Raw genomic sequence first — 48,751 nt, 5'->3', positions numbered from 1 at the left:
GCGAGCTGCTCCGCCTTGCGCTGCGTAAACGTTTCGCCTTGCGGGCACATCAGAATGACTCTCGGCTTCGCATCGCTCGCTTCCGTCACATGCTCGACCGCGCCGAATATCGGCTCGGGCTTCAGCACCATGCCGCCGCCGCCGCCGAACGGATAATCGTCGACCGTATTGTGCTTGTTGTTCGCGAAGTCGCGGAAATTGACCGTGTTCAAGGCGACGATTCCTTTGTCCCGGGCTTTGCCCAAAATACTGGAGCCGAACACGCCTTCGAACATGGCGGGAAACAAAGTGAGCACGTCGATGCGCATCAGTCGATCAAACCTTCCATCAGATGAACGCGAACGAGCTTCGCCTCCACGTCCACGTCCAGCACGACGTCGTCGATAACCGGCAGCAGGACGGGCTTGCCTTTCGGGCGTTCGACGACCCAGACGTGGTTCGCGCCCGGCGCCAATATTTCGCCGATCGTGCCGAGCTCCTCGCCCTCGTCCGTCACGACGCGGCAGCCGATAATTTGGTCGTAATAATATTCGCCCTCGGCGAGCGGCTTCCGCTCTTCGTCCGTCACTTTCAGCTGCCATCCTTTATAGGGTAGCACTTCGTTTATATTATCGTACCCTTTCAGTTTGACAATATATACGTTTTTATGCAATCGGGCCCCCTCGACGACGACCGGCAGCTCCTCCGCTTCGTTGCCCGGGTTCGTCAGCAGCAGCCGGCTTCCTTTGCCGAACCGTTCCTCCGGAAAGTCCGTTTGCGATACGACCTTCAACTCGCCGCGTATGCCGTGCGTATTGACGACTTTCCCGACGTTATACCGTTTTCCGCTCATGCGTTCCTCCCTTTTCCGCTCGTTCCCGCCCGGTCCGCAATCGGCCGGCGGCGTATGATGCTTCGGCGGGAACGCTGTGGCGAAACCCGCTCCATGTATCGGCAAAAGGGCTAGGTCCGCGACCTAACCCCATTACTCTCAAACTTTGCGCCGCCGCAAGCCGCTCCGCCCAAACGGAACGGCCGCGCGCAAAGCGCAACCGGTGCGCGACGCTTCCGTCGTCAGGAGACGATTTCCACGGAAACGCGCTTGTTATGTTTCACGGCCGCCGACGTCACGACGGTGCGCAAAGCTTTGGCGATTCGCCCCTGCTTCCCGATCACCTTGCCCATATCGGACGGGTGGACGGAAAGACGGTAGACGAGCTCGTCTTTCTCCTCCGCTTCGCTCACCGCGACATCTTCCGGATGATCAACCAACGCCTTCGCGATAACGGTGATCAAATCTTTCATAGCAACCTCCAAATCAACAGATTACTTCTGTTGTCTGATTTGGTGAAACTTGGTCATGATACCGGCTTTGCTGAACAGGCTGCGAACCGTGTCGGACGCTTGCGCGCCGTTTTGAAGCCATTTCAACGCTTTGTCTTCGTCGATCGAGACGGAAGCCGGCGTCGTCAGCGGGTTGTACGTGCCGATTTCTTCGATGAAGCGGCCGTCGCGCGGAGAACGGGAATCCGATACGACCACGCGGTAAAAAGGAGCTTTATGAGCGCCCATACGTTTCAGACGAATGCGAACTGCCATTTTGTTTTCACCTCCCTTAAAAGGTACACGAACTTTCGGCGACATTATATAGAGCGGGCTTACTTCCCCGTCCGATCAGCCGAACGGGAACTTGAAGCCGCCGCCTTTGCCGAGCTTCTTCAAGTTTTTCATGCCTTTCGGACCGCCGGGCCCCATCATCGACGAAAACTGCTTCATCATTTTGCGCATATCGTCAAACTGCTTGATGAGCCGGTTCACGTCCTGAATCGTCGTGCCGCTGCCGGCCGCGATCCGTTTGCGGCGGCTCGCGTTCAGCAGCTCGGGCTTCCGCTTCTCTTCCTTCGTCATCGACTTGACGATGGCGACGACCCGTCCCATCTGCTTGTCGTCGACTTTCAAATCTTTCATGCCCTTCATCTTGCCCGCTCCGGGCAGCATGTCGAGCAGCTGGTCGATCGGTCCGAGCTTCTTCACCTGCTCCATCTGTTCGAGAAAATCTTCGAACGTGAACTCGGCGTTGCGCATTTTGCGCTCCATCTCGGCCGCTTTCTCGGCGTCGATGTTCGCCTGCGCCTTCTCGATCAGCGACAGCATGTCGCCCATGCCGAGAATCCGCGAAGCCATCCGCTCCGGATGAAACGGCTCGAGCGAATCCAGCTTCTCGCCCATCGAGGCGAATTTGATCGGGCAGCCGGTAACCGACTTGACCGATAACGCCGCGCCGCCGCGCGTGTCGCCGTCGAGCCGGGACAGCACGATGCCGGTCAGCTCGAGCTGCGCATGGAAGCTTTCGGCCACGTTCACCGCTTCCTGACCGGTCATGGCGTCGATGACGAGCAGCGTCTCGTCCGGCTTGACCGCTTCGACGATCTGCTTCAGCTCCTCCATCAGCTCGTCGTCGGTTTGCAGCCGGCCGGCCGTATCGACGATCAAATAATCGTTGCCGTTATCCTTGGCGTGCTGCAGGCCGCCCTTCGCGATATCGACCGGGCTCGTCTTGTCGCCGAGCGAAAAGACGGGCACCTTGATCTGCTCCGCGAGCACCTGCAACTGCTTGATCGCCGCCGGACGGTAAATGTCGGCCGCGACGAGCAGCGGGCGATGGTTTTGCTTTTGCAGCAGTTTCGCCAGCTTGCCCGACGCGGTCGTTTTCCCGGCGCCCTGCAGACCGACCATCAGGATGACGGTCGGCGGCTTGTTCGCCTTCGCCAGCTTGCTCTGAGTACCGCCCATGAGCGCGGCCAGCTCTTTGTTGACGATATCGATGACGACCATGCCCGGCGTGAAGCTTTTCAGCACTTCCTGGCCGATCGACTTCTCCTTCACTTTCGCGATGAATTCCTTGACGACTTTGAAGTTAACGTCGGCTTCGAGCAAGGCAAGTCGTACTTCGCGCAGCGCCTCGTTGACGTCGTCCTCGGTCAGCTTGCCTTTGCCGCGCAGCTTCGTCAGCACGTTTTGCAGCCGGCCGGTCAATCCTTCGAATGCCATATGGTTCCCCCCGCTTCTCGGTGGAGTCGTGAAAGTCAAAAATTCGTAGGTGCTCAATCTATATTGTACAAGCTTCGCACGAGCCGTTTCAATTCCTCGTGTGCCGCAAACGCCGGACCGCCGAAAATCGCTTCGATCCGCTCCGATAGCTCCCGGCGCCGCTCGTGCTTTTCCAACAGCTTCAGCTTCGTTTCGTATTCCTCGAGCGTCTGCTCGGCCCGCTTGATATGCTCGTATACGGCCTGCCGGCTGATTTCGAATTCCGCCGCTATTTCGCCGAGCGAGTAATCGTCGTGGAAATAAAGGCCGAGAAACGTTTGCTGCTTCTCCGTGAGCAACGGACCGTAAATGTCGAACAGCATGTTGATGCGGTTCGTTTTGTCCAAAGACTGTTCGCCCGTCATCCGTGCCACTCCTCCTGTAAAGGGAAAACACTTTACATCGACAACACGAATAATCATACCGTCCGGGCGGACGATTGTCAAGCGTTTCGCCTTGTCAGTCCAAACGCCCCTGCCGATGCGGCTCCCGCCCGGACCGTCCGACATCGCGGCTTGACGGTCAAGCGATCGGTGCGCCGTTCGGCACCGCCGTATCCGGGCGAAGCAGCACGACGTCCCCTTCCTCCGGGACGGCGCCGAGCACGAGCACCTCCGAGACGAAGCCGGCGATCCGTTTGGGCGGGAAGTTGACGACAGCCGCCACCTGCCGTCCGACAAGCGACTGCGGGTCGTATCTTTTCGTAATTTGGGCGCTCGTTCGCTTCGTGCCGAGCGGTCCGAAATCGATCGTCAGCTTGATCGCCGGCTTGCGCGCTCCGGGAAACGGCTCGGCGGATAGAACCGTCCCGACCCGTATATCGAGCTCCGCGAATTGATCGTAGGTTGCCATGATGCTGATCCTCCTTGCGCCGTCTTTGCCGACAGCTTGTTTGTAAGCCATCATCCGACAACGGGCGTCGGCTTGTCAACGTACACTTCGTTTACAATCGTTTTATGTCCGGGGCAACGACGAAAAGCCCGCCGCGCAATTGCCGTCGGCAGGCTCTCCCCGTCCGCAATCGCCTAAGCCGGTTACGGACGCGTTTTCGCCTCGAAACGCTCGACTTCTTCGCGGGCCGGTAGCGACGACTGCGCTCCGAACCGGGTGACCGTCAAAGCGCCCACCTTCGAGCCGAAGCGGACCGCCTCGTCCAAATCGGCTCCTTCGCCCCAACGCACGGCCACGCCGGCATTGAACGAGTCTCCCGCCGCCGTCGTGTCGACAACGTCGACCCGGTAAGCCGGATACGAGGCGCGCTCGCCGAAGATCGCCGTCCGAACTCCGTTTTCCCCGGCCGTCACGAGCAGCGACGCGTCCGGAGCGAGCCGCCGCAGCGCGTCGATCCGCTCCTCCAGGCTGCCGGCGCCTTCTACCGTTCCGGTCGCCAGTATCGCCGCTTCCGTCTCGTTCGGCGTCATGACGTCCGCCAGCCGGATCAGCTCCGGCGGCAGCTTGCGGGCGGGCGCCGGATTCAAAATGGCGCGAACGCCGTGCTCGCGGGCGATGCGCAGTGCCGCCTCCACGGCCGGAAGCGGGATTTCCAGCTGCACGAGCAGCACGTCGGCGCCGCGTATGGCCGCTTCGGCCTCCCGGACGTGTTCCGGCGTGACGAGCGCGTTCGCGCCGGGTACGACGACGATGCTGTTTTCGCCGCCTTCCTGCACCTGGATGAGCGCCACTCCGGTCGTCGCACCCGGTTCGATCTTCACGAACGAAGCGTCGATCCGCTCGCTCCGCAGCTGGCCGATCAGCTTCTCGCCGAACAGATCGTCCCCGACGCAGCCGATCATGCTTACGTCCGCGTTCAGCCGGGCCGCCGCCACCGCTTGGTTGGCCCCTTTGCCGCCTGGAATCATGGCGAACGTTTCGCCCATGATCGTTTCTCCCGGCACCGGAAATTTGTCCGCCGTAACGACGAGGTCCATATTGATGCTGCCTACTACGGCAATTTTCGCTCTTCGTTCCATTCCCCTTCGTCTCCCCCTAAACGTCGGACCGTTGCCGTATGACGTTCCGCAGCTTCAACGTATCGATGATTTGCTCGAAGCTGATGCCGTGCAGCCGCGCGATATCTTTCGCGTAGCTGACCTCGTTCGGCGGTCCCGGCTTGATTTTGTACGTGCGCTTGGCGGCGGACGAGGCCGCGATTTCTTCCGCCGTTTCCCGCTCGACGCCCGCCACCATGCTGATCAGCAAGCTGTCGCCGGGCACCTCCGCATTGACGGCGTCCGCGCCGGCGGCCAGCTCGAGCAAATGCGTCGCGTATACCGCCCGGCATCCGAGCACGCGCATCCCTTTCACGACGTCCTTGGCCAAATGCAAGCTGTCCCTCGAGCTCGTGCTGGAAAGCGACTCGTTCAGCAAAATGAGACTGTGCCGCGTCGCCCCGGCGAAAATTTCGGCGAGACGCCGCGACTCCTCCGCCAATCGGCCGCTCAAAATGTTCGGCTTCTCCTCCTCGCTGAAATGGGCGAAAAGCCCGTCTACCGGACTGATGCGGGCGTCCGTTCCGGGAACGAACACGCCGGCCTGGAACAACACTTGGCAGATGCCGACGGCGCGGGTGTACGTCGTTTTGCCGCCCTGGTTCGGACCGGTCAAAATAAAGATGCGGCCGCGATCCCCGAAATCGGCGTCGCTCGGGACGATCGTGTTGCTCAAATCGATGCCCGGATGACGTCTCGTAAGCCCTATGGCAAGCATGATATCGTACATGTTGCCGATTCGGCATATCCGATCCTCCGCCGGAGCGATTTCCGGCTTGCATACGGGCATCCCGACCGAAGCGAGCAGCGCCGCGAACTTGACCGCGCCGACGTAAAACCCGATTTCCGGCTCGAGGCCGGTAATCGCCGGCACGTTGACGTCGATGTAACGCTTGATCGCGTGGCCGATCGGCTGCAGCGCGTCGGTAAAAATAGCGTCCAAGCTTTGCAGCAGCGCCGTATCGAGCGCCGGATGGCTCAGTTTCCCGATCGGCTGGAACGGGGAAACGCCGTCGTACGGCTCGTCGACCGTTTTCATCCCGAGCAAGCTTGTCAGGACGGACCGCTTCTTGTTTTTGAAAGGCTTCGACTCCATCGACAAAATGATCGCTTCCGCCGGCTTCAGCTCGTGATCGAGGTTGACGCCCAGCGTGATGCTGGACATATTTTGCAGCTTTTGCCGATAGTCCGGCACCGATGCCGCAAGCGAGCGGAACGTTTCGTCTTCGGTCAAACGATCGACGCTCTCGAACAGCCGGCGCAGCCCGTTCGAGCGGACCATCCCTCCGAATCGTTCTGATACCGCTTTCAAGCCCGATACGCAGCGCACGTACCCTTCGAGCGCTTCCAGCTGCCAGGCGATTTTGCGCAGCGGCTCGGCGCCGGATAGCGTCTTCGACTCGTGCAGCACGTCGAGCTTGTGCAGCAACGGCAGCAGCTTCTCGCATTCGTCAGCCAGCTCGGGAAGCCGCGAGAAGTCTTCCATAATATCGAGCCGGTAACGAATGACGGACGGATCGTCGCACAAGTTCAGCAGCCATTTTTTGATCGTCTCGAAATATTTTTGATTGATGCACAGCTCCTGCACGATCCGCTCGATTCCGAGATCGCCGGCGCATTGCTCCGTGAGCCGCACGGCATGCTTATACCGTTCCATGGACGACGTCGTCGGCCAAATCAGGCTTACCGTATCGCGCATTTCCATCCGGCACCGACCTCCGCTTCCTTATTGTCCGGCTTGAACCAGCCTTCCCTCTTATCACACCATAATGTTGCCGCGAGAGCAACCGTTTTTGCCGGAAACGCTCCCGCTTTCCCAAGCAAAAAAACGGTCGGAGGCTCATCCCCGAGCCCCCGATCGTCCGGACTTGATGTCGTCGATCATTCCGTATGTCTTCGCCTCCTGCGCGTCATAGATCGCCAGCCCCGCCGTTATCGAGCCTCCGGGACTATGAATATACAGCAGAATGTCGCGTTCGCGGTCGTCGCTTTCCAGGTACAGCAGTTGGGAAATGACGGAATTGGCCGTTTCGTCCGTTATGTCGCCGGTCACGAAAACGATCCGGTCCTGCAGCAGACGCGAATAAATGTCGTATGCGCGTTCCCCGCGGCTCGTTTGCTCCACGACGTATGGAATCAACCGCATGGCCGGCTCCCGCCTTTCCGCGTTCCGTAATCGATCCGATACTTCTTCTCCAGATCGGAAAGCCGCTACGGATCGATCGTGATGACGGTAGGCGGCATCAGACGTTCCGGCCGGTCGTTCCGTTCCGGTTCCCGATCGGGCTGAAGCGACTTGACGTACCGCAATACTTCGGGATCGACTTCCGCGTCGCCCATCTCTTCCTCGGGAAGCAGGGTAATCGAAACGGTTTGCCGGACGGCCGCGGGAGATCGCTCGCCGCCATCGGCGATCCGTTCGACGACGATCGTTTTGGCCCCGGTGCCGGCAGGCTCGGATGTGTACAGCTCGACGACGACGTCCAGAACGTCCGAGTCCGATACGTTTTCGATCAAAATGTCGCCGGCAGCCGTTTCTTCGAATCCGTTCGCGTTCCGGTGCCGATGCAGCCCTTCCGGCAGCAGCACCCGAAGCCGTACGAGCTTCGCCGCCGCGCCCGGCATGAGCCGAATCCATAAATGATTCAAGCCTTCCTCGTGTTCCATGACGGCTTTGGCCAGTTTGCACACGATCATCCGTTACGCTCCTCCTCGATCATTCGCGCGACCGTTTCGATCATTTTCGAGCGAAGCTCGGCCGATACGCGCGGACTTACCGAAATGATCACGTCGTCGTTAATGGCGTACGTTTCGTTGTCGAGCATCTGCTTCGATCGGTACAAACGCAAGCTTTCGCCGATTCGCGCCACTTCCTCGTACGGGAGCGACCGCAGCTTTTGCTGAATGAAGGCAAGCGTCTCCCCGCCTCGCGAAAGCGTAAGCGCCGCCCGGATATAATCGACATGCTTCTGCGTATACACCCTTTTATTGCCGACCGGCTCGAGCGGCGGAACGATGCCGATCTGCGTATAATAGCGGACCGTTCGCAAATTGATGCCCGGATCGTCTTCCCGAATCATTTCGGTTACTTGTTTGGCCGTATAAACGTTCAAAATCGCTCACCTCTTTACATCACACTGTCCCATTTACAGTACATTGTCACCTTTACGGTATACTGTAACAACGGAACAAAATCAACCGCCGACCGTCCCGCCGAAAACGCTCTTCCCGCGCCTTCATTTTTTTTGTACGATTTGGTTAGAAAACAAGGCGAATCGGATCTATATAGTAGGCGCGAAAGGAGGGATGGCATGGAACGGGAAAACTGCGGGCGAATGCCCGTCCGAGCCGATACGGATGCCGCGCTGGTGGCGATGGCCCGCGTCGGCGATTCCGACGCCTTCGACGAGCTGGCCAAACGGCACCGCGACAGCATGTACGGTTGGGCGTTCGCCGTAGTGCGCGATCCGCATCTCGCCGAAGACGTGGTGCAGGAAGCGATCATGAAATCGTTTTTACAGCTCGGCGCTTTGGTCGATATGAGCCGTTTTTTGCCGTGGCTGCGAACGATCGTTCGCCATGAAGCGTATCGCAGCGTTCGCAAGCACGGCCGGCTCGGCAAGGAGCGGCCGTTGTCCGGCTTCGATCGGAGCGTATGGCCGCTTGACGCCGACTCGGCGTGGCCGGCGATGACGCCGTCCGCCGTTTCCGCCTCCGGGCATAACGATCCGTGCGAACTGCTGCTTCGCCGCGAGACGCTGGAGACGATCGAAGCGATGTGCCGGCGGCTGAAGCCGGCCGAACGGCGCATTTTCGAGGCGCATATTTGCCGGGAGCTGTCTGCCCGGGAAATTTCCGAGCGGCTGCAGGTCAGCACGGCGAGCGTCTACATGTCGCTCTCCCGTTCCCGCAAAAAGCTTCGCGCCGGGCTCGCTCCGGCGGGCGGAAAGGAGATCGCGATGACGCCGAAACGAAAAACCGTTTTGCCGAAGCCGGGGATGCTGTATTCCCGAACCGGACTTTACAACGAATCGATCCGAAACTGCATGTACTACGCATTGCCGTACATCGGCAAAGGGCACCTTCCGTACGACGAGGCGATGGCGTTGACCGGTCATGCGTTTCAAATCAACATCGAGCGGCGTACGATCAACCTGAGCGGCGTGTACATGTACGCCGGGACGACGATGTTCCCGAACAGTATGCTGAATTTGGGCCACCACAGCTCCGTCATCGACAAATTCGGCTACGAGCGCATGCCGGACGGGCCGGTAAAAGACGAGCTGTACCGCATGCTGCTGGACATGATCCGCCAATCGATCGACCGCGGCGTTCCGGCCGTTTTCGGCAGCGTCGAAAACAAGCAATTCGCCCTGTATTACGGATACGACGACGAACGCGAATTGTTTTATGCGGTCGATACGCTCGCGGAGATGGAAGTGCCGTACGAAACGTACCGGAATCGGCATTTGTACGGCTTCGTGATCGAAGAAGCGGTTCGGCAGGACGACGACGAGCCGTTTCGCCGCATGCTCGCGATGGCGGTCAAGCACGGCCGGGGGGCGGAGGCGACCTTTACCGGTATCGTAAACGGTCTCCCCGCGTACGATGCCTGGATCGAGGCTTTCGAAAGGCGGACCGTCGACGCCGCGGGCAATGCGGCCAGCCTGCGAAACGTCGGGGATATGCGCGGTTACGCCACTTCGTTTCTAAGCAGGAAAGCGGGCGAATCGGAATTCGACGCGTCCGCGAACCGAAAGACGGCATTGCGGGAGGCTGCGGCATGTTACCGGACCGTCGCCGCTTGCTTTCGGCGGCTGCAGGCTTTGTTCCCTTATCCCGGCGGCGGCAGTCCGCACGATCCGGACGCCGCGAGCTCGGCGATTTCGCTCCTGAGCCGGGCGCGCGAATCGGAAGCCGCCGGTTTGCACGCATTGGAGCGACTGCTGCAGGAAATGAACGGCGCCAGGGAGTCTCCGCTGCTGCTCGAGCCCGTGCCGTTCTGGGTGCTGTAAGGAGAAAAAAGGGGGGGGAACGTACATGACGATTTCGTCCGATTACCGGCTGGATTGCGTATGGATCCGCTCGCGCCGGCTCAAGCCCGCGATCCGGTTTTACAGCGCTTTGTTGGGGCAGCCTGTCGTCCAAGAATTGTACAACGGCGAAATTTACGTTTTTCGGATGTCCGGCGGCCGCAAATTGCTGCTGGACGACATTCGCGCCGCCGACATCCGGGAGCCGAACGCGCGTCCCGTCGCCGTTCTGACCGTTCCGGAGCTGTCGGCCGCGCACGAGCGTGCGCAGCGGCTCGGCTTCGCCGCATTGTCCCCGATCGAGAACGGGACCGGCTGCTTGTACTTTATTTGCCGCGATGCGGACCGAAACGCGTTCGCCGTAGCCGACCGTCCGTTTCCTTATCCCGGAACGGACGGGATGGCGCGCGGCAGCCCGATCGGAAGCGAAGTCGGCGGAATCACGATTCCGGTGTCGGATCCGGACGTTTCGCGAGCCCTGTACGAGGAATGGCTCGGCATTGCGGCTCGGGCCGAACGCCGAACGCCGGCAGACGGCGGCTTCGGCTTTCGGTTTCGGGACGGTACGCCGGTCGCGCTCGCGGCCCGGAACGGAGATGGTGAGCCGCACGTTCCCGCACTGCGGCTGCAGGCGTTCGATCTTCCGGCGGCTTACCGCCACCTGAAAGCGATGCAGGCGGAAGTATCGACCGGTCTCGAGGATGCCGAACGCGGACGGCCGATCCTTTTCCGCGACTGCGACGGTCGCCTGCTCGCGGTGGATCCGACCGGGCCGTTTACGGGCGAAATGTAACATAAAAGACGTTCGGAGTTGCTATTTCAAGCCAATCGACCAAAATGCCGTCGACCGGCCGAAAATAAAAGCTCCGAACGTCTTTTCATTGCAAATCTGCGCAGCGCCGGTGCACATGGCGGACCCGAACGTCCGCCATTTCCCGCGCCCGCCTCCCGGCTGCCTTTTCCCTTTCGCCGGCTTTACGCCTCCGCCGCCTCCGCCTTCTGGATAAGACCGGCGAACAACGCGTGAACGAACTGCTCGGAATCAAAATCTTCGAGGTCGTCGATCGATTCGCCGAGCCCGACGAGCTTGACCGGGATGTTCAGCTCGTTGCGGATGGCGATGACGATCCCGCCCTTGGCCGTGCTGTCCAGCTTGGACAGAACGAGCCCGGTGACGCCGGTTTTTTCGCCGAACAGCTTCGCCTGCGTCAGCGCGTTCTGCCCCGTCGTCGCGTCGATGACCAAGAGCGTCTCGTGCGGCGCGTCGGGAATTTCGCGGCGAATGACGCGGTAAATTTTGTTCAGCTCTTCCATCAAATTCGTCTTGTTTTGCAGCCGTCCCGCCGTATCGCACAGCAGCACGTCGACGCCGCGCACTTTCGCCGCCTGGATCGCGTCGAACATGACCGCGGCCGGATCGGAGCCCTCCGAATGCTTGACGACGTCGACGCCGGCGCGCTGTCCCCACACCTCGAGCTGGTCGATCGCCGCGGCGCGGAACGTGTCGCCGGCCGCCAGCAGCACTTTTTTCCCCTGCGACTTGAAACGGTGGGCGAGCTTGCCGATCGACGTCGTCTTGCCGACGCCGTTGACGCCGACGAACAAAAAGACGGTCAAGCCGTTCTCGTTCATGCGCAGCTCGTTGTCTTCCTCGCCCTGCATCATGCCGACCAGCTTTTCGGACAAAATCGGCTGCAGATCGGCCGGGTTTTCGATTTTCCGCTTGCGCACCTCGGCGCGCAGCTGCTCGATCAGCTCCATGACGGTATTCACGCCGACGTCCGCGCCGATCAAAATTTCTTCCAGCTCCTCGTAAAAGTCTTCGTCGATTTTTTTGCGGCGGAGGATCAAGTCCTCGACCTTCTCGACGAAGGCGGAGCGCGTTTTGCTAAGCCCTTCCTTGAATTTGTTCGTTACCGACTCCGCCTTGGCGGAAATGCTTTCGCGCAGTTTTTTGAAAAAGCTCATCGTTCGCACCGTCCGTCAAATAGTTTCGTTCACATTCCGCGAGCTTCCGCGGGAGCCGGCTGCCCGGCTTCGTCCGCCTCGCGCGGGTTACGCCGTCAGCGGGTTCTCGTCGTCCAGGCGGACCGAAACAAGCTTCGAAACGCCGCCTTCCTCCATCGTAACGCCGTACAGCACGTCGGCCGACTCCATCGTGCCTTTCCGGTGCGTGACGACGATAAATTGCGTTTGCCCGGAAAATTCGCGCAAATATTCCGCGAACCGGGTCACGTTCGCTTCGTCCAGCGCCGCTTCGACCTCGTCGAGCACGCAGAACGGCACCGGCTTGATGTGCAAAATCGCGAACAGCAGCGCCATCGCCGTCAAGGCGCGCTCGCCGCCGCTGAGCAGCTGCAGGTTTTGCAGCTTTTTGCCCGGCGGCTGGGCGACGATTTCGACCCCCGTATCGAGCAGCTTGTCCGGCTCGGACAAGATCAGATCGGCCCGTCCCCCGCCGAACAGCTTCGCGAACACGTGGACGAACTGCGAGCGGATCGCGTCGAACGTCGTTTTGAACCGTTTCGACATTTCGTCGTCCATTTCCTTAATCACGTGATACAGCGCCGTTTTCGCTTCGACGAGATCGTTTTTTTGCTCGCTCAAAAACCGGAACCGCTCGCCGACCCGCTCGTACTCCTCGATCGCCCCCAGGTTGACGTCGCCGAGCGCGGCGATTTGCCGCTTCAGCTCCTTCACCTCGTTCTGGGCGGCCGGCACGTCTTCGGGAACCAGGTATCGCTGCTTCGCCAGCTCGTAGCTGAGCTCGTATTCCTCGGCCAGCTTCTTGAGCAAATTTTCCAGCTCCACGTCGAGCCGGTTGACGCGCACCTCCGTTTGCCGGAGCTGGTCTTGGGCGACCTTCAGCTGCGTCCGCTGCTCCTTCGTCAAGCTTTCGCCTTCCTCCAGCTTCTGCACCCATTTCGCCCGCTCCGCCCGCTTGAATTCCATCTGCTCGGACGCTTCGAGCTTTTTCAGGCGCAAACGGTTCAGCGTCTCGATTTGCCCTACCGTCTCCGCGTCGTTCGCCTCGATATCGGCGATCATTTGCGCGAGCAGCCGCTTGTTGTCGCCAAGCTCCCGCCGCGCCGCGGCGAGATCGCCGTCGAACCGGCGCAGCTGCTCCTCGAGCGACTGCTTCTCCTGGGTGACCGAGGCGGTTTTCACCTTCAGCGACGTCAACTGCTCCTGCAGCTCTTCCTTCGCCGATTCCTTCGCCTTCCGCTTCAGCTCGGCGTCGCGGATCGCTTGCGTCAGCTCCGCCTCTTCCTGCTTATGCTTCTCCAGCGCTTCCTCGGCGGCTTTCTTCTTCGCGGCATAGTCGTCCCGCTCTTTGGCGAGCGCTTCGCGGTCCTGCGAATAAAGCGCCGTCTGCTCCTCGGCGTTTTTTCCTTCGCTGTCGAGCTGGCTCAGCTGCGAACGGAGCTGCTGCTCCTCGATGCGCTGCTGCTCGCCGAGCTGGCGCAGCTCGTCCAGCGTGCGGCCGCCTTCCGCGAGCTCGCGCTTCAGCCGCTCCAGCTTGCCGCGAAGCTCGCCGAGCTGCGCTTCCGACGAACGGATTTCTTTGTCCATCTCCTCGATTTGGCGTTTGCGGCCGAGCAGGCTGGACGTTTTTTTCTGCAGGCTGCCGCCGGACATCGAGCCGCCGGGATTGACGACGTCGCCCTCCAGCGTGACGACCCGGTACCGGTATTGGCATTTGGCGGCGATCCGGTTCGCGTCCTCCAGCGTCGCGGCGACGATGACGTTGCCGAGCAGGCTGGCGACGATGTTCTCGTATTTGCTCTCGAACTGCACGAGATGGACGGCGATGCCGACGAACCCGCCCTGATCGGAAACGGCCTTTCGCTCGTGTTCCGGAATCGAGCGGCCGCGAATGACGTCCAGCGGCAAAAAAGTCGCCCGCCCGGCCTGTCTCCGCTTCAAAAAGGCGATCGCCTCGCGCCCGGACGCCTCGTTTTCGACGACGATGTTTTGCAGCGCCCCGCCAAGCGCCGTTTCGATCGCGATTTCGACGTCGGCGGGGACTTTGACGAGCTCGGCGACCGCGCCGTGAATCCCTTTCAAGCCGTCCTGCCGGTTTTTCGCCTTAAGCACTTCTTTGACGCCGAGCGCGAAGCCGTCGTAATCGTTCTGCATTTCGTTCATCGTGTCGCGGCGGGAAACGAGCGCCTCCAGCTTCTGCTCCCATTTGCGCACCATGTCCTGCGCCTGGCCGAACAGCTCCTGCTTCGCCTTCATCTCCTGCCCGAGCGCCGCGTAACGGTCGCGGCACTGCTGCAGCTCCTCCGCCAGCTTCGCCGCCCGTTCGCCGAGCTCTTGGCGCTTGCGCCCGATCTGCTCGTGCTGGCCGGACCATTTCGCGTATTCGTCGTCAAGCCGTTCCATGCGGCGGGAAATCGACTCGATATGCTGCTCCGCGTAGCGGACTTCGTTGCGCGCGCCGGCGATCCGGTTCATCGTTTCCAGCAGCTCGGCCTTCAAATGCTCCTCCTCCGCGCTGCTGACGCCTCCGGCCACGCCGAGCAGCCGTTCCTCCTCGGCCGTCAGCTTCGCGGTCAGCTCCGTCACCTCGCGGGCGAGCGCCGCGTATTTGTCGCGGTAGGCGGCCGTCTCCGTCTCTTTCTCGGCGATGCGGCGCTGCTGCTGCTCGATCGATTGCTCCAGCTGGCCGCGGCCCGCGAGCAAATTTTTGCCGCGCTCCTTCAGCACCTCGCCGTGCCCTTCCGCCTTTTCGAACTCCTCGCTCAGCCGCAGCACCGTCTCGTGCAGCTTGTCGATTTCTTCCTCAAGCCGGCGCGATTCCATGCGCTCCTTCTCGAGCAGCGCGTCGTGCTTGCTGACGATCGCCGACAGCTCCAGCTCTTCCTTTTGCAGCGCCGCGAGCTTGTCGCTCGCCTCTTTCCACGAATGGTGAATTTGCTCGATCTGGTACACGTATACCGAAATTTCGCTCGATTTCAGCCGTTCCTTCAGCTGCTTGAACTTGACCGCCTTTTCCGACTGGTCGCGCAGCGGCTCGATCTGATCCTCCAGCTCGGAGACGAGATCGTGGATGCGCAGCAAATTTTGCTCCGTCTCCGCCAGCTTCTTCTCCGCTTCCCTTTTGCGCGACTTGAATTTGACGATGCCCGACGCTTCCTCGAAAATGCCGCGCCGGTCTTCCGATTTCGTGCTCAATATTTCTTCGATGCGGCCTTGGCCGATGATCGAGTACGCTTCTTTTCCGATGCCGGTATCCATGAACAGCTCGGTGATGTCTTTCAGCCGGCACGCTTGCTTGTTTATAAAATATTCGCTTTCCCCGCTCCGATGAATGCGGCGCGTCACCGTCACTTCGCCGAAATCGAGCGGAAGCGATTCGTCCGAATTGTCCAGCGTCAGCGACACTTCCCCGTAATTGACCGCTTTGCGGGAATCGCTGCCGGCAAAAATAATGTCTTCCATTTTGCCCCCGCGCAGCGAACGGGCGCTCTGCTCGCCGAGCACCCAGCGGATCGAATCGGAGATGTTGCTTTTGCCGCTTCCGTTCGGTCCGACGACGGCCGTAATGCCCTGAACGAACTCCAGCTCCGTCTTGTCGGCGAACGATTTGAATCCGGCCAATTCCAAACGTTTCAAAAACATGGCTTCACCCCAGGCATCCTATGTACAAGCAAAGCTTACAGCTTATTGTAGCATATATGCGCCTGCAGCGCGACGCCGCCCCATTCCTCTTGCCGGCGTCGAACGCGGGAGCAATGCGCGCACCGCGCGCCGGCGGGCGGACTCGAACGCCGGCGGCCGCTCCGTCAGTGAGCCGCGCCCTTCAGGTTAAGGACGACGACCCCGGCGATAATGAGCACGATGCCGGTCACCGTCAGCCAGCTGGCCGTTTCTTTCCAGACGACGACCCCGACGATGGCGGTAATCGCCGTGCCGACCCCGGACCAAATGGCGTAAGCGACGCCCAATTTCAGCTGCTGCAGCGACAGCGACAGCGACAGCGAATAAAACGCGATGCCGAAGCCGATTATCGTGGCGATGCTCGGATACAGCTGGGTGAAGCTTTTGGACGCTTTCAGCATCGAGGTGGCGAAAATTTCGCTTACAATGGCGACCGCCAAAAACAAATACCCTTTCAAGCTTTCTCATCCTTTCTGCGAATCGTCGCTGCGTCCCGCTGCCGGCTCCGGGACATTTCGCCCGATGCCGTTCAGCAAAAGATCGACCATCCGCTCGAGCGCCTCCTCGAGCGACAAGCGGCGGCCCTCCTCCAGGCCGCGGTCCATGATTTGGTACAAGGCGCCCACATACATGCGGATAAACAGCCGGAAATCGAAATCGCGGATGACGCCGGAACGTATTCCCTCCTCCGCGATCGAGCGGATGGTGTCCCATCCTTCATTCATATAATCGTCGACGAGCCGCCACTGCTTCGGATATAGCTTCTGCAGCTCGCGGAGCACCCGGATATCGCTGAAAGCGACCCCGCCCGGCAAAATGACGAGCGCGCGCCGCATTTTTTCCAACGTCCCGACCGGGGCGTCGTCCAGCAGCTCCGCTTCCGACGCCTTCATTTCCCGAATCGACCGCTCCACGATTGCCGAAACGATCTCTTCTTTCGAAGCAAAATGCTGATAAACCGTCTTGGTGCTGATCCCTAACCGGTCCGCGATATCCCGGATGGAAAACTTCAATCCGCGGGCGCGAATTTCTTCGGCGACGGCCGTCATTATTCTCTCTTTCACGATCGCCCCTCCCTACGCGGTTGCGTCCTCGCCAGTCCTCTAACCATGCCGGGCAAATAGAAGAGCGGGTACAAAAGCAAAAACAAGTTCGGCGCCCACCACATCCAGTCGAAATCGCCCCGAATCGCCCAGAACGCGATCGCCTGCAGTCCGGAGCAGGACGTGAGAGCAAGCGAAACGATGCACAGCGATGCGCCCGCCGCTTTGTTCGTTTTGTAAACATGCATGCTCAGCAAGCCGGTAATCGAGACGGCCAGATCGAGAGGAAGGAACGATAAATTCCAGGCTACGAGCAGCTCGTCGGAATAGTCTTGGTACATGTACTCCTTTGGCAGCAGCCCGAGCATCGTAACGGTCCAATAGACGAGAAAACCGATGTCGGTCATCCACATGAGCGCTTTTAACGACTTGCTCATAGGTTCCCCCTTCCAATGCAGCGTAGGTGCTTGTCGGCGTTCGGAAAACACGGAAAACATTATGTGTTTTTTGTTTTCCATCGTACTAGGATGAGGCCTTTGTGTCAACCTTGCGCTCAGCTGAAAGCAAACGCTGAATTTTATAACGATAAGAAAAGCTTCTGATCGAAGCCTTTCGATGACGTACATCCGTGTTTTAGCCTTTAACGATAAGAAACACGTCCATCGACGTATTTTGAGGATGAGCGAAACAGTCGGCTTCCGAAACGTAACGGACGCCACGGCGCTTATTTCGCGAAAATCGGCCGTTTTCCAATCGTAACGGACACCACCTGCGCTTATTTGCTCCGATCCGCCGTCCAACAGGTTTTTTTTTTGCCAAATAGCTGCGTCTGTGTCCGTTACAAAAAAAATAAGCCGAAATGAGGCTCATTAGCGGCCGCCATGTCCGTTAGACACTTGGGCCCGTCCCGCCGCCGCCCCATGCTCGCCCCCCGCTCCAACTCCCGACGACGCCGGCGTCGTTCAACCGAGCCGAAATCGCCGTTTCCCTCCGACGGCAGCAGGAAACCCGCTCCGGCTTTGGCGCTTAAGCGAAGCTCGGGATTGACGGCCTTTTCGGTGCAATCCGACCTTTTTGTACGCTCAAAACGGCAGCCGAGCGGGTAACGAACTGGAAATGTTCCCGCTAGTTTCGGTCGTTTCCCGTTTCCGGGCAAAACCAACGGGAAAACGTCCCGCTAAATTCAACCAAACCGCACTTTTCGCCGATTCGACGCCGTTTTATCGGGAGCTTTTCCCGGTATTTCGAAACGACGCCTATTCGAGAGCGAGTGAACAGGAGGTTTTCCCGTTCGTTCTGTTCCAACCGCCCGGCAGGATCAGGATAAGCCGGACGCAGAAACGAAAGTCGCTGTTATAGCCGCTTTAACCGATGAAAAAAAACCTTCCGACCCGAAAGGTCGAAAGGTTTGCGACTAACGCGCGTTGACGCGCGGACCAACGATGCCGGCTGCGAAAGCGAGCGGCTCCGATCGCCGCACCCCGCAGCGCGGACGTCCGCCCGCTAGGCTTTCAGCTGCGCCAGCGCCTGCGATGCGGCCTGCTGCTCGGCGTCTTTTTTCGAGCGGCCGGTACCGGTTCCGAACAGCTTGGCGCCGATCCATACTTCGGAAACGAACTCCCGGTCGTGCGCCGGCCCCCGCTCCTCGACGATCCGGTATTCCACGGCTCCCATTCCGCGCTGCTGCGTATGCTCCTGCAGCTTCGTTTTGAAGTCCCCGGCCTGAAGCAGCGCGTCTTTCGCCAAATACGGGAACATGTTCGCCGCCAAAAACGATTTGACGGCTTCCAGCCCCTGATCCAAATAGAGCGCGCCGACGAACGATTCGAACACGTCGGCCAGCAGCGCCGGACGGGTGCGTCCGCCCGTCAGCTCCTCCCCTTTGCCCAAAAACACGTACGACCCGAAGTCGAGCCGTTCGGCGAATTGGACGAGCGACGGCTCGCACACGATCGAAGCCCGGTGCTTCGTCAGCTCGCCTTCCGGCCGCTCCGGATACGTCCGGAACAAATAGTCGGACACCGTAAGCTGCAAAACGGCGTCTCCCAAAAATTCGAGACGCTCGTTATCCTGCATATCGGCGGAGCGCTGTTCGTTGACGTACGACGAATGCGTGAACGCTTGCTTCAGTAGGCGCGGATCGCGGAACGCGATGTCCAGCTCCGCTTGCAGTCTTTTTAACGATTTCAACGAGAATAGCACCGCCTGTCGTTTCGATAACGGTAGCGGGATGCGCCTTCCGATGCCGTTCTTCGCCTTCCGGCACGCGGCTTATTCCGCAAAACGCTTCAGCACGATCGTCGCATTGTGGCCGCCGAAGCCGAACGAGTTCGACATCGCGATGTTGACGTTCGCTTCCCGCGCCGTATTCGGCACGTAATCGAGATCGCATTCCGGATCCGGGTTGTCGAGATTGATCGTCGGAGCGATTTTGCCCCGCTGCAGCGTGAGGCCGGTAATGACCGCTTCCACGCCGCCGGCCGCCCCGAGCAAATGACCGGTCATCGACTTCGTCGAGCTGACCGCCACTTTGTACGCATGGTCGCCGAGCGCCTTCTTGATCGCGATCGTCTCCGACTTGTCGCCGATCGGCGTCGACGTGCCGTGCGCGTTAATGTAATCGATCGCGGACGGCTCAAGGCCGGCATCGCGGATCGCCCGCGTCATGCAGCGAGCGGCGCCGTCCGGATCCGGATCGGTCATGTGGTGGGCGTCGCCCGACATGCCGTAGCCGATCACCTCGGCGTAAATGTGGGCGCCGCGTTTCCGCGCATGCTCCAGCTCTTCCAGGATGAGAATGCCCGCGCCTTCGCCCATGACGAATCCGTCGCGGTCGATGTCGAACGGACGGCTCGCCTTCTCGGGCTCCTCGTTGCGCGTCGACATCGCGCGCAGCGCGCAAAAGCCGGCCATCCCGGTCGGACGAATCGTCGCCTCGGCGCCGCCGCATATCATGACGTCCGCTTCGCCGGTCTGAATGAGCTTGAACGAATCGCCGATCGAATGCGTTCCCGTCGCGCAGGCGGTTACCGCCGTGCTGTTCGGCCCTTTGGCGCCGAACAGCATCGAGATTTGACCGGACGCCATGTTGGCGATCATCATCGGGATGAAAAACGGACTTACCCGCTTCGGCCCTTTTTCCAGCAAAATTTTATGCTGCTCTTCCCAAGTGCCAAGACCGCCGATGCCGGAACCGACGTAAACGCCGCACCGTTCCGGATCGGTATCCCGGGCGATGTCGAGCTTCGCGTCCTCGAGCGCCGACTTGCCGGCGGCTACGGCGAACTGGACGAACCGGTCCATGCGGCGGGCTTCTTTTTTATCGATATAATCTTCCGGATTGAAATCGTGGATTTCTGCGGCGATATGAGTCGTGTACTCGCTTGTGTCGAACGACTCGATGACCGAGACGCCGGATTTGCCGGCCATCAGGTTGTTCCAAAACGTTTCCAGATCGTGCCCCAGAGAAGACATGACACCCATTCCGGTAATGACGACTCTTCGTTTCATCAGTTCCCACCTCTTCGACTTGACGGCGATTGAAATAAAGGATGTATCGGAAGCTTCGGCGAATACGGCCGAAGACAACGTTTGCGAAATTCATAATGCGGAGAAAGTCCCGTTCCTCCTTAAGAAAAACGGGACTTGAAACGCTGGTTTGCCGCGGCGTAAAGCACGGCCGCTTTCGTAAATCGGCAGCGGCGCCTGACGGCCCGCTTGATGTCAAAGCCCTCAAGTATGAGACTTTATGTATTCTACTACTTCTCCTACGCTTGTAATTTTCTCAGCGTCTTCGTCGGAAATTTCCAAATCGAATTCGTCTTCGAGCTCCATAACCAATTCGACTACGTCCAGGGAATCTGCACCCAAATCGTCCTTAAACGATGCTTCCAGGGTTACTTCTGCCTCTTCAACCCCTAAGCGATCGACCACAATTCGCTTCACGCGGTCAAAAATATCGGACATCCCGTTCACCTCCTCCTTGGTATTATACGAGAAACGAAAACAAATTGCCATACCCGCCTGTGCAAGCTTGCCGCGCCGGACAAGGTTCCTCACCGTTCGACGCCGAACGCTACATGTACATGCCGCCGTCGACATGAATCGTCTGACCGGTCATGTAGCCGGCTTCGTCGGAGGCGAGAAAACGGACGATGCGGGCGATGTCTTCCGGCTGCCCGAAGCGGGCGAGCGGAATTTGCTGCATCATTTGCTCGCGCAGCTCGGCGGACAGCTTGTCGGTCATCTCCGTCTCGATAAATCCGGGAGCGATCGCGTTGACCGTAATGTTGCGGGACGCCAGCTCTCTCGCCGCCGATTTGGTGAGGCCGATGACGCCGGCTTTGGCCGCCACGTAGTTCGCTTGTCCGGCATTGCCGAGCACGCCGACGACGGACGATATATTGATAATTTTGCCCGAGCGCTGCTTCATCATCGGACGGGTTACCGCTTTAATGCAGTTGAACACGCCCTTCAAGTTCGTACTAATAACTTGGTCAAACTCGTCTTCTTTCATGCGCATGATCAAGTTGTCGCGGGTGATGCCGGCGTTGTTGACCAAAATGTCGACTTTGCCGAACCGCTCGAGCGTCTGCTTGACGAGCTCCTCCACCTGCTCGGCGGAAGCGACGTCGGCTTTCGCCTTGAACGAGGCGCGGCCCATGCTTTCGATTTGACGCACGACGTCCTCGGCCGCCTGCTCGCTCCCCGCGTAGTTGACGACGACGTCGGCACCCGCTTCCGCGAGCCCGAGCGCGATCGCCCGGCCGATTCCCCGGGAAGCTCCCGTCACGATCGCCACTTTCCCTTTCAGCATCGAAAAACAACCTCCTTCAGGATCAGCCCGTTACGCCCCAAGCTCCGCAGCGAATGCGGCCAGCGACTCCCGGCTGTTGATCGAAACGACCTTCACCTGCTTGTCGATCTTTTTGATCAGTCCGGCAAGCACCGTGCCGGAGCCGATCTCGACGAACGTATCGACGCCCTGCTCGATCATCCACGTCACGCTGTCTTCCCACAGCACCGGGGAAACGACCTGCTCCACGAGCAGACGCCGGATCAGCTCCGCCTCGAGCACCGAATCCGCGGTTACGTTCGCGACGACCGGAATGCGGGCGTCCTTCATGTCGATCTCGGCCAAGGCGCCCGCCAAACGGTCGGCCGCGGGCTTCATGAGCGACGAATGGAACGGACCGCTCACTTCGAGCGGGACGACCCGCTTGGCGCCCGCTTCCTTGCCGCGCTCCGCGATCGCCTTCACGCCTTCGATGCTGCCCGAGACGACGATTTGGCCGGGACAGTTGACGTTGGCCATTTCCACCACGCCGACTTCGGACGTGACGGCGCGGCACAGCCGGCCAAGCTGCTCCCGGTCGGCGCCCAGAACGGCGGCCATGCCCCCCTGCCCGTCCGGCACGGCCTGCTCCATAAATTCGCCGCGAGCGCGAACCGTGCGCACCGCATCCTCGAAACTCATGACTCCGGCGGCGACAAGCGCGCAATATTCGCCGAGACTGTGGCCGGCGACGAAATCGGGCGCAACGCCGAGCTCCTTGACCGCCTCGAGCATGGCGATGCTCGTCGCCAGCAGGGCGGGCTGCGTGTTTGCCGTTTTTTTCAGCTCTTGCTCGGGACCTTGAAAAATAAGTTCGGTCAGCTTGAAGCCGAGCGCTTCGTCCGCCTGCCGGAAACGACTTGCGGCGCCCTCGTGGCTATCGTAAAAGTCTTTGCCCATGCCTACGGCTTGAGCGCCTTGTCCCGGAAAAACGAACGCGATCCGTTTCATCCATCGATTCCCTTCCTTCGTCGCTAATCTGAGTACACCTTTTGTTCCGCCGGTTCGACGCCGTTACCAGACCAGGACGGACGATCCCCAGGTCAGCCCTCCGCCGAAGCCGACGAACAGCAGCTTGTCGCCTTCCTTCACCCGATTTTCCCGCACCGCTTCCGCGAGCGCGATCGGAATCGAGGCCGCCGACACGTTGCCGTATTTGTTCAAATTGATCATGCATTTCTCTTCCGGAAGCTCGAGCCGCTCCAACGCGGACTGGATAATGCGGATGTTGGCCTGATGCGGGATAAGCAGATCGATCTCGCGCTTGTCGATGCCGGCTTTGCGCAGCGCTTCCTCCGCCGCGCTTCCCATAATTTTGACGGCGAACTTGAACACTTCCTTGCCCGCCATATAAATGTACTGCGACTTTTCCTCCAGCACCCGCTGGCTGATCGGATTGCGCGAGCCGCCGCCGCTCGCCTTGAGCAGCTCGCCGCCGGAGCCGTCCGCCCCGAGCTCGAACGACAAAAATCCGCGGCCTTCCGGCACTTCGCCGAGCACGACCGCGCCCGCCCCGTCGCCGAACAGGATGCACGTGTTGCGGTCCGTATAGTCCGTAATTTTCGAAAGACATTCCGCGCCGACGACGAGCGCGTTTTTGTAAATGCCGCTTTTGAGCAGCCCCGTCGCGTTGGCCAGCCCGTAGATAAAGCCGGAGCACGCCGCCGACAGGTCGAACGCCGCGGCCTTTTTCGCGCCGAGCCGGTTTTGCAAAATGCAGGCCGTCGAAGGAAACGACATATCGGGCGTGATCGTCGCCACGATGATCAAATCGAGCTCCTCCGGCGAAACGCCCGCCCGCTCCAGCGCTTCCACGGACGCTTCGTACGCCAAATCGGACGAAGCCTGCTCCGCCGCGGCGATTCGTCTTTCGCTCATGCCGGTGCGGCTGACGATCCATTCGTCGTTCGTATCGACCATGCGCTCCAAGTCTTTGTTCGTAAGCACCCGTTCCGGCACGTACATGCCCGTGCCGAGAATCCCTACCGGTATCCCATTCATGTTATCCATCTCGCTTCCTGCTGGTTTCCGAAGAAATCGCGCCGACGAGCCCGCTCGAGATCGCGATGCGCGCTTGTCTGACGGCGTTTTTAAAGGCGTTGGCGTCCGACGAGCCGTGGCATTTGAGCACGAGTCCGTCGATGCCGAGCAGCGGCGCCGCCCCGTGCTCGGTGTAGTCCATCTTTTTCTTGAACGCGGCGAGGCCCGGCTTCAAAATGGCGGCGGCCAGCTTCGTCACGAACGTGCGCGTAAATTCGGTTTTCAGCGCCGAGAACACCGCCCCCGCCGTCCCTTCCATCGCCTTCAGCAATATGTTGCCCGCAAATCCGTCGCATACGAGCACGTCGCAATTGCCGTGAAGCAGGTCGCGCGCCTCGACGTTGCCGATGAAATGAATCGGCGCTTGCGCGAGAAGCGGATAGGCCGCTTTCGTCAGCTCGTTTCCTTTCGCTTCCTCCGTCCCGACGTTCAGCAGGCCGACGCGCGGCTTCGGGAGGCCGTGCACCTTGCTGCGATAAACGCTGCCCATGATCGCGTACTGGAGCAGGTTTTCCGCGCTCGCGTCCATATTCGCGCCGAGATCGAGCGCCAAGAAGCCGCCGCCGTCCATCGTCGGCAGCATCGGCGCCAGCGCCGGCCGCTCGATGCCGTCGATGCGTCCGACGACGAGCAGGCCGGTCGCCATCAATGCGCCCGTATTGCCCGCGGAAATCATCGCGTCCGCGGCGCCTTCCCGGATCAGTCTGCCGGCGACGACCATCGACGCCTCCTTTTTGCGCCGAACGGCGCGGACCGGCTCGTCGTCTCCGGATATGACATCCGCCGCGTGATGGACCGTCACGTTCGCCGGCGCCGTTCCGGCCGGCAAATGCGCGGCGATTTTGCTCTCGTCCCCGACGAGCACGAGATGTGCGTCGCTCCATTCTTTAGCCGCCAGCAGCGCGCCTGCCACCGTCGTTTCGGGACCGAAGTCCCCGCCCATGGCATCAATCGCGATTCGCATGCAGCTCTTCCCCTCTTTCGCTCAGTTCGTTGGCAAAACGATAGATCAGGAAGTTGCCGTGAAAAACCGTCTCTTCCCCGACATACGTGAATACTTCGACCTTCGCCTTCCCTTTTTGCCCGGATATCGAGCGGACGTACGCCTTGGCGATGCATTTCTCTCCCAGCTTTACCTGCCGGATGAACCGGATGTCGGCGGAAGCGGTGAGCGCCTTCTCGTTGTTGACGACGGCGATCGCCAGCGAATTCGCCTGGGCGAAAATGTGGTGGCCGCGCGCGATTTTCGTACGGGAAAAGACGTGCTCCTCCTTCAGCTCGAACATCGAGATTCCGCTCTTGTCCAGCTGCAGGTCGATAATATCCCCGATAATTTCGTGGATCGGCAATGACCGGACCTGGTCGTACGTTCGTTCGGCCATCATTTTCAGTCGCTCCCGAAGCTCCGGAATGCCGAGCTCGAGCCGGTCCAGACGAATCGTCTGGATGCTCACTTTGAAGATGCGGGTCAGCTCCTCGTCGGTGACGAACGGATTTAGGTCTAGCTCTTTGGCCAGCAGCTGCTGGCGCTCGCGTTTCGGCATTCTTTCGATTTCGGGCACCTACTTTCCGATCTGCTCTATCGCATGCTTATCCTATATTGTATCGATCGACGTATCGATTATTACCAGGTACTAAACGTTAGTATAAGTTATTCCCGGCCAAAAAGAAAGGGCCGCCGCCGCACCGCGAACAAAAGAAAAAGGCGCATCACCGAAATGAGGCGCCTTTCGCATCGATATCCGAATCTTACGATTTCACGATCTCTCTGCCTTTGTAAGTACCGCACACTTTGCACACGCGATGAGCGAGCTTCAGCTCGCCGCAGTTGTCGCATTTGACCATACCCGGTACGGACAATTTAAAGTGAGTACGGCGTTTGTCGCGGGTCGCTTTCGACGTTTTACGAAATGGAACTGCCATATTCCCACCTCCTTCACCAAAACTAATGACTCTCGTTGTCTAACCATTGCTGCAACACGGCCAATCGCGGATCGATACGCGCTTCCGGAACGGCCGCGGGATCGATATTCAGGTTTGTCCCCGTTTCCGGATTCAACCCTTTGCATTCGGGCATGCAGACGGGAATGTAAGGCAAGCCGAGCATGACGGTTTCTTCGATAAAAGGCGTCAGATCGACGGCTTCATCGCCAACGACGTGCAGATCGTCCTCGTCTTCGGCCGTCTCGGCTTTGTCGCGCGTAAACTTTTCCCGGAACGGGATCGTCAGCTTGCGGCAAAACTGGCACAAGCAGCGCGAGCAAACGAATTCGGCGGGCAGCGACAACGTTCCGGCGGCTTCGACGACGCCGCCTTCGGCCGAAATCCGCAAATCGACATGTAACGGCTCGACGCGCACTACGTCGCCGTCTCCTTGGAGCAGGTGACCGATATCCGCAACTTCGGTGCGCCGGACCTGTCCCGTTCGTGCGGCCAGATCCCGGATGTTCAAATGCATGATTATCACTCCAAACAAACATAGACTATTATATCGATCCGGCTCGGGCTTTGTCAATATTTTCGGGGCGTGATATAGTATATTTATCCTGGCTTAGCGAAATATTGCTAACCTAAGGTTGCCCGAAAAATCGCCGAACCATGCCCCGCGCCGAACCGGGGCCTTTTCGCGCGGAACTCACTTTATCCGAATCCGGGGAGCGTTGCCATCTGAACACGGTCGGGATCATCGTCGAATACAATCCGCTGCACAACGGCCACGCCTACCATTTCGAGCAGAGCAAGCTCGCGGCGGACGCCGATGCGGTCGTAGCCGTCATGAGCGGCAGCTTCCTGCAGCGCGGAGAGCCCGCCTCTCTCAGCAAATGGGCGCGGGCGGAAATGGCGCTGCGGATGGGCGCCGACCTCGTGCTCGAGCTGCCCGTCGCCTTTTCGGCCCAGCCGGCCGAATGGTTCGCCTACGGAGCCGTCTCGGCGCTGGAAGCGACCGGCGTCGTCGATTCGTTTTGCTTCGGCAGCGAAAGCGGCGACCTGTCGCAGCTCCAATCGGCCGCCGAGCGGCTGCATGCCGAAGATCGGGGCCATCGCGGCGCCGGCGAACCGGACAATGCGGACGGCGGAGAGTCGCAAGACGAGCCGGACGGCATTGCGGAATTCCGGGACGCGATCCGCAGCCGTTTGAAAAGCGGAGCGAACTATCCGGCCGCGTATGCCGCTGCGGCGAAGACGCTGCTCGAGGGCGGACCGGACGACGGCTGGCTGAACGAGCCGAACAACACGCTCGGGCTTCATTATTTGCTCGCGCTTCGGCGTCTGCGCGGATCGATGCGGCCGCTTACGATCCGCAGGCAAAAGGCCGGCTACAACCAAACGGACATCTCGGACGAGCGCATCGCCAGCGCGACCGCGCTGCGCAAGCTGCTGGCCGGCGATGAAGGCGTCGATTCCGTGCGCCCGTTCGTACCGGCCCATTCGTTGCGCGTGCTGCGCCGCGAGTGGGAAGCGGGACGCGCGCCCGTCGGCTGGGAGTCGCTCTTCGCCCCGCTGTTTGCGCGGCTTGCGGTCGCCTCCCCCGCCGAGCTGGCGGCATCTGCCGAAGTGACCGAAGGGCTGGAGCATCGCATTTTGCGCTCGCTTTCCGCCGTTCGGCCGGAGGAAGGAGCGCCGTTCGAGCAGCTGATGCGGGCGCTGAAAACGAAGCGGTATACGCGGACGAAGCTGCAGCGCGTCATGACGCGCATTTTGCTCGGCCATCGCAAGGACGATATCGCGCCCGCCCTGCTGCGGGAAGGGGTCCCTTACTTGCGCGTGCTCGGCTTTTCCGCGGCCGGGCGGACGCTGCTCAAACGGATGCGAAAAGCGGCCTCCGTGCCGGTCGTCACGAGAGCGGCGAGCTGCCGCCACCCGTTTCTCGACCTCGACGTTCGGGCCGCTACCGTTCATGCGCTCGCGTACCGCAGGCCGACGCAAGCCGATCTGTTCCGCGATTATTACGAGCCTCCGCTCCGGATATCGGCGCGGGACCCGGACTGAGCGTCGCTGCCGCCATTAAGTTGCTACGCCTTGGGCGGCAAAGCTTCCAAATAGCGAACCGCGTCCTCGAGCGTCGCTACCGGCACGACTTTCATTTTCGTTTCGATCTTTTTCGCCTGGTCGGCCGCGTCCGAATAGTTCGTCACGTCCGCGCTCAAGTTGCATTCGCCCTTTTTGCGGTCGGCCGGCGCGAAAAAAATATCCGCCTGCTCCCGGTCCGCGGCGACGATCTTTTGCCGGATGCCTCCGATCGAGCAAACGTTGCCTTCCGGATCGATCGTCCCCGTGCCGGCGATCCGGTACGATTTCGACAAATCCCCGGGCGTCAGCTGGTTGTAGATTTCGAGCGAAAACAGCAGTCCGGCCGAAGGTCCGCCGATTTCGCCGGCATCGATCGTCACCTTTTTGTCCCCTTGCTCGGGGGTAATCGCGAGCAGCTCCGCCGTCGAAATGCCGAGCCCGATCCGGCTTCCGCCGGACGCCGCGCTGCCGGCCGAGCTGTTTTTGCCGTTTTCCCTGTCGATCGCGTCCAAATCTTTCAGCGTCACTTCCACTGTTTTCTCCGTTTTGCCGCGAAGCACCGTCACTTCGACCGATTCTCCCTCTTGGTGCCGCTTCAATTCGTTCACGACGTCTTCGTGCTTCGCTACGGCTTGGGAGCCGACCCGCAATATTTGATCGCCAGGATGCAGGATGCCGTATGCCGGATACGCTTTGATCGTCTGCATGACGAGAACGCCCCGGGAATCGATCCGGTACGGGATTCCCGCCTGCTTGTAGGCGGCTTGAATCGAATTGCTCTGCGAATCGAGCATGACGTATTCCTGACGCGTCGAATATTCTTCCTCGGTGCTTCCGCGAAGCACCTCTTCCTTTTTGCGTATTTCGACATTCGGGTTCAATCTTGCGAACAAATAGCTGATCACGCTGGAACGGCCCATCGATACCGTCGTCAGCATGAACGCGCCCTTTTCCTCGTCGTCGCCGTTCTCCACCTTCACCATCGGCTTCAGCTCCTCCGCGGTTCCGGGCTTATAAATGTAGTAAGGGACCGGGATGAAATAAAAGGCGTATGCGAGCGTCAGCGTAATGAGAAACGAAGAAAGGAAGCCGCGCGTCCATTTCAGATTGTTGCGGTGTCTGTGACGGCTGTCGATCATGCGTATGCTGCTCCTTCCAATCGGTCGCCCGCGAACTTAAGTCCCGTCAGGCTTGGTCTAAAGCGTCCGCCAGACGCGTAAACATGTACCACTTGCGCTTACGTGGAGGGGATTTCGATGCGGCATTGGACGTTACACGCGCGGAGCCGCGAATATACGGTCGCGCTTGCGCTGCTTACCGCCATCCTGGTGCTTTCGATTTTACTGTTTCCGGAACGGGCGTTCCAATCGTCGCTCGGCGGATTGACGATCTGGTGGAATATCGTATTCCCTTCCCTGCTTCCTTTTTTAATGGTTAGCGAGCTGATGAACGGCTTCGGCGCGACGCGCGCGATCGGAACGCTGCTCGAGCCGCTCGCCCGTTTGTTGTTCCGCATACCCGGCGTCGGAGGCTGGGCGATCGCGCTCGGCGCGGCCGCGGGCATGCCCGCCGGAGCGGAAGCCGCCGGCCGGCTGCGCCGGGACGGGCTCGTCAGCCGCGAGGAAGGCGAGCGCATTTTGGCCGTCTCCCACGTGGCCAACCCGTTTTTCATATTGACCGTCATCGGCGCCGGCTTCCTCCACAGCGCCGCGGCCGGAGCGATTATCGCCGTCGTCCATTACGGCTCCGCTCTCGCGACGGGCGTGCTGCTTCGCCTGCTTCGCCGCCGCGGCCGGGAGTCGGCCGCCGCCGGTACGAACGCGAAGGAAATCAAACGGGCGCTCGTTGTCCGCGCTTTGGCGCACATGCATAAAGCGAGGCTGGAGGACGGGCGTTCGTTCGGCAAATTGCTGGGCGATTCGGTTTCCGGCGCGATCCAGACGCTCATGATGATCGGCGGGACGATGATCGTCTTCTCGGTGCTGCTCGGCGTCCTCGACACGCTCGGCCTCGGCCGACTGCTCGCGGCGGCCGCCGCGCTCGTCCTCCCGGATTCGGTCGCTCCGCCGGTGGCGGTCCAAGGCGCCCTCGCCGCGCTGCTCGAGCAGCATATTGGCGCGAACCGGATCGGCGAACTCCCCGTCTCCGAGGCGGCTACGGCCGCGCTGATCGGCGCGGCGTTGGCTTGGAGCGGTCTCGCCGTCCACGTTCAAGTGATTACGGCCATTCGGCAAACCGACCTTCGGTATCGGTCGTTTCTCGTTTCGCGTTTAACCCACGCCGGCTTGTCGGTCGTCCTGACGTTCGCCGCCTGGGACCCTCTCGCGGCCCTGTTCGATCGCGCGGTGCCGAGCTTCCTCGGCTTTGCGTCGGGCAATGCAGCAAAGGCGAACGGCTCCGCTTTGTCGTTCTGGGCCGGCCTCGCCGACGTCCCGGGCCGGATGGCCGCGCTCGGCATCGCGCTGGCGCTGGCCGCCGCCTTGTCGGTCGCGCTGTCCGTCGTGCGGCGTTCCGCAACGCCCGGTTGATTGCGAGGCCGCCTGCCGCTTCGCGTCACTCCCGGTCCGCCGCGAACTTGGCGGCCAGCGCTTCCTCGACCTCGGCCGGCACGAGATCCGATACCGGCCCGCGGTAGCGGGCGATTTCCTTCACGATGCTCGAGCTTAAATACGAATATTGCGGACTTGTCATCATGAAAAAGGTTTCCACCTTATCGTTCAACTTATGATTGAGCGACGCCATTTGCATCTCCGACTCGAAGTCGGAAATCGCCCGGAGCCCTTTTACGATGACGTTCGCCTTCTTCTGCGCCACGTACGTTATAAGCAAATCGCCGAAGCTGTCCACCTCGACGTTCGGAATGCCGCGGGTCGCTTCGCCGAGCAGCCGCGTTCGTTCCTCGACGGTGAACAGCGGCGTTTTTTTGCTGTTGTTTAATACGGCTACGATCACTTTGTCGAACACTGCCGCGGCGCGGTGAATGATGTCCAAATGCCCGAACGTGACCGGGTCGAAGCTTCCCGGATATACGGCGATTTTAAAGTCGTGCTTGTTTTCGCTCATCGTTTTCTCTCCTATCCTGTCCGGTTCATGATTCCGCGGAGCGGCGATAAATGGACACGGCGGTTTCGCCGTAGTCGGCCCGCTTCGTGCAGACGAATTGACCGATCCGCTCGTCGAACCGGTTGGCGGCGTCGTGCTCGACTACGATCGCGGCCGCTTCGCCCAGCAGGTCCATCTCCTGCATCGCCAGCACGAGCTCGGCGATCGCCGTCATTTTGTACGGCGGATCGAGGAAGACGAGGTCGAACTTCGCTCCCCGTTTGCCGAGCGCCTTCAGCGCCCGCGACGCTTCGTTCCGGTACACCTCCGCCTGATGCTCGAGCCGGGCCGCCTGCAAATTGGCGCGGACGACCTCGACGCTTTTTCGATCCGCATCCACGAAGACGGCCGCCTCCATCCCCCGGCTTAACGCTTCGATGCCGAGTCCGCCGGTTCCCGCGAACAAATCGAGCGCATGTCCGCCCGTAAAATACGGTCCGATCATGCTGAATATCGCTTCCTTCACTTTATCCGTCGTCGGCCTCGTTCCCATTCCGGGCACCGCCTTGAGCGGCCTCCCCTTGGCCGACCCCGATATGACCCTCACGGCCTTCCCCCGTTTCCAGCTGCGCTTTAGTCCATGCCAATCGTATGTACGGAGGGCCGTCCGCTTGCCGAATGATCGGCCCGAACCGCCTTGCTGCTGTTATCGTAACACAATCTGCGATTCAACCACAAAATTTTCACATGAGCATGTATATCTTTTTCCAATATCGGACATATTGAAGATATCGACATCCAACCAATGTCGTAGACAACCGCGGAGAAGACTTACGTTTCCCCATAAGCTCTTCGTCCGGTTTCTCCTCTCCCATGAAGGGGGCTCGAAAGGGCCCCCGAAAACCTTGATCCGCTTTGCCGTCGGCTTAGCGGTTTTTTTTGTTGTCAGCCGAATGTTCGACGCATCCGCATGGAGGGAGAACGCCGTTATGGAAATTTCAAGCTCCAACGGCCGTACGATCAAGATGACTTCCGCCGACGGAAATACATATGTAAACCGAAAAGATTTCGAAGCTCTGGCGGAAAAACCGTCGAATTAACTTCGGTACGAAAGGACGCGCAAACGCGGAAACGGGAAAAACCTCGGCCGGGCCGAGGACGGCTGACATCGTCAATCCGTCCCCGCGCGGGCGAGGCTTTTTGGCGTTCGTGCCCGCAGCTTCAAATTCCTCCCTGCTTGCGAACGGCGTTCGGAGAAGCGCCGAAGCGGCGCGTAAACGCCCGGGTGAACGAATAAATGTCGGGGTATCCGACGGACAAAGCGATTTCGGTGACGGAGAGCGTGCTTTCCAGCAGCAGCTGTTTGCCGCGGTCGAGCCGCGTTTTGATCAAGTAGTCGGAAGGCGGCATGCCGACTTGCTTCGTGAAAATTTTCGACATGTGCGTGCGATGCAGCCCGGCATATTTGGCCACATCCGCCACCGTTATTTTTTCCGTATAGTACGCGTGAATAAAATCCAGGCATTTGCGGACCCAATCGCTTTGCGAATAGGACGGCTCGAAATCTTTGTCCGGGAGCAGCTTGCTGAAGATCCGGTACATCAAGCTGTACATCGTCATCAGCTGCTTGCGGCTGTCCCCTTTGCACCATTGAAAAATTTGCTGCAGCACGATCTCCATATCTTTGTCGACCGCGCCCCTCCGGTACGGCCGGTCTTCGGCAAAGCCGGTCATTTTCAATATATGCCGGGCCTGGTGCCCGTCGAAGGTGATCCACGCCATCCGAAGCGGGCGCTCTCCGGGCACGATTTGATACGAATAGATCGTGTTCGGAAATTTGCAGAAGATGTCCCCCTGGCCGAGCACCACTTGCCGTCCGCCGTAAAACAGCTCCACCTGGCCTTCGCGAACGAAATGCATGTTGCAATACGGCGTCTGCCTCGGCCCGTTCCGGTAATTCGGCTTCGCGATATTGTTGCCGATCCGGACGGGCCAAACGCCGCCCAGCTCGTCGAAGCCGTCCGGCTTGTAAAACCACATGTCGACGTATTCCACCGCCGTTTCCTGCATCTTTCCGTCTGCCTCCTCCTATGAAAGCGCATACCCTACCAAATGCCAAAAAGAAACTACCGCGTGATATTCCCCGCGCAGCGCCGGCGCGGTACGATTCAGATATCGGCCGCAACATGCATGTTCTGGCAATAGTTTACCCAGTTTCCGTCACGTTGTACAGTCGGTTGGCATCGAACCGATATTCGATTCGTCTCAGCGGAGGGGTTTCCAATGAAGAAACACGGTACGGGTGCAGTAGCGCTTTCCCTTTTGGCGGTAGTTACGGCCGGCTGCTCGTCGGGCGGGGGCGGAGGTCCCGACGGGTCGGCCAAAGCCGTTCCGCCGAAGGAGCCGGACCCGGTCGTTTTGAAGCTGTTTACGCATCAGCCGATGACGGCCGACGACTTCAAATTGTTGATCGCGGATCCGGTCAAGAAGAAGTATCCTTATATTACGGTCGAGCTGCTGCCGTTCAAGGCGACGGATCTCGAAAACGCGGTAGCCGCCAAAGAGCAAATCGATCTCATTACGATCTGGAACGGCAACATCAATCCGAACAAAGGGTTGGGCATTTTCGGAGATCTGACGCCGCTCGCCAAAACGGAAAACTTCGATCTCGGGCGGTTCGACCAGGAGGCGTTGAAAACGCTGCGGACGCTGTCCGATAAAGGCGAGCTGTACGGCCTGCCGTACAACATGCAGTTTAACGCGCTGTATTACAACAAAGACATTTTCGATAAATTCGGCGTTCCTTACCCGCAGGACGGCATGACTTGGGACGATGCGGTCGCGCTGGCGAAACGGCTGACCCGGGAAGACGGCGGCGTCCCGTACAGCGGGCTCGGCATGGATTCGTGGACCCGGATCACGTACCCGCTGTCGCTCATTCCCGTGGACGCGAAAACGAATGCGGCCGCCGTCAACAGCGAGCCGTACAAAAAAGCGTTCTCGCTCGGCAAACAGCTGTTTTCGATTCCCGGCAACAAGCCGAATTTTACGACGAACGCCTTCATCAAAGACAAGACGCAGGCGATGCTGGCCAGCGTCAACCTGCTCGATCTGCTGTCGAAATCCGAAGGGCTCAATTGGGACGTCGCGCAGTATCCGAGCTACAAGGAAAGCCCGAACGTGTACGGCATGTACGACCTTCACGTCATCGCGATTACCGGAACGAGCAAATACAAGAACGAAGCGATGAAGGTGCTCGAGGTGCTGTTCGCCGACGACAATCAAAAAATAAGCGCGCGCAAAACGGGCCGGCTGTCGCTGCTCACGAATCCGGACGTTCGCAAAGAGTTCGGAGCCGACAATCCGGCGCTGAAGGACAAAAAGCTCGCCAGCATTTTCAAAAGCAAGCCGGCTTACGCTCCCCCGTTTTCCAAATACCAGAGCAAGGGCTCCGAGATTACGCTGAAGCATTACACGGACTTTCTGAACGACAAAAAAGATCTCAACACCGCGCTCCGCGACGCCGAAGAAGAAATCAACCAATATATTAAAACCCAATAATCATAAAATGCTGCAGGAGGGAACAACCGTATGAACGTTTCGACGTCGTTGAACGTGTTCGACGCCGCCATCCCGCGAACGGAAGCCGTCCGCCGGTGCGCCGCCGCCGGTTTCGCTTCGCTGGACATGAACTACTGGGATTTTCAGAAGCAGGTGCTGCACATGAGCGAGGAGGAGGAACGGGCGTGGGCCCGCGATATTCGGGCGAGCGCCGATGAGGCGGGCGTTCGTTTTACGCAAATGCACGGTCCGGTACACGGTCCGACCTTCGCCAATCTGGTGCTCGAGCTGACGCTCGACGCGTACGAGCGTCTCGTCGAACGGTCGCTGAGGACCGCGCATATTTTGGGAGTTCCGTGGGTCGTGTTTCACCCGTCCAACCTGTCCGTCGACGGAGGCGAGAGCTACGAGCAAACGCTCGAGTTCAACGTGAGATTTTACCGCAAATTCGTGCCGATCCTCGAAGAAACCGGCGTCGGGATCGCACTGGAAAACATGACCGGCCACCGGCAAGCCCGCACGTACTTTACCGTTCCGGAAGAGCAGATCGAGCTGATCGACGCCTTGGATCATCCGCTCGTCGGGGCGTGCTGGGATACGGGGCACGGACACAAGATGTCTTTGAATCAGAAAGAAGCGATCGCCGCGCTCGGCAGCCGTCTCAAAGCGACGCACATTCAGGACAATAACGGGACGCACGATCAGCACGTGCTGCCGTACCAAGGGACGATTCGCTGGGACGAAGTCGCGCAAACGCTCAAGGCGATCGGGTACGAGGGCGATTTTACGTACGAAACGCACAACAGCATCCGCACCCTGCCCGACGGCATACGCGACGCCGGTCTGACATACGCTTGCTCGCTCGGGCATTACATTATTTCATTATAACGGGAGAAACGTTCATGAAAATTTATTTGATCCGACACGCCGAGCCGGATTATCCGAACCATACGATAACGGCGGCCGGACATTCGGAAGCCCGCGCGCTCGCGGCTTTTTTGAAACGGACGGGCGTGGACCGCATTTACTGTTCGCCGATTAACCGCGCCGTCCATACGATGCAGTATACCGCCGACATGCTCGGCATCGAACCGACGTTCGAGCCTTGGACGCGCGAGCTGGACTGGCAAGCGCCCGACGATCGGGGCCGCCCTGCCGCCGCCTGGAACATCCCCGGCGAAACGGTTCGCGCCGGCCGGCCGTATCCCGATCACGATCGTTGGCCAAGCCGGGCTCCTTACAGCGATTTTATCGCACGCTACGAAACGATCAAGACGAACTCCGACGAATTTTTGCGGCGGCACGGCTATGACCGGGAAGACGGCCGGTACCGGATCGTCAAGTCGAACAAGGAGAGCATCGCCGTCTTTTGCCACTTGGGCTTCGGGCTGACGTGGCTGTCGCATTTGCTGGAGCTGCCGTTTCCGCTCGTCTGGAGCGGCTTCTGGCTTCCGCCGAGCTCCGTGACGACCGTTTTGTTCGAGGAACGGAGCGAGCATTGGGCCGTCCCCCGCTGCCTCGGCCTCGGCCAAGTCGCCCATCTTCATCTGGAGGGGCTGCCCGTTTCGACGGCGGGGCTGCTGGCAGGCGACAAGTAATTGTCGTGTATCGACAACGCTATCGGGACGAAAACGGAGGAAATCCGGGTTCGCACGACAAAGGACCGTCCGGGTTTTTCCCGGACGGTTTTGTTCGGTTCGACACTTGCCGCTATTCGTTCAATGAACGATAAACGCGCTCCGTATAATTCGTGACGGCCTCGTCGTAATCCGGATACTTGTATCCGAATCGCTCCGCAACCGCTTTCGAGTACGTCCTGAATAGCTCGAAGCAAGTGAACAACGCCCGCCACATCGCCTCGTAGCCGTTCCCGGCATACGTGGACAGCAGCGTTTCCCACGCTTGCCGCGGCATATATCGGTCGATGAACTTGTAGTTTTTTCCGACGCTGAACGTATAGCCGCGCTCCGCTCCGATTTGCCAGGCGATCATTCTCAGCAAATTGGGCCGGGCGATTTCGTTCAAATGATCGATCGCGAAAAGGATTTCTTTTCTCGCCAATCCTTTTACGACGTACGTCGATACCATCCAGAACTCGTTGCAGCAATCGTCGAATTGTCCCGCGGTCGGCTTTCGGATCCAGTAGCTGCGGTCGGTCGCGACGATTTCGTTTCGGACGATGGCGTCCTTGTCGAGCAGCACCTCGACCAGGCCGTCGCTATCCTCGAAATATCGCTCCGCTTCGTTCAGCGGAATAAGCGTCAAGTCCGCCTTATGGCCGTCCTCGAACAAAATGAGGTACGAAAACCAATTGCCGAGCTCCGGCGGAAACAGCTCCATTTGTTCCGGTTTTTGCATCATCGCCCGTTTGCCGAAAACGTCCAGCCATCGATCGTCTTGCTTGAACGACTCCATATCCGTCACGAAATACGAGATATCGAAATCCTGAAACCGATCGCGCGGAATGTTCGGGTTCGTCCGCGACCCTTCCAGGGTCGCCAACCGGATGCGCGGATCGTTCGCGGCGAAATCGACAAACATGGCCATCATTTCTTGTTCGCTTCTCAATGGTCTGCGCCTCCTTTGCGTGCTGGATTAGCCGAGCCGCCGAACGGCTGGAGAGAGACGAATTTTCAGTCCCCGTCGTAGACGTAATCGGCAAGCTCCCGCATCGAACGAATATGGCCGATGACTGGCACGGACCTGCGTTCGAATTCCGCCGTATTCGCATGATAGGCCAAAAACGGAACGCCTCCTTGCTGCGCCGCTTTCCCGTCGATCCACGAATCCCCGACCGCCAGCCATTCGTCCGCGCGAATGTGCGGATAATGGGACAGCAGGTGAAGCAAACCGGACGGCGACGGTTTTAGCGCCGCCATTTGCTCCCTGCCGGCGATATGCTCGAAGCATGAAACGATTCCGGTGCGATGCAGAGCCTCGATCGCCGCTTCCCGCGCATTGTTCGTCAGCACCGACATCGCGACGTCGCCGCGAAGCCGTTCCAGCACCTCCGGGACGAACGGCTCGAGCTCCGCGCCGGCCATGCCTTCCCGCTCGCCGCGGACGACCGTGTCCCAAATCTCCGCTTCCCAGGCCGCCTGCAGCTTGCCGGACCCGCGGGCCGCCTCGATCAACGTCGCGATCGTATGCTCGCCCAGCGGAAAATCGGGCGGCAGCACCCCGCAGCCGTTCAAAAAGCCGAACACGTCCCGCTTTATCCGCGGGAAATCGATGCGCGACCGCAGCAGCGTATTGTCCATATCGAAGACGATCGCTTTGTAGCGACAGCGCCGTTTCATTTGCGCCCTTCCAAAAAAGCGAGCAGCTCGTCCGTCCGCTTCACGTACAAGTCCGGCTTCGTCTCGAAGCGGTGCGTCTGCACGTTGTCGAGCCAATGCGCCCCGATCGTGAATACGCCGGCGCCTTTGCCGGCGCGCATATCCGCCTCGCTGTCTCCGATGAACACCGTCTCTTCCCGCTTCGCCCCGAGGCCGTTCATCGCCGTGACGACCCCTTCGGGGTCCGGCTTCGGCTTCATCATCTCGTCGCCGGAGACCGTTACGCCGAAGTAATGCTTCATGCCGAGCCGCTCGAGCGAAATATCCAGCGAAGCCCGGCCTTTGCCGGTGACGATGCCGAGACGGTACCCGTCGCTCGCGAGCCGGTCGAGCAGAGCGATCATGTCCGCGTTCGGCCGAACCATCCGGTCGTGCTCCTTGTCGTACAGCTCGTAAAAAAGCCGGACGGCGTCTTCGGCGGCATCCCGGTTGCGAAGATTGAAGCGGATAATGTCCGCTTCGGTCGGACCGAACATCGCCACGACGTCTTCCGCCGTCAACGTTTTGCCGTCGTATTTCAAAAACGATTCGGCGATCGAATGAATGCATATCGGCAGCGTGTCGGCCAACGTGCCGTCAAAGTCGAAAAGTACGGTCGTGATGCTCATCCTTGTCCCCGCCCCTATCCGTATTATTTTATGTCGTTAATCGTTAATGCGGCTAACAACCGATCGTCGGTATAATGCGCCAGCTTCAGCAGCGCCTCGTACGGATCGCCCGCCAATCCGAAATACGCCGCGAACGCGGGCTCCGTCTTCATCCCGCCCCGTTTCAGGGAAAGAACGGCCTCCTTCGCGCGATCGCCGAAAAGCTCCAGCAGCCGGGCTTCCACGACCATATGAACGAATCCGTTTTGCGAAGCGACCGGCGTCGACTCGGCGTACAGCTCGACCGGAAGCCCGTCGCAGGCGAACCGGGCGACGGCCCGCTCCTTCCGCCCCTGCGCAGCCGGCTTTCGCGTAAACGAGAAGCGGTCGAAGCCGCCGAATGCGTCCCGCACGCTCCGCTCGAACGCGTCCAAATCCGCCGCTTCGCAGACGATATCCAAATCGCTGCCTTCGATATCGATGCCGATCGGAATCGTGCCGACGACGGCCGGATCATATCGCTTCAACCCGGCGAGCAGCCCATAGCGGGTCAAGACGTCGTACGCTTTCCTCTGAACGGGAGTTCCGTCCTTCAAATAACCGGCATCGAACCAGTTTCGTTCCCGTATCGCGATCGTCGTCACCCTTTCGTTTGCCAATGATCGAACCGTCCCGCCTTGCCGGGCAATTCGCCGGTTAGCAACCAACGGACGGCGTCCCGGACGAGCGGAGACGCGTCGTCCTCGGCAATCGAGTCGACATCGATCCACTCGGCCCCGTCCGAATCGTCGAAACAAGGCGAATTCGCGACGTCCCCTCGCACATATTCGACTTCGTACAGCACCGCGATATGGTGGCAATGCGTGTGGTCGAAACGATCCCGGGTCCAGGCCACGATATTATCGCGCGCCCCGAGACACCGGTTGATGCCGACGTCGACGCCGGTTTCTTCGCGAAACTCCCGTCTTACCGCCTCCTCCATCGTTTCGTTCGGCTCGATCGTGCCCCCCGGCAAATCGAACCGTTTCGTATACGGCCCGCCTTTTTTGCGGATAACGAGCAGCTTTCCGTGCGACGCGCAAATGCCGTACGCGCCGATATGACGATGCCATTGCTCCGTTTTATTCATCGATGCCTCCCGAACCGTTATGGAGTAACGCTTACAGCACGATCTCGAATTCGATTTCGTGATCGATCGGAATGCCGTCATAGCCGACAAGCGGAATTTGCGGCTTCAGCTTGCGCGCTGCCGCAACGGCGCCCGTATGGAGCGCGCACATGCGGAAGCCGCGTTTCTGGTAAAAGCGCATGGCCGCCGTATTGTCGTTCGTCGTAATGAGCCAGACGCGGCGGCAGCCTTGCCGTCTCGCTTCGCGGACGACCGCCTCGACGAGCGCGCCGCCTACGCCTTGACGCTCCAGCCAGCTGTCGAGGGATACGATTTCGCAATGGCCGAGCCGGATGTCGTACGTGACGAGACCGACAAGCTCGTTCTCGCGTCGGCAGACGAAGCCGTCCAGCCGGTCCGCCCGATGAACCCGGCCGCGCGAGACGAGCACGGGAGACCCCCACTCCTGTTCGATTTTGGCGACGACCTCGGGTCGAATCGCCGGTTCGATCGGTTTCAGTTCAAACATAGGCGGAATCCTTCCTTTCTCCGGCGTTCATCCAGTGCCGGTATCGTCGAAGCGGATTTCCCGGACAATGCCGTTATGCGTCCAAAATTCCAGCGTGACGCGAGCTTTTTGGTCGGCGTAACCGAATATGCGCGCCCCTTGCTCCGTTCGTTCGTAGCCGCATTTGCCGTGACCCGCGAAAATCGTTTCGACCGCGGAACCGATGCGGACGCCTTTTTCCGTCGACTGCTGCCGATTGGCTCCGGTGACGACGATTCGTTTGACCTGCGTATCGCCTTTGGCGGCGGCTGCGAAAAGTCCGCTATCCGCTTCGCAATAATCGGAGTCGGCGCGTTCCAGCCGACTATCCCTCTGCGTGATATGCCGCAACGAGACGCTTCGGCGCCGTCAACCGCCATGCCTGGATCAGATGCGCCTTCAGCGAATCGGGGTCGATGCGGGACAATCGAACGACCATCATGCTATAATTGCGATAATGCGGCGGAACGCTGTACGTGTCCGGCTCCGACTCCGATAGCAGCCATCGCTCGTCTTCGGGCGCTTTGATGGCGAGCGACCGGCCGTCTTCGAGCATGCGCGCAAAAATTTTGTCTTTGACCCGGAATGCCGGGGTACCCCACGCTTCGCGCTCCGTCGCTTCCGGCAGCGACAGCGCCATACGGCGAACTTGTTCGACATCGATCATTGCGGCACTTCCTTTCAAACGGACAATAACGGCTCCAGCGGCGCTCGTTCGTAACGGACGAGCCGGTTTCCTTCCAGCACGCAGCGGTGAACATAGCAGCGATCTGCTTCCTCCAGCGCCGCGGGCAAGTAACGGGGGATCGCTTCGCCGACGCCCAAATTGCGCTCGGACAAAATCCAATCGATTTCCTTCCACTCCAGCAGTCCTTCATCCGTCCGGCGCGGCGTCGGAACCGACACATGAGGCGGCAAATCGGCGATAAACAAATACATGCCCTCGGACGGGGCACGGTCCGGCTCCCATCGAACGACGCCTTTGAAGCGGGCGTCCGTCAGACGGATGCCCGTCTCCTCGTACGCTTCGCGCAGTACGCCGGCCAGCGGCGATTCGCCTGCCTCCAGCTTGCCCCCGACGCCGTTCCACAGCCCTTTGGCCGGCGACCGGTCCCGATTCAGCATCAAAATGCGGCTCCCTTGCCGGACGAACAAAATCGTGTACCGCGGCTTTTCCCGATCTTCCATCATACGTCCTTCGAGTAGAGCAATATGCCGCTCCTTCTCTCCCATCCGGTTCCGGACCAATACCGGTTGCCGATATCGTTCGATTCCAGCGTAAACAGATGGCATTTGTCGACGCCGGCCGCGCGCAGTCCGTCGAGGCTGCGTTCGACCAACCGTTTGGCGATGCCGTTGCCCCGAAGCTCCCGGCTTACGGCTACATGATACAGAAAGCCTCTTCGGCCGTCGTGGCCGCACATGATCGTGCCGACCACCCGCTCGTCCTGCATGCAGACGAAGCTAAGCCCGGCGTTCCGCCGCAAAAAGCGTTCGATATTCGGCTTGGCATCCGCCTCGCTCAATACGAGCCCTTCCGTCTCGTTCCACAGCTCGATCATTTGCTCGTAGTGACCGAGCTCCATCTCTGCGACTTCCATGCTTTCGTCTCCTTCTGTCTCGCGCCTCGTTCAACTTTTCCCGGGAAAGCGCACAAACCGACATGCGTAACGGTTCAAGCCGAAACGTGTCGCCTGGGCGAAGCGCCGTCTCGTTCGGCAGCCGCAAAACGACAATTGCGGCCCGTTTCGCGCGGCTTCGACTTTCCATTCGGCCGATTATCTTTTTTATCGAATCTGTCTATGTACGACGGGCTTCCAACCATTTGCGCAGCATTTCCTTATGCCGCGCAAACGCAAATTGATCGTACGGAATATGTTCCGGTTCAAACCACCGCAGCTCCGACGATTCGTCCGACTTCATCAGTTTGCCGCGACGATTCGGGCTTCGTAAAAAACGATGCATACTTGTTTGCCTCCGACGACGTCCAGCAGCTTTGTCGGCTCAATCGCAAGTCCCGTCTCCTCATAAAGCTCCCGCGCCACGCATTGCTCGATCGACTCCCCCGGCTCCGCCATCCCGCCCGGCAGCGCCCATAAACCGTAACCGGGCTCGATCGCCCGCCGTTCCAGCAATATTTGCCCCCGGTCCGTCAAAATAGCGGCCGCGCCGACGGTTTGCCTCGGATACGACGTATAGTGTCCTTCCGGACACCGCCGGAAGCTTTTGCCGACCGTCTTCGTGTCCGTCAAAGCTCGACCGCAGAACGGACAATACTTATACTCGCCCATCGAACGGCTCCTCCCCGGGCAGTTGATGGCCGCCGGCGGCGTCGATTTCCGACAAAACGGCGCGCAGCGCCGGGGCGTTGCCGTGAATGTCCGTCATAATCGCCCATTTTCATCCCGCGTGAAGCCCCCACGTTAAGCATAGCGCCGATTGGCGATGCCGCATTTTGCACATTAGCGAACGTATCCATGCTGAACCCCTCGCAGTGACCGGGAAATCCTCACGCTAATTTAGATGCTCTCCCCGCTGCCGGCCGCTTTAGAAGGAAAAGCTCCCGCTATGTTCTCCCGAATCGCGGTTTTTGCCGATGCAGCGAGACTTTACAGGGAGCTTTTCCCGTTAACTCGAACCGACATCTATTCGATATACGAATTTAGAGGGAGATTTTCCGGTTTAGTTGAACCGCAAGGCCGATCAAAGCAGAGAAAGCGCCGGACGGTTAAACGGAACGGGCTGTGCGTCGGTCACGTCCAGGAAGCAGCATCGCAGATGTTGCGCGGCTCAATCGCCGGACGATTCGTATTCCTTCGGCGTGCAGCCGACGAGCCGCTTGAACGTTTTCGCGAACGATTTCGAGTCGGAGAAGCCGACCGCCTCGGCGATTTCGTACACTTTCATTTCGCCGGAGCGCAGCTTCCGCTTCGCCTCCTCGATGCGAATGCGGGTGAGCGTTTCCGTCAGCGACTCGCCCATTTCTTTGCTGAACAGGTCGCTCAAATAGCTGCGGCTCAGCTTCACGTGGTCGGCGATGTCGACGGTACCGATATTGCGGCCGTAATGCTCGCGCATGAAGCGGATCGCTTTTTTGATAAACGGGTTGCCCGGCTCCTTCGCCGTTCCGTGGCCGAGCGGCTTCGTCCACAGCCCGCGCGCCGTTTCCTTGACGAACGCGCAAAGCGGATCGACATGCGCCATGGCGCGAAGCGGCTGCAGCGCCGCCGCCGGCATGTCGTCCTCCTCAGAACCGTTCGGCTGATGCTGCCGCGCGAGTCCGAACGCAAGCCCGATCATGTCGGCCAAAAACGTTTGCAGCTTGTCGACGTTCGGCTTATTCCGCCTGACCGACTCCGTCAGGACGTCGGCCCAATGGTAGGCCGCCTCCCGGTTGCCGGTCGAAACGGCGCGCAAAAAGTCGTTTCGTTCCGCGACCGGCAGCGGTCCGTCCTCCGCCGCCTCCGGCCAGGCCAGAACGAACGCGTCGGGCGCTCCGTAAAAACGCGAATGCAGCTGTCGGCGGTGCGCCGCGAAGCTTTCGGGAAGAAGCTCCGGCTTGCCGATCGCCGGTCCGAGGCAAACGAACCAGTCCGTTCCGGGCGCCGCCCGTTCCTTGATATACGCGTACACGGCCTGCGCGCAGCCGTACATCCGCTCGTACCGTTCTTTTTCCGACGCCGATTTCTCATAGCCGAACAGAACGATCCGGGAACGCTCGCTCCATTTGACGATCGCCCGGCTTTCCGGAACCGTCCGCTCTTCGCCCGCAGGCAGCCCGCCCGGATCGCCTTCGATCCATACGGTGAACAAGCCGCAGCCCGGCGCAAACAGCTCCGCCTCGATGCGGTCCCGTCCCGCCCCGGTTTCCACGTATTGGCGCAGCGAGTCGGCGAGCCGGTGCGCGCCCGATTGCTGCATATGCTCCCGCCATTCGGCGAGCGCCCGCATCGTCCGCCGCTCCTCGTCGAGCTTTGCGCGAACCGTTTGCAAAATCGCCAGCAGCTCCTCCGGCTCCATCGTCGGCTTCAAAATGTAATCTTGCGCGCCCAGCTTCATCGCTTCCTTGACGTAGGCGAAATCGTCCAGGCAGCTCAGCACGAGCAGCCCGACGTCGCCGCGAACCGCTTTCGCCTCGCGCATAAGCGCCAGTCCGTCCATTCTCGGCATGCGGATATCGGTAATGACGATGTCGATCGGCTTGCTGCGCAGCTGCTCCAACGCCTCGACGCCGTCGGCCGCTTCCCCGGCGAGCCGAAAGCCGTGCCGCTCCCAATCGACGAGAGCTTTCAAGCCGACCCGAATAATCGGTTCGTCGTCCACGATCAATACGTTCACGCTTTACGCCTCCTCGCTTCGGTGTATGGGCAGCGACAGCCGGACCGTCGTTCCTGCGTTCGGCTTGCTGAAAATATGCATCTTATAATCGGGACCGTAGTACAGCTTGATTTTATCGCGAATGTTGCTCAGACCGATTCCGCTCATCCGTTCTTTGGAACCGTGACCGCGCAGGGGCGGCTCCTGGACCGTTTCCGGGGAGGCGAACCCTTTCCCGTTGTCCTGAACTTCGCAAAGCAGCAAATCGCGGTCGAGCCACGCCTTGATCGTAATTTCTCCGCCCTCCGCGCCATTCTCGAAGCCGTGAATGAGCGCGTTTTCGACGAGCGGCTGAAGCATCATTTTCGGAACGAGGCAGATCGAGGCGAGCGGGTCGATGTCCAAATTCATCCGAACCGTATCCCCGTAGCGAAACGTTTGAATCGCCATATAATCTTTGATCAGCCCGATTTCTTCCTTCAGCGTCAAAAAATCGCCCTTCTTCCCGAGACTCGCCTGCAGCAGGCGAACGAGCGCGCTGACCGCGTCGGAAATTTGCGGCGTTCGGTGTATTTTCGCCACCCATTTGATCGTATTCAGCGTGTTGTACAAAAAATGCGGATTGAGCTGATATTGCAGCGCTTCGATTTCCGCTTCCTTCTTGAGCGATTCTTCCTGCTTCGCCTGCTTGATCGTTTCCTCGAGCCGGTTGAGCATTTGGTTGTAGCTGCTGCCGAGCTCGTCGATTTCGCGAATGCTGGCGGACATCCAGTACGCCTTCAAATCTCCGGATTCGGCGCGCTTCATCAGCTGCCTCAGCGAATGGAGCGGCCTCGCGAACAAAGCGGAGAAAACGAGCGAGCTGATGATCGATACCAGCACCAAAATCGCGCAAAAAACAAGGATCGTGTTGCGCAGCGACGACCGGAGCGAACGGATGTCGGTATTCGGCGCCTCCAGGTAAGTCATCCACGACGCGCCCGGCGCCGAGACCGGACGCTGGGAGAAATAGACGTCCGCTTCGCTGCGCAGAAACGGCTCCTTGTCCGACAAAAACAACGAGGCGCTATGGCTTGTCGCGGGGTCGCGCCGGCCGCTCTCGAACAAGATCGAGTCGGTCGCCGCATCCCACAGCACGAGATCGGACAAATCGTTGTCGGCGCGTATTTCGCCAAGCAGCCGGGACATGTCCATCACGATTTCGATATGGCCGACGATGACGAAATTCGCCGCGTCGTAGAGCGGCCCGACGAAGCCGATGCCGTTTCTCCCTTCGTCGCGGACGAACAGATCGGTCCGGTTGACCGGCACCCGCGCGTCGCGGGGCTCGTAGTCGAAAGGATTGCCGACCGCGCAAAACGAACCGTTTCCTTCGAGCGCGAAGCAGATGTCGGTCACGTTTTTGCGGTATTCCAGCTGGAAGACCGCCGTACGCACGATCGACTCTTTCACGGCGCGAAACGCCGCTTCGTTCATGATCCGGCCGTCGCGGTTCATTTGCAGCAGCAGTCCGACCGATTCGTGCTGCACCCAGGTGCGGTACATATATTCGAGCTCGCGCATTTCCCGTTCGAGCCGGCGCTGCACGTTATCGTGCTTTCGCGCGACCGCCGCTCTCCATTCTTCGTCGGAACGCTCGAGCGAATGCGCGTAAAAGATCGAGAGCGCGGCAAATACCGGGACCGAGCCGATCAGAAACAAATAAAGGAACAGTCGCAGCTGGAAGCTCCGGAATGGCCGCGAGCCGAGCCGCGGAAGCCAACTTTTCATAAGTCACCCGTTTTTTGTCATGCAGGCTTATACCTCCTATACTTCGACAAAAGCGGCCCGATTCCTACTTCGCCGCAAGCATCGTTTTCCCATCCATCGTCCGGCATGTCCGTCCCCCGATCCGAAGCGGATGCGCATGGCGAAACAGGCTGCCGGATGTCCGACAGCCTTGCCTCATCGTTACGCTGCAATGTCGCCCGTTTCAGCCGCTCGCGCCGGACGGCCGGGCGCCGCGTCCGCGCAGCCACTCGGCCAATTCGTCGGCGCCGCCGCGGAGCGCCGCGTCGAGCGGAGTCAGACCGTCCCATGCCGAAACCCAATTCGGATCGGCGCCTTTGCTTAGCAAATATTCGGCACAATGACGCTGGCCGCCATGACAAGCGCACCAAAAGGCGACGTCGATTTCGTTCGGAGGCGGGGAGCTTCCCGCTCCCCACGGATATCGGTTCGAAAGCGCGGCCCCGGCGAAATGAGCCTTCAAGGACTCCAATAGGCCGAGCGCCGACGCATGCCAAAGAGCGGTCCGCGCTCCGCGTTCGACCAGCCTTCTCGCCGCGCGCCATTGCCCGAACGCCACCGCATCGTCGAGCGGCGTTCCGCCGGCGATGACCGCGCCCGGCGCCTCGATGTCGGCGCCGGCACCGAGCAGCGCGTCGATCGCCTCGACGTCGTCGCAGCTGGCCGCCCAATGAAGCGGCGTCTCGGCATGCGGGCCGACGAACCCGGCGTTTGCGTCCGCGCCGGCCTCGATCAGCGCGGCAATGGTCGCGGCAACGTTCGGAAAGCGGCCGGGCCAGTCGGTCGCCACATGAAGGAGCGTGCGCAAGCTCCGTCTTTCCGTTTCGCCGTCCGCGCTATCGCTTCGAGCGACCGACGCGGCGGCCAGCTCCGGATGGTCGGCCAGCAGTCGTTTCAGCGCCGGCACGTCCCCGATGCGGATCGCCCGAACCGCGGCCGAGGCGAGCGGTTCGTCTTCGCGAATCATAAACATGCTCGTTCCTCCCTTTTACCCCAATCTCTTGCTTCCCGTTGTCAGCAGCCTCATGCTGTTCAAGATAACCAGCAGAGCGGCGCCGGTGTCGCTCAGTACCGCGATCCACAGCCTCAGCCATCCCGGGAAGGTCTTCAAATGGTTTTCAATCGTCATTGCGCAGGAGCTGCAATCCATGCCGTCAATCCGGTAAGACCGGAGAGGCTGCCGCCGCTCCGGTACGTCCGCCGCCGTGTCCGCGCCATTTGCGGCATGATCGCCGCTGTCGAGTCGGCAGCAGCCTTTGTCGCCGCAGCTTTCGTTAGGTCCGATCGAGCCGCTCATGCTTCCACTCCTCAGATTCAAATTCGCATCTGCTTCCCTGTCCAACTTCCGTTTAAAGCATTTGCGCCAATCGCTCCGCGTCTTTGGCTACCCATCCCATAAGCGCCGAGCCTCTGCTCGACTGCCACGGAAGGCCGAGAAAGAACAACCCGGCTACGGGGCTGACGCCGTTTCGGGTCACCGGCGTACCGTCCTCGCGAAATGCGCCCGGAATCCGGATCCAACCGTAATCCGCCCGAAACCCGGTTGCCCAAACGACATTGTCCGCATGAAAAGAGGTGCCGTCTTCAAAACGGATGCCGGTCTCGTCGGCGTCCGCGCATTTTGGAAACGAACCTATCGCTTTGGCGTTCAGCAGCTTTTTCAAATCCAAACCGTATATTTGCTCCGGCTGTTTCCGGAGCCATCCCCCTAATGCGGAATCCGCATCGGCTTCCAGCAGACCGAGCTTGTCGAAATACCAGAAAATGCTCGTTCCAAACAGGTAGAGCGGTTTGAAACGCAACGGACGGCCGTAAGACAAATAGACGCTCCTTTGCATGGCCAGCTCGACGGCGATCTGAGCGCCGGAATTGCCGGCCCCGACGATAAGCACGCTGCCCTGCTGCAGCTGGCCTGGATTCCGATATTCGGCGGAATGAAGTTGAATCACGCGATCCGGCAGCCGCTTCGCGAACTCCGGTATTCGCGGCTTATGAAAAGGACCCGTAGCGACGACGACATGTCGGGCCGAAAAATCGCCTTGATCGGTGCGCAAGACGAACCTCTTTTCGTCTTGTACCATGGAAGTCACCTTCGTGCGATATTGGATCGGCAGCGAAAAATGACGGGCATACGATTCCAAATAATCCGCCGCTTCGTCCTTCGAAGGCAGACCGTTCGATTCTCCTTGAAATGTCAGCCCCGGCAACCCGTCGTACATTCTTGGCGTAAACAAATGCAGCGAATCGTACCGATTCCTCCACGTATCGCCTGTCCGCTCGTTCGCGTCCAAAATCAGAAACGGCGATCCTTTTCGTTTCAAATAATAGCCGATCGCAAGCCCTGCCTGTCCCCCGCCTACAACGATCGTTTCCGTATGTCTCAATCGCTTCACCCATTTCGATGACTGTCTGATGAAGTTTCGGCTGACGAATGCGCCGATCAAACGTTCGCCAATGTTTCGTTCCCGCGTACCTGTGCGGACATAACGAGCCGCTTGACGCGGTCGTCCTTGAGCGAATAAAAGACCAGCTTCCCTTCTTTGCGATGCTTCGCGATTCCCATATTCCGAAGCGACCGGAGATGATGCGATACGTTGGCGATGGCGGAGCCGAGCATATTCGCCACGTCGCACACGCATAATTCGTCTTCCTGGCATAGCGCCAGCGCGATCCGCAGCCGCGTCTCGTCCGCCAGCGCTTTGAACAGCCGCGTCATTCCTTCCGCGTCGATCCCCGAAAGAAATTGTTTTCCGCGCGCGACCTTTTGTTCGTCGAAGC

Annotated in this window: 53 protein-coding genes and 2 pseudogenes (1 of these 55 running past the window's edge); 7 read left to right on the top strand and 48 right to left on the bottom strand. The window is 59.8% G+C overall.

All coding sequences use genetic code 11. The features are described from left to right. From PV407_RS07560 to PV407_RS07505, 12 genes and pseudogenes are all read right to left on the bottom strand, one after another. Positions 1-308 (bottom strand): annotated as a pseudogene (locus PV407_RS07560) (tRNA (guanosine(37)-N1)-methyltransferase TrmD); the annotation flags it as partial. Continuing rightward, positions 308-832, bottom strand: coding sequence for a ribosome maturation factor RimM (rimM, locus tag PV407_RS07555; RefSeq protein WP_332089294.1), 525 nt, complete (start codon positions 830-832; stop codon positions 308-310). The pseudogene PV407_RS07560 and the gene rimM, both read right to left, overlap by 1 nt. A gap of 221 nt (positions 833-1,053) precedes the next feature. After that, on the bottom strand, positions 1,054-1,284 hold the full coding sequence (locus PV407_RS07550; protein WP_332089293.1) for a KH domain-containing protein: 231 nt from the start codon (positions 1,282-1,284) through the stop codon (positions 1,054-1,056). A 21-nt stretch (positions 1,285-1,305) separates the two neighbouring features. Next, positions 1,306-1,578: a 30S ribosomal protein S16 gene (gene rpsP / locus PV407_RS07545; RefSeq protein WP_332089292.1), complete on the bottom strand. Its 273-nt coding sequence runs from the start codon at positions 1,576-1,578 to the stop codon at positions 1,306-1,308. Positions 1,579-1,653: 75 nt separating this feature from the next. Further along, positions 1,654-3,030, bottom strand: coding sequence for a signal recognition particle protein (gene ffh / locus PV407_RS07540; RefSeq protein ID WP_332089291.1), 1,377 nt, complete (start codon positions 3,028-3,030; stop codon positions 1,654-1,656). 53 nt (positions 3,031-3,083) lie between these two features. Beyond that, a complete protein-coding gene (locus PV407_RS07535) occupies positions 3,084-3,434 on the bottom strand; it encodes a putative DNA-binding protein (RefSeq protein ID WP_332089290.1) in 351 nt (116 codons plus the stop codon). 157 nt (positions 3,435-3,591) lie between these two features. Further along, on the bottom strand, positions 3,592-3,921 hold the full coding sequence (csaA, locus tag PV407_RS07530) for a chaperone CsaA (protein ID WP_332089289.1): 330 nt from the start codon (positions 3,919-3,921) through the stop codon (positions 3,592-3,594). 182 nt (positions 3,922-4,103) lie between these two features. Then, positions 4,104-5,039: a ribokinase gene (gene rbsK / locus PV407_RS07525; RefSeq protein ID WP_332089288.1), complete on the bottom strand. Its 936-nt coding sequence runs from the start codon at positions 5,037-5,039 to the stop codon at positions 4,104-4,106. A 16-nt stretch (positions 5,040-5,055) separates the two neighbouring features. Continuing rightward, complete coding sequence (locus tag PV407_RS07520) at positions 5,056-6,762, bottom strand: MutS-related protein (RefSeq protein WP_332089287.1); 1,707 nt, start codon at positions 6,760-6,762, stop codon at positions 5,056-5,058. A 195-nt stretch (positions 6,763-6,957) separates the two neighbouring features. Beyond that, a pseudogene (locus tag PV407_RS07515) lies at positions 6,958-7,203 on the bottom strand (ATP-dependent Clp protease proteolytic subunit); the annotation flags it as partial. Between the two features lie 65 nt (positions 7,204-7,268). Then, positions 7,269-7,754 carry a hypothetical protein gene (locus tag PV407_RS07510; RefSeq protein ID WP_332089286.1) on the bottom strand — a complete coding sequence of 162 codons (486 nt, stop codon included), beginning with the start codon at positions 7,752-7,754 and terminating at the stop codon, positions 7,269-7,271. Further along, complete coding sequence (locus PV407_RS07505) at positions 7,751-8,170, bottom strand: MerR family transcriptional regulator (protein WP_332089285.1); 420 nt, start codon at positions 8,168-8,170, stop codon at positions 7,751-7,753. Before PV407_RS07505 ends, PV407_RS07510 begins: the two co-directional genes overlap by 4 nt. A 198-nt stretch (positions 8,171-8,368) precedes the next feature. Between PV407_RS07505 and PV407_RS07500 the strand changes: the two genes are divergently transcribed. Both PV407_RS07500 and PV407_RS07495 read left to right on the top strand, forming a co-directional pair. After that, positions 8,369-10,072, top strand: a complete 1,704-nt coding sequence (locus PV407_RS07500) for an RNA polymerase sigma factor (RefSeq protein WP_332089284.1) — start codon at positions 8,369-8,371, stop codon at positions 10,070-10,072. Positions 10,073-10,097: 25 nt separating this feature from the next. Further along, a complete protein-coding gene (locus tag PV407_RS07495; protein WP_332089283.1) occupies positions 10,098-10,883 on the top strand; it encodes a VOC family protein in 786 nt (261 codons plus the stop codon). 182 nt (positions 10,884-11,065) lie between these two features. Here the strand turns inward: PV407_RS07495 and ftsY are convergent, their stop codons facing one another. From ftsY to PV407_RS07420, 15 genes are all read right to left on the bottom strand, one after another. Further along, entirely contained in the window at positions 11,066-12,058 is a 993-nt protein-coding gene (gene ftsY, locus PV407_RS07490) for a signal recognition particle-docking protein FtsY (protein ID WP_332089282.1), read from the bottom strand. 87 nt (positions 12,059-12,145) lie between these two features. Next, the gene (gene smc, locus PV407_RS07485; RefSeq protein WP_332089281.1) at positions 12,146-15,718 is read right to left on the bottom strand and encodes a chromosome segregation protein SMC; all 3,573 of its coding nucleotides are present in this window, start codon (positions 15,716-15,718) and stop codon (positions 12,146-12,148) included. A 164-nt stretch (positions 15,719-15,882) separates the two neighbouring features. Next, the gene (locus tag PV407_RS07480; RefSeq protein WP_332089280.1) at positions 15,883-16,215 is read right to left on the bottom strand and encodes a DMT family transporter; all 333 of its coding nucleotides are present in this window, start codon (positions 16,213-16,215) and stop codon (positions 15,883-15,885) included. A gap of 6 nt (positions 16,216-16,221) precedes the next feature. Continuing rightward, positions 16,222-16,821: a TetR/AcrR family transcriptional regulator gene (locus PV407_RS07475; protein ID WP_332089279.1), complete on the bottom strand. Its 600-nt coding sequence runs from the start codon at positions 16,819-16,821 to the stop codon at positions 16,222-16,224. After that, the gene (locus tag PV407_RS07470) at positions 16,818-17,237 is read right to left on the bottom strand and encodes a DUF5360 family protein (RefSeq protein WP_332089278.1); all 420 of its coding nucleotides are present in this window, start codon (positions 17,235-17,237) and stop codon (positions 16,818-16,820) included. Before PV407_RS07470 ends, PV407_RS07475 begins: the two co-directional genes overlap by 4 nt. A 1,066-nt stretch (positions 17,238-18,303) precedes the next feature. Continuing rightward, positions 18,304-18,990 carry a ribonuclease III gene (rnc, locus tag PV407_RS07465; RefSeq protein WP_332089277.1) on the bottom strand — a complete coding sequence of 229 codons (687 nt, stop codon included), beginning with the start codon at positions 18,988-18,990 and terminating at the stop codon, positions 18,304-18,306. A gap of 81 nt (positions 18,991-19,071) precedes the next feature. Further along, positions 19,072-20,310: a beta-ketoacyl-ACP synthase II gene (gene fabF, locus PV407_RS07460; protein ID WP_332089276.1), complete on the bottom strand. Its 1,239-nt coding sequence runs from the start codon at positions 20,308-20,310 to the stop codon at positions 19,072-19,074. Between the two features lie 222 nt (positions 20,311-20,532). Continuing rightward, positions 20,533-20,766, bottom strand: a complete 234-nt coding sequence (acpP, locus tag PV407_RS07455) for an acyl carrier protein (RefSeq protein ID WP_332089275.1) — start codon at positions 20,764-20,766, stop codon at positions 20,533-20,535. A gap of 109 nt (positions 20,767-20,875) precedes the next feature. Further along, positions 20,876-21,616 (bottom strand): 3-oxoacyl-[acyl-carrier-protein] reductase, encoded by a 741-nt coding sequence (fabG, locus tag PV407_RS07450; RefSeq protein WP_332089274.1) that lies wholly within the window; start codon positions 21,614-21,616, stop codon positions 20,876-20,878. 30 nt (positions 21,617-21,646) lie between these two features. After that, positions 21,647-22,585, bottom strand: a complete 939-nt coding sequence (fabD, locus tag PV407_RS07445) for an ACP S-malonyltransferase (protein WP_332089273.1) — start codon at positions 22,583-22,585, stop codon at positions 21,647-21,649. Positions 22,586-22,648: 63 nt separating this feature from the next. Further along, the gene (locus PV407_RS07440) at positions 22,649-23,635 is read right to left on the bottom strand and encodes a beta-ketoacyl-ACP synthase III (protein WP_332089297.1); all 987 of its coding nucleotides are present in this window, start codon (positions 23,633-23,635) and stop codon (positions 22,649-22,651) included. Between the two features lies 1 nt (position 23,636). Beyond that, positions 23,637-24,638 (bottom strand): phosphate acyltransferase PlsX, encoded by a 1,002-nt coding sequence (gene plsX / locus PV407_RS07435; RefSeq protein ID WP_332089272.1) that lies wholly within the window; start codon positions 24,636-24,638, stop codon positions 23,637-23,639. Beyond that, positions 24,622-25,218: a transcription factor FapR gene (gene fapR, locus PV407_RS07430; RefSeq protein ID WP_332089271.1), complete on the bottom strand. Its 597-nt coding sequence runs from the start codon at positions 25,216-25,218 to the stop codon at positions 24,622-24,624. Before fapR ends, plsX begins: the two co-directional genes overlap by 17 nt. Positions 25,219-25,423: 205 nt before the next feature. After that, positions 25,424-25,597, bottom strand: coding sequence for a 50S ribosomal protein L32 (gene rpmF / locus PV407_RS07425; protein WP_332089269.1), 174 nt, complete (start codon positions 25,595-25,597; stop codon positions 25,424-25,426). A 22-nt stretch (positions 25,598-25,619) separates the two neighbouring features. Beyond that, the gene (locus PV407_RS07420) at positions 25,620-26,132 is read right to left on the bottom strand and encodes a YceD family protein (RefSeq protein WP_332089268.1); all 513 of its coding nucleotides are present in this window, start codon (positions 26,130-26,132) and stop codon (positions 25,620-25,622) included. Between the two features lie 209 nt (positions 26,133-26,341). On the opposite strand from PV407_RS07420, the gene PV407_RS07415 reads away from it, so the two are divergent. Further along, positions 26,342-27,664, top strand: coding sequence for a tRNA(Met) cytidine acetate ligase (locus PV407_RS07415; RefSeq protein ID WP_332089296.1), 1,323 nt, complete (start codon positions 26,342-26,344; stop codon positions 27,662-27,664). 23 nt (positions 27,665-27,687) lie between these two features. On the opposite strand, the gene PV407_RS07410 is transcribed toward PV407_RS07415, so the two are convergent. Beyond that, positions 27,688-28,824, bottom strand: coding sequence for a SepM family pheromone-processing serine protease (locus PV407_RS07410; protein ID WP_332089267.1), 1,137 nt, complete (start codon positions 28,822-28,824; stop codon positions 27,688-27,690). A 117-nt stretch (positions 28,825-28,941) separates the two neighbouring features. Here PV407_RS07410 and PV407_RS07405 point away from each other — a divergent pair, with 117 nt between their 5' ends. Further along, the gene (locus PV407_RS07405) at positions 28,942-30,213 is read left to right on the top strand and encodes a sporulation protein (RefSeq protein ID WP_332089266.1); all 1,272 of its coding nucleotides are present in this window, start codon (positions 28,942-28,944) and stop codon (positions 30,211-30,213) included. 25 nt (positions 30,214-30,238) lie between these two features. Here the strand turns inward: PV407_RS07405 and coaD are convergent, their stop codons facing one another. The 3 genes from coaD to PV407_RS07390 form a co-directional block, all read right to left on the bottom strand. Then, positions 30,239-30,748, bottom strand: a complete 510-nt coding sequence (gene coaD, locus PV407_RS07400) for a pantetheine-phosphate adenylyltransferase (RefSeq protein ID WP_332089265.1) — start codon at positions 30,746-30,748, stop codon at positions 30,239-30,241. A gap of 25 nt (positions 30,749-30,773) precedes the next feature. Next, complete coding sequence (rsmD, locus tag PV407_RS07395; RefSeq protein WP_332089264.1) at positions 30,774-31,334, bottom strand: 16S rRNA (guanine(966)-N(2))-methyltransferase RsmD; 561 nt, start codon at positions 31,332-31,334, stop codon at positions 30,774-30,776. 614 nt (positions 31,335-31,948) lie between these two features. Next, entirely contained in the window at positions 31,949-32,797 is an 849-nt protein-coding gene (locus PV407_RS07390; RefSeq protein WP_332089262.1) for an AraC family transcriptional regulator, read from the bottom strand. A gap of 213 nt (positions 32,798-33,010) precedes the next feature. Between PV407_RS07390 and PV407_RS07385 the strand changes: the two genes are divergently transcribed. From PV407_RS07385 to PV407_RS07375, 3 genes are read left to right on the top strand one after another with little or no spacing between them, the layout of a single operon-like run. Continuing rightward, complete coding sequence (locus tag PV407_RS07385) at positions 33,011-34,288, top strand: ABC transporter substrate-binding protein (RefSeq protein ID WP_332089261.1); 1,278 nt, start codon at positions 33,011-33,013, stop codon at positions 34,286-34,288. A gap of 30 nt (positions 34,289-34,318) precedes the next feature. Then, positions 34,319-35,176 carry a sugar phosphate isomerase/epimerase family protein gene (locus PV407_RS07380; protein WP_332089260.1) on the top strand — a complete coding sequence of 286 codons (858 nt, stop codon included), beginning with the start codon at positions 34,319-34,321 and terminating at the stop codon, positions 35,174-35,176. 14 nt (positions 35,177-35,190) lie between these two features. Then, the gene (locus PV407_RS07375; protein ID WP_332089259.1) at positions 35,191-35,886 is read left to right on the top strand and encodes a histidine phosphatase family protein; all 696 of its coding nucleotides are present in this window, start codon (positions 35,191-35,193) and stop codon (positions 35,884-35,886) included. Between the two features lie 112 nt (positions 35,887-35,998). Here the strand turns inward: PV407_RS07375 and ant(6) are convergent, their stop codons facing one another. The 17 genes from ant(6) to PV407_RS07290 all read right to left on the bottom strand — a co-directional run. After that, positions 35,999-36,856 (bottom strand): aminoglycoside 6-adenylyltransferase, encoded by an 858-nt coding sequence (gene ant(6), locus PV407_RS07370; protein WP_332089258.1) that lies wholly within the window; start codon positions 36,854-36,856, stop codon positions 35,999-36,001. A 65-nt stretch (positions 36,857-36,921) separates the two neighbouring features. Continuing rightward, positions 36,922-37,587: an HAD family hydrolase gene (locus PV407_RS07365; protein ID WP_332089257.1), complete on the bottom strand. Its 666-nt coding sequence runs from the start codon at positions 37,585-37,587 to the stop codon at positions 36,922-36,924. Next, positions 37,584-38,234, bottom strand: coding sequence for an HAD family hydrolase (locus PV407_RS07360; protein ID WP_332089256.1), 651 nt, complete (start codon positions 38,232-38,234; stop codon positions 37,584-37,586). Before PV407_RS07360 ends, PV407_RS07365 begins: the two co-directional genes overlap by 4 nt. Before the next feature lie 23 nt (positions 38,235-38,257). Then, complete coding sequence (locus PV407_RS07355) at positions 38,258-38,872, bottom strand: DUF4269 domain-containing protein (RefSeq protein WP_332089255.1); 615 nt, start codon at positions 38,870-38,872, stop codon at positions 38,258-38,260. After that, positions 38,854-39,342 (bottom strand): NUDIX hydrolase, encoded by a 489-nt coding sequence (locus PV407_RS07350; RefSeq protein WP_332089254.1) that lies wholly within the window; start codon positions 39,340-39,342, stop codon positions 38,854-38,856. The genes PV407_RS07355 and PV407_RS07350 overlap by 19 nt, the downstream gene beginning before the upstream one ends. 31 nt (positions 39,343-39,373) lie before the next feature. Then, entirely contained in the window at positions 39,374-39,850 is a 477-nt protein-coding gene (locus PV407_RS07345; protein ID WP_332089253.1) for a GNAT family N-acetyltransferase, read from the bottom strand. A gap of 27 nt (positions 39,851-39,877) precedes the next feature. After that, the gene (locus PV407_RS07340; protein WP_332089252.1) at positions 39,878-40,219 is read right to left on the bottom strand and encodes a hypothetical protein; all 342 of its coding nucleotides are present in this window, start codon (positions 40,217-40,219) and stop codon (positions 39,878-39,880) included. Then, positions 40,194-40,535, bottom strand: a complete 342-nt coding sequence (locus PV407_RS07335) for an MmcQ/YjbR family DNA-binding protein (RefSeq protein WP_332089251.1) — start codon at positions 40,533-40,535, stop codon at positions 40,194-40,196. Before PV407_RS07335 ends, PV407_RS07340 begins: the two co-directional genes overlap by 26 nt. A gap of 14 nt (positions 40,536-40,549) precedes the next feature. Next, the gene (locus PV407_RS07330; protein ID WP_332089250.1) at positions 40,550-41,056 is read right to left on the bottom strand and encodes an NUDIX hydrolase; all 507 of its coding nucleotides are present in this window, start codon (positions 41,054-41,056) and stop codon (positions 40,550-40,552) included. Beyond that, complete coding sequence (locus tag PV407_RS07325) at positions 41,056-41,469, bottom strand: GNAT family N-acetyltransferase (RefSeq protein ID WP_332089249.1); 414 nt, start codon at positions 41,467-41,469, stop codon at positions 41,056-41,058. The genes PV407_RS07330 and PV407_RS07325 overlap by 1 nt, the downstream gene beginning before the upstream one ends. Positions 41,470-41,790: 321 nt before the next feature. After that, positions 41,791-42,159, bottom strand: coding sequence for an NUDIX hydrolase (locus tag PV407_RS07320; RefSeq protein ID WP_332089248.1), 369 nt, complete (start codon positions 42,157-42,159; stop codon positions 41,791-41,793). Between the two features lie 499 nt (positions 42,160-42,658). Further along, positions 42,659-44,206, bottom strand: coding sequence for a response regulator transcription factor (locus PV407_RS07315; protein WP_332089247.1), 1,548 nt, complete (start codon positions 44,204-44,206; stop codon positions 42,659-42,661). Between the two features lie 3 nt (positions 44,207-44,209). Continuing rightward, positions 44,210-45,955, bottom strand: a complete 1,746-nt coding sequence (locus PV407_RS07310) for a sensor histidine kinase (RefSeq protein ID WP_332089246.1) — start codon at positions 45,953-45,955, stop codon at positions 44,210-44,212. A 202-nt stretch (positions 45,956-46,157) separates the two neighbouring features. Beyond that, the gene (locus PV407_RS07305; RefSeq protein WP_332089245.1) at positions 46,158-46,946 is read right to left on the bottom strand and encodes an ankyrin repeat domain-containing protein; all 789 of its coding nucleotides are present in this window, start codon (positions 46,944-46,946) and stop codon (positions 46,158-46,160) included. A 15-nt stretch (positions 46,947-46,961) separates the two neighbouring features. Beyond that, entirely contained in the window at positions 46,962-47,270 is a 309-nt protein-coding gene (locus PV407_RS07300) for a hypothetical protein (protein ID WP_332089244.1), read from the bottom strand. A 52-nt stretch (positions 47,271-47,322) separates the two neighbouring features. Further along, entirely contained in the window at positions 47,323-48,357 is a 1,035-nt protein-coding gene (locus tag PV407_RS07295) for a flavin-containing monooxygenase (protein ID WP_332089243.1), read from the bottom strand. Between the two features lie 56 nt (positions 48,358-48,413). Continuing rightward, positions 48,414-48,751: the 3' portion of an ArsR/SmtB family transcription factor gene (locus tag PV407_RS07290; RefSeq protein ID WP_332089242.1), read on the bottom strand. It continues 49 nt past the right edge of the window; only the last 338 of its 387 coding nucleotides appear in the window; its start codon lies beyond the right edge, outside the window — the gene reads right to left on this strand; the stop codon is at positions 48,414-48,416.

This window comes from Paenibacillus sp. GYB003, assembly GCF_036577625.1.
Taxonomy (GTDB): domain Bacteria; phylum Bacillota; class Bacilli; order Paenibacillales; family NBRC-103111; genus Paenibacillus_AB.
The sequence above is the reverse complement of the archived record's forward strand: the minus strand, read 5'-3'. Positions and strand labels throughout refer to the sequence as shown.

Excerpts from the sequence above, each read along its gene's own strand:
- rimM (WP_332089294.1), bottom strand. The coding sequence starts at position 832 with ATGAGCGGAAAACGGTATAACGTCGGGAAAGTCGTCAATACGCACGGC.
- PV407_RS07550 (WP_332089293.1), bottom strand. The coding sequence starts at position 1,284 with ATGAAAGATTTGATCACCGTTATCGCGAAGGCGTTGGTTGATCATCCG.
- rpsP (WP_332089292.1), bottom strand. The coding sequence starts at position 1,578 with ATGGCAGTTCGCATTCGTCTGAAACGTATGGGCGCTCATAAAGCTCCT.
- ffh (WP_332089291.1), bottom strand. The coding sequence starts at position 3,030 with ATGGCATTCGAAGGATTGACCGGCCGGCTGCAAAACGTGCTGACGAAG.
- PV407_RS07535 (WP_332089290.1), bottom strand. The coding sequence starts at position 3,434 with ATGACGGGCGAACAGTCTTTGGACAAAACGAACCGCATCAACATGCTG.
- csaA (WP_332089289.1), bottom strand. The coding sequence starts at position 3,921 with ATGGCAACCTACGATCAATTCGCGGAGCTCGATATACGGGTCGGGACG.
- rbsK (WP_332089288.1), bottom strand. The coding sequence starts at position 5,039 with ATGGAACGAAGAGCGAAAATTGCCGTAGTAGGCAGCATCAATATGGAC.
- PV407_RS07520 (WP_332089287.1), bottom strand. The coding sequence starts at position 6,762 with ATGGAAATGCGCGATACGGTAAGCCTGATTTGGCCGACGACGTCGTCC.
- PV407_RS07510 (WP_332089286.1), bottom strand. The coding sequence starts at position 7,754 with ATGATCGTGTGCAAACTGGCCAAAGCCGTCATGGAACACGAGGAAGGC.
- PV407_RS07500 (WP_332089284.1), top strand. The coding sequence starts at position 8,369 with ATGGAACGGGAAAACTGCGGGCGAATGCCCGTCCGAGCCGATACGGAT.
- PV407_RS07495 (WP_332089283.1), top strand. The coding sequence starts at position 10,098 with ATGACGATTTCGTCCGATTACCGGCTGGATTGCGTATGGATCCGCTCG.
- ftsY (WP_332089282.1), bottom strand. The coding sequence starts at position 12,058 with ATGAGCTTTTTCAAAAAACTGCGCGAAAGCATTTCCGCCAAGGCGGAG.
- smc (WP_332089281.1), bottom strand. The coding sequence starts at position 15,718 with ATGTTTTTGAAACGTTTGGAATTGGCCGGATTCAAATCGTTCGCCGAC.
- PV407_RS07470 (WP_332089278.1), bottom strand. The coding sequence starts at position 17,237 with ATGAGCAAGTCGTTAAAAGCGCTCATGTGGATGACCGACATCGGTTTT.
- fabF (WP_332089276.1), bottom strand. The coding sequence starts at position 20,310 with ATGAAACGAAGAGTCGTCATTACCGGAATGGGTGTCATGTCTTCTCTG.
- acpP (WP_332089275.1), bottom strand. The coding sequence starts at position 20,766 with ATGTCCGATATTTTTGACCGCGTGAAGCGAATTGTGGTCGATCGCTTA.
- fabG (WP_332089274.1), bottom strand. The coding sequence starts at position 21,616 with ATGCTGAAAGGGAAAGTGGCGATCGTGACGGGAGCTTCCCGGGGAATC.
- fabD (WP_332089273.1), bottom strand. The coding sequence starts at position 22,585 with ATGAAACGGATCGCGTTCGTTTTTCCGGGACAAGGCGCTCAAGCCGTA.
- PV407_RS07440 (WP_332089297.1), bottom strand. The coding sequence starts at position 23,635 with ATGAATGGGATACCGGTAGGGATTCTCGGCACGGGCATGTACGTGCCG.
- plsX (WP_332089272.1), bottom strand. The coding sequence starts at position 24,638 with ATGCGAATCGCGATTGATGCCATGGGCGGGGACTTCGGTCCCGAAACG.
- fapR (WP_332089271.1), bottom strand. The coding sequence starts at position 25,218 with ATGCCGAAACGCGAGCGCCAGCAGCTGCTGGCCAAAGAGCTAGACCTA.
- rpmF (WP_332089269.1), bottom strand. The coding sequence starts at position 25,597 with ATGGCAGTTCCATTTCGTAAAACGTCGAAAGCGACCCGCGACAAACGC.
- PV407_RS07420 (WP_332089268.1), bottom strand. The coding sequence starts at position 26,132 with ATGCATTTGAACATCCGGGATCTGGCCGCACGAACGGGACAGGTCCGG.
- PV407_RS07410 (WP_332089267.1), bottom strand. The coding sequence starts at position 28,824 with ATGATCGACAGCCGTCACAGACACCGCAACAATCTGAAATGGACGCGC.
- PV407_RS07405 (WP_332089266.1), top strand. The coding sequence starts at position 28,942 with ATGCGGCATTGGACGTTACACGCGCGGAGCCGCGAATATACGGTCGCG.
- coaD (WP_332089265.1), bottom strand. The coding sequence starts at position 30,748 with ATGAGCGAAAACAAGCACGACTTTAAAATCGCCGTATATCCGGGAAGC.
- PV407_RS07390 (WP_332089262.1), bottom strand. The coding sequence starts at position 32,797 with ATGCAGGAAACGGCGGTGGAATACGTCGACATGTGGTTTTACAAGCCG.
- PV407_RS07385 (WP_332089261.1), top strand. The coding sequence starts at position 33,011 with ATGAAGAAACACGGTACGGGTGCAGTAGCGCTTTCCCTTTTGGCGGTA.
- PV407_RS07380 (WP_332089260.1), top strand. The coding sequence starts at position 34,319 with ATGAACGTTTCGACGTCGTTGAACGTGTTCGACGCCGCCATCCCGCGA.
- PV407_RS07375 (WP_332089259.1), top strand. The coding sequence starts at position 35,191 with ATGAAAATTTATTTGATCCGACACGCCGAGCCGGATTATCCGAACCAT.
- PV407_RS07365 (WP_332089257.1), bottom strand. The coding sequence starts at position 37,587 with ATGAAACGGCGCTGTCGCTACAAAGCGATCGTCTTCGATATGGACAAT.
- PV407_RS07360 (WP_332089256.1), bottom strand. The coding sequence starts at position 38,234 with ATGAGCATCACGACCGTACTTTTCGACTTTGACGGCACGTTGGCCGAC.
- PV407_RS07350 (WP_332089254.1), bottom strand. The coding sequence starts at position 39,342 with ATGAATAAAACGGAGCAATGGCATCGTCATATCGGCGCGTACGGCATT.
- PV407_RS07345 (WP_332089253.1), bottom strand. The coding sequence starts at position 39,850 with ATGTTTGAACTGAAACCGATCGAACCGGCGATTCGACCCGAGGTCGTC.
- PV407_RS07335 (WP_332089251.1), bottom strand. The coding sequence starts at position 40,535 with ATGATCGATGTCGAACAAGTTCGCCGTATGGCGCTGTCGCTGCCGGAA.
- PV407_RS07330 (WP_332089250.1), bottom strand. The coding sequence starts at position 41,056 with ATGGAAGATCGGGAAAAGCCGCGGTACACGATTTTGTTCGTCCGGCAA.
- PV407_RS07325 (WP_332089249.1), bottom strand. The coding sequence starts at position 41,469 with ATGGAAGTCGCAGAGATGGAGCTCGGTCACTACGAGCAAATGATCGAG.
- PV407_RS07320 (WP_332089248.1), bottom strand. The coding sequence starts at position 42,159 with ATGGGCGAGTATAAGTATTGTCCGTTCTGCGGTCGAGCTTTGACGGAC.
- PV407_RS07310 (WP_332089246.1), bottom strand. The coding sequence starts at position 45,955 with ATGAAAAGTTGGCTTCCGCGGCTCGGCTCGCGGCCATTCCGGAGCTTC.
- PV407_RS07305 (WP_332089245.1), bottom strand. The coding sequence starts at position 46,946 with ATGTTTATGATTCGCGAAGACGAACCGCTCGCCTCGGCCGCGGTTCGG.
- PV407_RS07300 (WP_332089244.1), bottom strand. The coding sequence starts at position 47,270 with ATGAGCGGCTCGATCGGACCTAACGAAAGCTGCGGCGACAAAGGCTGC.